This is a genomic window from Streptomyces sp. NPDC007896 (assembly GCF_042959425.1).
Taxonomy (GTDB): Bacteria; Actinomycetota; Actinomycetes; order Streptomycetales; family Streptomycetaceae; genus Streptomyces.
In genome coordinates this window covers 1-54,846 of the sequence record NZ_JBIBKX010000020.1, presented here as the reverse complement: position 1 = coordinate 54,846, position 54,846 = coordinate 1, and the positions used below count along the sequence as shown (strand labels likewise).

At 70.8% G+C, this 54,846-nt stretch carries 52 protein-coding genes and 4 pseudogenes (1 of these 56 only partly in view); 32 read left to right on the top strand and 24 right to left on the bottom strand.

Annotated features, from left to right (window positions below; translation table 11 throughout):
* Positions 1-137, bottom strand: the 5' end (the start) of a protein-coding gene (locus tag ACFZDJ_RS44460; protein ID WP_391067923.1) for an FHA domain-containing protein. The gene continues 2,197 nt to the left of window position 1, outside the view; the window shows 137 of its 2,334 coding nt (coding positions 1-137); it begins with the start codon at positions 135-137; its stop codon lies beyond the left edge, outside the window.
* Between the two features lie 296 nt (positions 138-433).
* Positions 434-844, bottom strand: coding sequence for a hypothetical protein (locus ACFZDJ_RS44455; RefSeq protein ID WP_384906542.1), 411 nt, complete (start codon positions 842-844; stop codon positions 434-436).
* Positions 845-1,227: 383 nt separating this feature from the next.
* Between ACFZDJ_RS44455 and ACFZDJ_RS44450 the strand changes: the two genes are divergently transcribed.
* Positions 1,228-1,608 carry a nuclear transport factor 2 family protein gene (locus tag ACFZDJ_RS44450; RefSeq protein WP_391067920.1) on the top strand — a complete coding sequence of 127 codons (381 nt, stop codon included), beginning with the start codon at positions 1,228-1,230 and terminating at the stop codon, positions 1,606-1,608.
* A 253-nt stretch (positions 1,609-1,861) separates the two neighbouring features.
* Here ACFZDJ_RS44450 and ACFZDJ_RS44445 read toward each other — a convergent pair whose 3' ends face one another.
* Positions 1,862-2,791 carry a cupin domain-containing protein gene (locus ACFZDJ_RS44445; RefSeq protein ID WP_391067917.1) on the bottom strand — a complete coding sequence of 310 codons (930 nt, stop codon included), beginning with the start codon at positions 2,789-2,791 and terminating at the stop codon, positions 1,862-1,864.
* Between the two features lie 100 nt (positions 2,792-2,891).
* Here ACFZDJ_RS44445 and ACFZDJ_RS44440 point away from each other — a divergent pair, with 100 nt between their 5' ends.
* Positions 2,892-3,887, top strand: coding sequence for an oxidoreductase (locus ACFZDJ_RS44440; RefSeq protein ID WP_391067914.1), 996 nt, complete (start codon positions 2,892-2,894; stop codon positions 3,885-3,887).
* Positions 3,888-3,940: 53 nt separating this feature from the next.
* Here the strand turns inward: ACFZDJ_RS44440 and mgrA are convergent, their stop codons facing one another.
* Complete coding sequence (gene mgrA / locus ACFZDJ_RS44435) at positions 3,941-4,933, bottom strand: L-glyceraldehyde 3-phosphate reductase (protein WP_384906546.1); 993 nt, start codon at positions 4,931-4,933, stop codon at positions 3,941-3,943.
* Positions 4,934-5,059: 126 nt separating this feature from the next.
* On the opposite strand from mgrA, the gene ACFZDJ_RS44430 reads away from it, so the two are divergent.
* From ACFZDJ_RS44430 to ACFZDJ_RS44420, 3 genes are all read left to right on the top strand, one after another.
* Positions 5,060-5,953: a LysR substrate-binding domain-containing protein gene (locus ACFZDJ_RS44430; RefSeq protein WP_391067911.1), complete on the top strand. Its 894-nt coding sequence runs from the start codon at positions 5,060-5,062 to the stop codon at positions 5,951-5,953.
* A gap of 100 nt (positions 5,954-6,053) precedes the next feature.
* A complete protein-coding gene (locus ACFZDJ_RS44425; RefSeq protein WP_391067908.1) occupies positions 6,054-7,553 on the top strand; it encodes a carotenoid oxygenase family protein in 1,500 nt (499 codons plus the stop codon).
* Positions 7,554-7,580: 27 nt separating this feature from the next.
* Entirely contained in the window at positions 7,581-8,090 is a 510-nt protein-coding gene (locus ACFZDJ_RS44420) for a DinB family protein (protein WP_168488891.1), read from the top strand.
* Here ACFZDJ_RS44420 and ACFZDJ_RS44415 read toward each other — a convergent pair.
* Both ACFZDJ_RS44415 and ACFZDJ_RS44410 read right to left on the bottom strand, forming a co-directional pair.
* Positions 8,078-9,142: an adenosine deaminase gene (locus ACFZDJ_RS44415; protein ID WP_101407178.1), complete on the bottom strand. Its 1,065-nt coding sequence runs from the start codon at positions 9,140-9,142 to the stop codon at positions 8,078-8,080. The two genes, ACFZDJ_RS44420 and ACFZDJ_RS44415, sit on opposite strands and share 13 nt — an antisense overlap.
* Before the next feature lie 55 nt (positions 9,143-9,197).
* Positions 9,198-9,590: a VOC family protein gene (locus ACFZDJ_RS44410; protein ID WP_101407179.1), complete on the bottom strand. Its 393-nt coding sequence runs from the start codon at positions 9,588-9,590 to the stop codon at positions 9,198-9,200.
* A gap of 374 nt (positions 9,591-9,964) precedes the next feature.
* Here ACFZDJ_RS44410 and ACFZDJ_RS44405 point away from each other — a divergent pair, with 374 nt between their 5' ends.
* The 3 genes from ACFZDJ_RS44405 to ACFZDJ_RS44395 all read left to right on the top strand — a co-directional run bounded on the left by ACFZDJ_RS44405 (position 9,965) and on the right by ACFZDJ_RS44395 (position 12,498).
* Positions 9,965-10,708: a phosphatase PAP2 family protein gene (locus ACFZDJ_RS44405; protein WP_391067905.1), complete on the top strand. Its 744-nt coding sequence runs from the start codon at positions 9,965-9,967 to the stop codon at positions 10,706-10,708.
* On the top strand, positions 10,662-11,714 hold the full coding sequence (locus ACFZDJ_RS44400) for a sodium-dependent transporter (protein ID WP_391067902.1): 1,053 nt from the start codon (positions 10,662-10,664) through the stop codon (positions 11,712-11,714). Before ACFZDJ_RS44405 ends, ACFZDJ_RS44400 begins: the two co-directional genes overlap by 47 nt.
* A gap of 73 nt (positions 11,715-11,787) precedes the next feature.
* Complete coding sequence (locus ACFZDJ_RS44395) at positions 11,788-12,498, top strand: dienelactone hydrolase family protein (protein ID WP_391067899.1); 711 nt, start codon at positions 11,788-11,790, stop codon at positions 12,496-12,498.
* A 55-nt stretch (positions 12,499-12,553) separates the two neighbouring features.
* Here ACFZDJ_RS44395 and ACFZDJ_RS44390 read toward each other — a convergent pair whose 3' ends face one another.
* The 4 genes from ACFZDJ_RS44390 to ACFZDJ_RS44375 form a co-directional block, all read right to left on the bottom strand.
* A complete protein-coding gene (locus ACFZDJ_RS44390) occupies positions 12,554-13,462 on the bottom strand; it encodes an aldo/keto reductase (RefSeq protein ID WP_391067897.1) in 909 nt (302 codons plus the stop codon).
* Positions 13,463-13,516: 54 nt separating this feature from the next.
* Positions 13,517-14,407, bottom strand: a complete 891-nt coding sequence (locus ACFZDJ_RS44385) for a glycoside hydrolase family 19 protein (protein ID WP_384906559.1) — start codon at positions 14,405-14,407, stop codon at positions 13,517-13,519.
* Positions 14,408-14,663: 256 nt separating this feature from the next.
* Positions 14,664-16,022 (bottom strand): aldehyde dehydrogenase family protein, encoded by a 1,359-nt coding sequence (locus ACFZDJ_RS44380; protein WP_391067894.1) that lies wholly within the window; start codon positions 16,020-16,022, stop codon positions 14,664-14,666.
* A 100-nt stretch (positions 16,023-16,122) separates the two neighbouring features.
* Positions 16,123-16,545 (bottom strand): MarR family transcriptional regulator, encoded by a 423-nt coding sequence (locus ACFZDJ_RS44375; RefSeq protein ID WP_391067891.1) that lies wholly within the window; start codon positions 16,543-16,545, stop codon positions 16,123-16,125.
* Between the two features lie 114 nt (positions 16,546-16,659).
* On the opposite strand from ACFZDJ_RS44375, the gene ACFZDJ_RS44370 reads away from it, so the two are divergent.
* From ACFZDJ_RS44370 to urtE, 6 genes are all read left to right on the top strand, one after another.
* Positions 16,660-17,772: a substrate-binding domain-containing protein gene (locus tag ACFZDJ_RS44370; RefSeq protein ID WP_168488912.1), complete on the top strand. Its 1,113-nt coding sequence runs from the start codon at positions 16,660-16,662 to the stop codon at positions 17,770-17,772.
* A gap of 401 nt (positions 17,773-18,173) precedes the next feature.
* Positions 18,174-19,394, top strand: a complete 1,221-nt coding sequence (urtA, locus tag ACFZDJ_RS44365; protein WP_390933216.1) for an urea ABC transporter substrate-binding protein — start codon at positions 18,174-18,176, stop codon at positions 19,392-19,394.
* A gap of 83 nt (positions 19,395-19,477) precedes the next feature.
* Positions 19,478-20,374: an urea ABC transporter permease subunit UrtB gene (gene urtB, locus ACFZDJ_RS44360; RefSeq protein WP_391067888.1), complete on the top strand. Its 897-nt coding sequence runs from the start codon at positions 19,478-19,480 to the stop codon at positions 20,372-20,374.
* Positions 20,371-21,486 carry an urea ABC transporter permease subunit UrtC gene (gene urtC / locus ACFZDJ_RS44355; RefSeq protein WP_390933218.1) on the top strand — a complete coding sequence of 372 codons (1,116 nt, stop codon included), beginning with the start codon at positions 20,371-20,373 and terminating at the stop codon, positions 21,484-21,486. Before urtB ends, urtC begins: the two co-directional genes overlap by 4 nt.
* Complete coding sequence (urtD, locus tag ACFZDJ_RS44350; RefSeq protein WP_391067885.1) at positions 21,483-22,322, top strand: urea ABC transporter ATP-binding protein UrtD; 840 nt, start codon at positions 21,483-21,485, stop codon at positions 22,320-22,322. Before urtC ends, urtD begins: the two co-directional genes overlap by 4 nt.
* A 4-nt stretch (positions 22,323-22,326) precedes the next feature.
* On the top strand, positions 22,327-23,019 hold the full coding sequence (gene urtE / locus ACFZDJ_RS44345; RefSeq protein WP_391068134.1) for an urea ABC transporter ATP-binding subunit UrtE: 693 nt from the start codon (positions 22,327-22,329) through the stop codon (positions 23,017-23,019).
* A 75-nt stretch (positions 23,020-23,094) separates the two neighbouring features.
* On the opposite strand, the gene ACFZDJ_RS44340 is transcribed toward urtE, so the two are convergent.
* Together ACFZDJ_RS44340 and ACFZDJ_RS44335 are read right to left on the bottom strand one after the other, a co-directional pair.
* Positions 23,095-24,291 (bottom strand): sigma-70 family RNA polymerase sigma factor, encoded by a 1,197-nt coding sequence (locus tag ACFZDJ_RS44340; protein ID WP_391067882.1) that lies wholly within the window; start codon positions 24,289-24,291, stop codon positions 23,095-23,097.
* Complete coding sequence (locus tag ACFZDJ_RS44335) at positions 24,288-24,644, bottom strand: YciI family protein (RefSeq protein WP_168505651.1); 357 nt, start codon at positions 24,642-24,644, stop codon at positions 24,288-24,290. Before ACFZDJ_RS44335 ends, ACFZDJ_RS44340 begins: the two co-directional genes overlap by 4 nt.
* A gap of 118 nt (positions 24,645-24,762) precedes the next feature.
* Between ACFZDJ_RS44335 and ACFZDJ_RS44330 the strand changes: the two genes are divergently transcribed.
* Entirely contained in the window at positions 24,763-25,908 is a 1,146-nt protein-coding gene (locus tag ACFZDJ_RS44330) for an acyl-CoA dehydrogenase family protein (protein WP_391067879.1), read from the top strand.
* On the opposite strand, the gene ACFZDJ_RS44325 is transcribed toward ACFZDJ_RS44330, so the two are convergent.
* From ACFZDJ_RS44325 to ACFZDJ_RS44305, 5 genes and pseudogenes are all read right to left on the bottom strand, one after another.
* Positions 25,898-27,040, bottom strand: a complete 1,143-nt coding sequence (locus tag ACFZDJ_RS44325) for an LLM class flavin-dependent oxidoreductase (protein ID WP_384906575.1) — start codon at positions 27,038-27,040, stop codon at positions 25,898-25,900. The two genes, ACFZDJ_RS44330 and ACFZDJ_RS44325, sit on opposite strands and share 11 nt — an antisense overlap.
* A 42-nt stretch (positions 27,041-27,082) precedes the next feature.
* Positions 27,083-28,267, bottom strand: coding sequence for an SfnB family sulfur acquisition oxidoreductase (locus tag ACFZDJ_RS44320; RefSeq protein ID WP_391067875.1), 1,185 nt, complete (start codon positions 28,265-28,267; stop codon positions 27,083-27,085).
* A gap of 4 nt (positions 28,268-28,271) precedes the next feature.
* Positions 28,272-28,826, bottom strand: a complete 555-nt coding sequence (ssuE, locus tag ACFZDJ_RS44315; protein WP_099939567.1) for an NADPH-dependent FMN reductase — start codon at positions 28,824-28,826, stop codon at positions 28,272-28,274.
* A gap of 62 nt (positions 28,827-28,888) precedes the next feature.
* A pseudogene (locus ACFZDJ_RS44310) lies at positions 28,889-29,233 on the bottom strand (dimethyl sulfone monooxygenase SfnG); the annotation flags it as partial.
* A gap of 170 nt (positions 29,234-29,403) precedes the next feature.
* Positions 29,404-29,481, bottom strand: coding sequence for a putative leader peptide (locus tag ACFZDJ_RS44305; RefSeq protein WP_351520955.1), 78 nt, complete (start codon positions 29,479-29,481; stop codon positions 29,404-29,406).
* Between the two features lie 143 nt (positions 29,482-29,624).
* On the opposite strand from ACFZDJ_RS44305, the gene ACFZDJ_RS44300 reads away from it, so the two are divergent.
* Complete coding sequence (locus ACFZDJ_RS44300) at positions 29,625-30,551, top strand: LysR substrate-binding domain-containing protein (RefSeq protein WP_391067872.1); 927 nt, start codon at positions 29,625-29,627, stop codon at positions 30,549-30,551.
* 10 nt (positions 30,552-30,561) lie between these two features.
* On the opposite strand, the gene ACFZDJ_RS44295 is transcribed toward ACFZDJ_RS44300, so the two are convergent.
* Positions 30,562-30,729, bottom strand: coding sequence for a hypothetical protein (locus ACFZDJ_RS44295; protein WP_165854173.1), 168 nt, complete (start codon positions 30,727-30,729; stop codon positions 30,562-30,564).
* 175 nt (positions 30,730-30,904) lie between these two features.
* On the opposite strand from ACFZDJ_RS44295, the gene ACFZDJ_RS44290 reads away from it, so the two are divergent.
* From ACFZDJ_RS44290 to ACFZDJ_RS44265, 6 genes and pseudogenes are all read left to right on the top strand, one after another.
* Positions 30,905-32,452 carry a DUF2867 domain-containing protein gene (locus tag ACFZDJ_RS44290; RefSeq protein ID WP_391067869.1) on the top strand — a complete coding sequence of 516 codons (1,548 nt, stop codon included), beginning with the start codon at positions 30,905-30,907 and terminating at the stop codon, positions 32,450-32,452.
* A 118-nt stretch (positions 32,453-32,570) separates the two neighbouring features.
* Complete coding sequence (locus ACFZDJ_RS44285; RefSeq protein ID WP_391067866.1) at positions 32,571-33,944, top strand: FAD-binding domain-containing protein; 1,374 nt, start codon at positions 32,571-32,573, stop codon at positions 33,942-33,944.
* A 206-nt stretch (positions 33,945-34,150) separates the two neighbouring features.
* The gene (locus ACFZDJ_RS44280) at positions 34,151-34,873 is read left to right on the top strand and encodes a DUF4142 domain-containing protein (protein ID WP_248296385.1); all 723 of its coding nucleotides are present in this window, start codon (positions 34,151-34,153) and stop codon (positions 34,871-34,873) included.
* 492 nt (positions 34,874-35,365) lie between these two features.
* Positions 35,366-35,500, top strand: a pseudogene (locus ACFZDJ_RS44275) (sigma factor-like helix-turn-helix DNA-binding protein); the annotation flags it as partial.
* Positions 35,501-35,662: 162 nt separating this feature from the next.
* Positions 35,663-35,830 carry a hypothetical protein gene (locus ACFZDJ_RS44270; protein ID WP_391067863.1) on the top strand — a complete coding sequence of 56 codons (168 nt, stop codon included), beginning with the start codon at positions 35,663-35,665 and terminating at the stop codon, positions 35,828-35,830.
* Positions 35,760-36,043, top strand: a pseudogene (locus ACFZDJ_RS44265) (fasciclin domain-containing protein); the annotation flags it as partial. The gene ACFZDJ_RS44270 and the pseudogene ACFZDJ_RS44265, both read left to right, overlap by 71 nt.
* Here ACFZDJ_RS44265 and ACFZDJ_RS44260 read toward each other — a convergent pair.
* Positions 36,007-36,843 (bottom strand): MBL fold metallo-hydrolase, encoded by an 837-nt coding sequence (locus tag ACFZDJ_RS44260; protein ID WP_391067861.1) that lies wholly within the window; start codon positions 36,841-36,843, stop codon positions 36,007-36,009. The pseudogene ACFZDJ_RS44265 and the gene ACFZDJ_RS44260 overlap by 37 nt on opposite strands.
* A gap of 120 nt (positions 36,844-36,963) precedes the next feature.
* Here ACFZDJ_RS44260 and ACFZDJ_RS44255 point away from each other — a divergent pair, with 120 nt between their 5' ends.
* Positions 36,964-37,566 carry a TetR/AcrR family transcriptional regulator gene (locus ACFZDJ_RS44255; RefSeq protein ID WP_384906590.1) on the top strand — a complete coding sequence of 201 codons (603 nt, stop codon included), beginning with the start codon at positions 36,964-36,966 and terminating at the stop codon, positions 37,564-37,566.
* Positions 37,567-37,703: 137 nt separating this feature from the next.
* Positions 37,704-38,144 carry an SPW repeat protein gene (locus ACFZDJ_RS44250; protein ID WP_168505677.1) on the top strand — a complete coding sequence of 147 codons (441 nt, stop codon included), beginning with the start codon at positions 37,704-37,706 and terminating at the stop codon, positions 38,142-38,144.
* Positions 38,145-38,412: 268 nt separating this feature from the next.
* On the opposite strand, the gene ACFZDJ_RS44245 is transcribed toward ACFZDJ_RS44250, so the two are convergent.
* Positions 38,413-38,994, bottom strand: coding sequence for a hypothetical protein (locus tag ACFZDJ_RS44245; RefSeq protein WP_391067858.1), 582 nt, complete (start codon positions 38,992-38,994; stop codon positions 38,413-38,415).
* Positions 38,972-39,523 carry an ATP-binding protein gene (locus tag ACFZDJ_RS44240; protein ID WP_391067855.1) on the bottom strand — a complete coding sequence of 184 codons (552 nt, stop codon included), beginning with the start codon at positions 39,521-39,523 and terminating at the stop codon, positions 38,972-38,974. The genes ACFZDJ_RS44245 and ACFZDJ_RS44240 overlap by 23 nt, the downstream gene beginning before the upstream one ends.
* Positions 39,524-39,829: 306 nt before the next feature.
* Between ACFZDJ_RS44240 and ACFZDJ_RS44235 the strand changes: the two genes are divergently transcribed.
* From ACFZDJ_RS44235 to ACFZDJ_RS44225, 3 genes are all read left to right on the top strand, one after another.
* Positions 39,830-40,705 carry a Scr1 family TA system antitoxin-like transcriptional regulator gene (locus ACFZDJ_RS44235; protein WP_390933230.1) on the top strand — a complete coding sequence of 292 codons (876 nt, stop codon included), beginning with the start codon at positions 39,830-39,832 and terminating at the stop codon, positions 40,703-40,705.
* A 24-nt stretch (positions 40,706-40,729) separates the two neighbouring features.
* Positions 40,730-40,942, top strand: a complete 213-nt coding sequence (locus ACFZDJ_RS44230) for a DUF397 domain-containing protein (protein WP_390933470.1) — start codon at positions 40,730-40,732, stop codon at positions 40,940-40,942.
* A 104-nt stretch (positions 40,943-41,046) separates the two neighbouring features.
* Entirely contained in the window at positions 41,047-41,859 is an 813-nt protein-coding gene (locus ACFZDJ_RS44225; protein ID WP_168505681.1) for an SAM-dependent methyltransferase, read from the top strand.
* 106 nt (positions 41,860-41,965) lie between these two features.
* Here the strand turns inward: ACFZDJ_RS44225 and ACFZDJ_RS44220 are convergent, their stop codons facing one another.
* Positions 41,966-43,750 carry a helix-turn-helix domain-containing protein gene (locus ACFZDJ_RS44220; RefSeq protein ID WP_390933231.1) on the bottom strand — a complete coding sequence of 595 codons (1,785 nt, stop codon included), beginning with the start codon at positions 43,748-43,750 and terminating at the stop codon, positions 41,966-41,968.
* Between the two features lie 149 nt (positions 43,751-43,899).
* Between ACFZDJ_RS44220 and ACFZDJ_RS44215 the strand changes: the two genes are divergently transcribed.
* The 3 genes from ACFZDJ_RS44215 to ACFZDJ_RS44205 all read left to right on the top strand — a co-directional run bounded on the left by ACFZDJ_RS44215 (position 43,900) and on the right by ACFZDJ_RS44205 (position 47,990).
* Entirely contained in the window at positions 43,900-45,693 is a 1,794-nt protein-coding gene (locus ACFZDJ_RS44215; protein WP_391067852.1) for an Hsp70 family protein, read from the top strand.
* 29 nt (positions 45,694-45,722) lie between these two features.
* On the top strand, positions 45,723-46,529 hold the full coding sequence (locus ACFZDJ_RS44210) for a hypothetical protein (protein WP_391067849.1): 807 nt from the start codon (positions 45,723-45,725) through the stop codon (positions 46,527-46,529).
* Positions 46,530-46,775: 246 nt separating this feature from the next.
* On the top strand, positions 46,776-47,990 hold the full coding sequence (locus ACFZDJ_RS44205; protein WP_391067846.1) for a phosphotransferase: 1,215 nt from the start codon (positions 46,776-46,778) through the stop codon (positions 47,988-47,990).
* A 202-nt stretch (positions 47,991-48,192) separates the two neighbouring features.
* Here the strand turns inward: ACFZDJ_RS44205 and ACFZDJ_RS44200 are convergent, their stop codons facing one another.
* On the bottom strand, positions 48,193-49,647 hold the full coding sequence (locus ACFZDJ_RS44200) for an amino acid permease (RefSeq protein ID WP_390933235.1): 1,455 nt from the start codon (positions 49,645-49,647) through the stop codon (positions 48,193-48,195).
* Positions 49,648-49,762: 115 nt separating this feature from the next.
* Here ACFZDJ_RS44200 and ACFZDJ_RS44195 point away from each other — a divergent pair, with 115 nt between their 5' ends.
* Positions 49,763-50,962, top strand: a complete 1,200-nt coding sequence (locus tag ACFZDJ_RS44195) for an ROK family protein (RefSeq protein WP_384906606.1) — start codon at positions 49,763-49,765, stop codon at positions 50,960-50,962.
* A 182-nt stretch (positions 50,963-51,144) separates the two neighbouring features.
* On the top strand, positions 51,145-53,901 hold the full coding sequence (locus tag ACFZDJ_RS44190; RefSeq protein WP_391067844.1) for an exo-beta-D-glucosaminidase: 2,757 nt from the start codon (positions 51,145-51,147) through the stop codon (positions 53,899-53,901).
* Between the two features lie 225 nt (positions 53,902-54,126).
* Here the strand turns inward: ACFZDJ_RS44190 and ACFZDJ_RS44185 are convergent.
* Positions 54,127-54,846 (bottom strand): annotated as a pseudogene (locus tag ACFZDJ_RS44185) (hydrolase); the annotation flags it as partial.

Below are 54,846 nucleotides of genomic sequence, written 5' to 3'. Positions count from 1 at the left end.
CGGACGTCGTCGATGACGATCTCGCTCGACGGGTCGCGCCCGACGTGATAGTCGCGGCTCGGACTCAGCACCGTGGAGCCCGTCTCGGTTTCGAGGACGAGTTCGGGCGCCGTCGGCGCGACCGACCGCTCTCCCATGCCCAGAATTCTAGCTATTCGTTCACATATGCGCCTGATCGGCGGCTCATGGCCGGTTCCGCCCGAGCTCCGCGCCTCCGCGAGGCGGGTCAGGGCGGGCGGCGGCGGCAGATGGCGGGGCCGGTCGCCGTGGCACAGCGCGCCTCCGGCGACACCGACCAGGACGATTCCTACGCGGTCCGGGCGGCGACCGTCGCAGTGGTCGGCTGGCGCGACAGTGAGTGGGATCGTTCCAACCGACTGATCGACCGGGCGCTGCCGGCCGACGGAACCCTCGTGGACCTGTCCGGTGGCCGTCAGGCCGCGGAGGTGCCGAGGGCGGCGGCGGTCCGCTGCATGCGCAGCGCGTCGACGGATTCGGCGAGCAGTTCGTACTCGGTGGTGTCGTCGCTGGTGGCGATGCGGACGAGCTTTCCGGCAGCCAGCTCCTCGGCGACCAGCTCCTGTTGGAGGGTGTCACCGCACCAGGCGCGCAGGACGCTCGGCACGTCCGGGACGGTGTCCGCGACCGGTGCGATCGAGTTCGGCGGGAAGGTCGGATCGTCGGGCTGCGGATCGAGCCGCGACGCCATCCAGGAGGCACGGTCCCGCATCCACCACAGGGCCAGCGCCAGGGTGGGCGCGCGGTAGGTCCCCAACGGGACGCCGACGCGTCTGCCTCCGCATATTCCGTATGCGGTCACATGGCACAGGAATTCGTCGTGCACGATCGCTCCCCCATTGCAACGCTCTCCGCCGGCCCGGCCTCGCTTTCCCTGCGGCTCGCTCACTGCGTACGGCTCGTTCGTGGTGCACGGTGGTGCTGCGCGCGTCGTGCATGGTCGTGCCGCGCGCGGGCGTGGCTGAATCGCCCTGTCACTCGAGTATCGCCACTCCTGACACTCTGTCACCATGCCATTCCAGCCAGTCTCCTGGCATATTCACCGCCCGGTTTGGCCGAAACGCGACTCGCTGTCCTTACCCGGGAGGTAATCGACGCCCTCGGGCGTGGGCGGGCATGGTTGCGGTATCGGATCCCGGCGGGGAAGCACAGCTCGGAATCCACTCGCTGACCAGCAACTACCCTACTTCTTACGGAGGTTGATCCACCATGCCCGCAGCCAACGACCGTTACGAGAACGCCGTCGCCCGCTACTTCGAGGCCTGGAACGCCACTGACCGGGATGCGCTCGCCAAGGCGGTCGCCGCCGCCTGGAGCGCGGACGGCAGCTACACCGACCCGCTGGCCGAGGTCCGCGGGCACGACGGGATCGCGGCGGTGATCGCGGCGGCGCACGAGCAGTTCCCGGGGTTCTCCTTCCGGCCCGCCGGGCCGGTCGACGGACACCACGACATCGCCCGCTTCGGCTGGGAACTGGTCAACGAGGCCGACGGCACGGCACCCGTCGCCGGATTCGACGTGATCACCCTGGACGCCGCGGACAGGATCCGCAGCGTGCACGGATTCCTGGACCGCGTGCCGACGCAGTAGCACTCCAAGTAACGCTCCAGCCGGCGCGCGGCGGTGGTGACCGGAGCCTCCAGCGGGCTCGGCGCGGTCACCACCCGCGAACCGGCCCTCACCGCCCTGCGCGCACGACCGCGATGAGTTTTCCTTGTCCGGGCTCTTGCGCAGCACCGTGATGAACTGCTGGTCCAGCTTGCCCGCCCAGTTCTCCTGGTTCTCCTTGCTGCCGGTGCTCATGTGGAGGGCGACACCGTGACGGTCCGCCCGGAAGAGCGGCTCAGCCCGTGAGGGCCGCCCGTGCGCCGTCACGGTAGCGCCGCGGCGCGACACCCGTCGTCCGCTTGAAGGCGTTGCTGAACGCGCTCTCGGACGTGTAGCCGACCCGCTGGGCCAGGGCCGACACCGACGTCTCGCCGTCCCGCAGGGCGCGCCGGGCCAGACTCATCCGCCAGTCCAGCAGATACGTCAGGGGCGGCACCCCGGCCACGGCCCGGAAGCGCTCGGCGAAGGTGGTCCGGGACATGGCCGCCGCCCTGGCGAGCTCCTCCAGCTGCCAGGGGCGGCCCGGGTCGGCGTGCATGAGCCGCAGCGCGGGGGCGATGCGCTCGTCGGCGAGGGCGCGCAGCCGTCCGGCGGGGAGGGCGTCGGCGTCCGCGAGATAGGCGCGCAGGACCTGGACGAACATGAGCTGGGCGAGCTGGTCGGCCGCGAAGTCGGCCCCGGCCCGCCGGGCGGTCAGTTCGCGCAGCAACTGGTCGAGCAGCCAGCGCATGACCGGCGCCTCCTCGGCGCCGGACCGGACGCACAGCAGCGGCGGCAGGGCGTGCAGGAGCAACTCCTCGCCCGCCCGGCCCAGTTCGATGTGCCCGCCCACGAAGACGGCGTCCTCTCCCCCGCCGTAATGAATCATGGACCCGGAGGTGTCCGCGAAGAGTGTCCTGGCGTCCTCCGGCTCCACGGACGGATCGCTCGCGACCACGAACGCCCGGCTGCCGTCGAACACGGCCACATCGCCCGGCCCCAGTCGGGCGAACTCCGGCAGTCCCTCCACGGACACCGACATGCCTCCCTTCACCACCGCGGTGATCTTGAGCATCCCGGGCGGCGGGAAGCGCAGCGCCCAGTCACCGCCGGCCGTGAAGCCGCCGGAGATGACGCACCGGGCGTCCATGAGGCCGAGGGTGTCGGAGAGCGGGTCCGCAGACATATCCGTACTATCGCGCAAGTAATGCGGACTATCAAGCATTCATCGTACGGATTCCCGGTTCTACGGTGGTCGGGAAGGCACACCTGAGGAGATCCGAACCATGACCACCGAGCAACAGCAGCAGCCCCTCCACTCCGGGTTCGACGCCGCGTCCAGCGCCGAGGACGTCATCAAGGGCATCGACCTGACCGGCAAGGTCGCCGTCGTCACCGGCGGCTACTCCGGCATCGGCCTGGAGACCGTGCGCGTCCTGCGGGCCGCGGGCGCCGAGGTCGTCGTACCGGCGCGGGACACCGAAAGGGCGCGGGCCGCGCTCAAGGGGATCGACGGCGTCGAGACCGCCACCATGGACCTGCTGGATCCGGCCTCGATCGACGCGTTCGCCGGGCGTTTCCTCGACTCCGGGCGCCCGCTGCACATCCTCGTCAACAGCGCGGGCGTCATGGCGACGCCGCTGACGCGCGACGCCCGGGGGTACGAGGTGCAGTTCGCCACGAACCACCTCGGCCACTTCCAGCTGGTCGCCCGCCTGTGGCCGGCGCTGCGCCGGGCGCACGGGGCCCGGGTCGTCTCGGTGTCCTCGTGGGGCCACCGGTTCTCGCCCGTCCTGTTCGACGACCCGCACTTCGAGCACCACGCGTACGACCGCTGGGTCGCCTACGGGCAGTCGAAGACGGCGAACATCCTCTTCGCGCTCGGTGTCGACGAGCGGGGGAAGGCGGACGGGGTCCGGGCCTTCGCCCTGCACCCGGGAAGCATCGTCGACACAGGTCTGAAGAAGTACCTGGCCGAGGAGGACCTCAGGGCCGTCGGCGTCCTCGACGCGGACGGCCGGCCGATCCTCGACCCGGAGCGGCAGCTGAAGACCGTCGAGCAGGGGGCGGCCACCAGCGTGTGGTGCGCGACCAGCCCCCTGCTCGAGGGCAGGGGCGGCGTCTACTGCGAGAACAGCGACATCGCCCCTCCGATGTCCGCGGAGGAGGGCCGTGAGTGGTCCCTCGGGAACAGGTCGGCGAAGGCCGGTGTGGTGCCCTACGCCGTGGACCCGGCGGCGGTCGACCGCCTCTGGGAGCTCAGCGAGCGGCTCACTGCCTGACCGACCGGGCCGCACGGCCCGGTCGGCTTCACCGACGGCCTGATCAGCGAGCCTCAGGCCTTGATGATCGCGTCGATCCGCGCCAGCTCCTCCGCGGTGAAGTCCAGGGCGCGGATGGCCGCGACGCTGTCCTCCAGCTGCTGGGGGCTGCTCGCGCCGATGAGCGCGGAGGTCACCCGGCCGCCGCGCAGCACCCAGGCGAGCGCCAGCTGCGCCAGGGACTGACCGCGGGACTTGGCGATCTCGTCGAGGGCGCGCAGCTGCCGTACCAGGTCCTCGGTGACCGTGTCGGCGCTCAGGAAGGGGCTGTCGCCGGCGGCGCGCGAGCCCTCCGGGATGCCGTCGAGGTAGCGGCTGGTGAGCAGGCCCTGCTCCAGCGGGGAGTAGGCGATGGAGCCGACCTGCAGCTCGTCCAGCGTGTCCAGGAGCCCCTCGTCCTCGGGGCGGCGGTCGAGCATCGAGTAGCGCGGCTGGTGGATCAGCAGCGGGGTGCCCAGCTCGGCCAGGATGCGGGCGGCTTCCCGGGTCTGCTCCGCGGAGTAGTTGGAGACACCGGCGTAGAGCGCCTTGCCCTGCTGGACCGCCGAGTGCAGGGCGCCCATCGTCTCCTCCAGGGGCGTCTCCGGGTCGGGGCGGTGCGAGTAGAAGATGTCCACGTAGTCCAGGCCCATCCGGGCCAGGCTCTGGTCGAGCGAGGACAGCAGGTACTTGCGGGAACCCCATTCGCCGTAGGGGCCCGGCCACATCAGGTATCCGGCCTTGGTGGAGATGACCAGCTCGTCGCGGTGCGGCCCGAAGTCCGCCTTCAGGGCGTCGCCGAGGGCCGACTCGGCGGCGCCGGGCGGCGGACCGTAGTTGTTGGCCAGGTCGAAGTGGGTGACACCGAGGTCGAAGGCGCGACGCAGGATCGCGCGCTGGGTCTCCACCGGCCGGTCGGGGCCGAAGTTGTGCCACAGGCCGAGCGACAGCGCGGGCAGCTTCAGTCCGCTGCGTCCGGTGCGCCGGTAGGGCATGTCCGCGTAACGGTCGGGGTGTGCGGTGTACAACGCGTACTCCTGAAAGGCCGGGAAACAGGTCTCCACTCTCGCGCGGGCACGGTGCAGAGGTCCAACGGGAGAATCGGATGGGACTGAGCGACGGCGCTTCTCAATCGGCGACTACTGTTGTGCCCCATGGAACTGCGCCACCTTCAGCACTTCGTCGCGGTCGCCGAGGACCAGCATTTCACCCGGGCGGCGGAACGGCTGATGGTGTCGCAGTCGGGACTGTCGTCCTCCATCCGCGCCCTGGAGCGGGAGCTCCAGGCCCCGCTGTTCGTGCGCACCACCCGTCGGGTCACGCTCACGGAGGCTGGTCGCGCCCTGCTCGGCGAGGCGGAGCGGATCCTCGCCCAGGTGCGCTCGGCGCAGGACGCGGTGGCCGCCGTACAGGGGGTCCTGCGCGGCACGCTCTCCCTGGGCACCGAGCAGTGCATCGCGGGCGTGGATGTGGCCAAGCTCCTCGCCGCGTTCCGGCGGCGTCATCCCGATGTCGAGATCCGGCTGCGGCAGGCGGGCTCCGAGGCGCTGGCCGAGGAGGTCGCCGCGGGCCGTCTCGACCTGGCCTTCGCCGTCAGGACGCGGGCGGACGGGGACCAGCTGCGGTCGGTCCCGCTGACCAGCGAGCCGATGACCGTGCTCTGCCATCCCACCCACCACCTCGCGACCGCCGCCGTGGTCACGCCCCAGGAGCTGGGCGGCGAGGCCTTCGTCGACTTCCACCCGGACTGGGGGCCGCGCCGCACCACGGACGCGGCCTTCGCGGCGGCGGACGTACGGCGGACCGTGGCGCTGGAGGTCAGCGACGTGCACAGCCTGCTGGAGCTGGTCCACGAGGGCCTCGGCATCGCCGTCGTGCCCCGCCACTTCGGCCACAAGCGCGAGGCCGGCGCTCTCACCGCCCTCCCCTTCAAAGGCGCCTGTGAAGCCTCGTACGAGACCGTCGCCATGCTGCCGCCGCCGGACGCCACCAGTCCGGCGGCGCGGGCGCTGATGGTGCTTCTCGACACCCCGCAAGAGGGGGCCTGACACCACCCCCGGACGGGCTCCAGCACTCCTGACCCGGCCCGCTCCCCGGCCGCAGACTCGTGGACGTCCACAAAGGCAACCGCGAGGCTGGAGTGCGGAGATGGCGGATCACACACGGCGGACGGTCCTGCGCGGGACCGCGGTCGCGGCGGCGGGCGGGCTCGTCGGCGCGATGGGGGGCCGGGTGGCAGCGGCGGCGCCGGTGTCGGGCTCGGCGACACAGGGCGGGCATCGGTTCCCGTTCCTCGCGGGGGCGTTCAAGCCCGTCACCGAGGAGCTGACGGCGTTCGACCTGGCGGTCACCGGACGCATCCCGCGCGAGCTGAACGGCCGCTTCCTGCGCAACGGTCCCAACGTGCTGGGTCTGGAGGACCCGCGCGCCCACCACTGGATGCTGGGTGAGGGCATGGTGCACGGCGTGCGGCTGCGGGACGGCCGCGCGGAGTGGTACCGCAACCGCTGGGTCCGCTCGGCCTCCGTGGCCAGGAAGCTCGGCGAACCGTACCCCGGGCCCGTCCCGCCGGACGACTTCCCGTGCAACACCCATGTGATGGGGTACAAGGGACGGATCCTGGCCCTCCAGGAGAGCGGGCCGCTGCCGTACGAACTCGACCCCGAGCTCAATACGGTGGGGACGTACGACTTCCGCGGCACCCTCGAAGGAGCCTTCACCGCCCACACCAAGTTCGACGCGGCGGCCGGCGAGCTGCACGCGATCGCCTACTACCCCACCTGGGACCACGTCCGCCACCAGATGATCGACCACACGGGCCGGGTCGCGAGGACCACGCGGATCCCGGTGGCGGACGCGCCGATGATGCACGACTTCGCGCTCACCGAGAAGTACGTCGTGATCTTCGACCTGCCCATCACCTTCGACCCCGCGGGAGCCGAGCGGGGCGACATCGTGCCGTACGTCTGGAACGAGAAGCACCCGACGCGAGTGGGTCTGCTGCCGCGCGCGGGCGGCGAGGTCCGCTGGTTCGAGGTGGATCCGGTCTACTACTCGCACACCCTGAACGCGTACGACGAAGGCTCGTCCGTGGTCGTCGACATGACGACCTACCCGGCGCCCTTCCATGTCGCGGGCCGCGGCTCCGACGGACCGTACGGGGCCGGCACCGCCTCGCTCGAACGCTGGACGATCGACGTGGCGCACGGCCGGGTGCGCACCAGGACGCTCGACGACCGCCCGCAGGAGTTCCCGCGCGTCCACGAGGCGTTGGTGTCCAGGCGGCACCGTTACGCCTACACGGCGGCGGCCGCCGACATGACCCTGGCGTATCTGACGCCCGACGGGAACCCGCCCGACCGGGCCTTCGCCAACGCGCTGATCAAGCACGACCTGCTCCGCGGGACCACCCAGGTCCACCGGCTGCCGCGGGACGCCGCCGCGGGGGAAGCCGTCTTCGTACCCTCCGAGGGCGCACGGGCCGAGGACGACGGCTACGCGGTCGCCTACGTGCACAACCCCGATCGCGGGGCCGCCGACCTGGTGATCCTGGCCGCCCAGGACTTCACGGGCGAGCCGGTCGCCCGGGTCCATCTCCCGGGGCGGGTACCGCTCGGCTTCCACGGGAGTTGGATTCCGGACGCGTGAGGGACCGCGATGCGCGATGGTGGACGCATGCATGCAAAGGACATCCTCATCGACGCGTACAGCCGCATCCAGGAAGAGGTCCATGCCGCCGTCGGGGGCCTGCCGCCGGACGTTCTCAACGCCCGCCCCTCGGACGACGCCAACTCCGTGTCATGGCTGGTCTGGCACCTCACCCGCGTCCAGGACGACCATGTCGCGGACGCCGCCGGGCTCGAGCAGGTCTGGCTGTCGCAGGACTGGGAGAAGCGCTTCGGCCTCGATCTGCCGCGCCGGGACACGGGGTACGGGCACAGCTCCGCGAAGGTCGCCAAGGTGCGGGTCGACTCCGGTGACCTGCTGACCGGGTACTACGACGCCGTGCACGAACAGACGCTGGAGTTCGTGCGCGGGCTGGCCGCCAAGGACTTCGAGCGGATCGTGGACGAGCGCTGGGATCCCCCGGTCACGCTGGGCGTACGGCTGGTCAGCGTCCTGTCCGACGATCTGCAGCACGTCGGACAGGCCGCCTATGTACGGGGGCTGGTTCAGAGGGCGTAGCCGGGCAGCACGACGTCCTCGATGAGGGCCTTGCGCTCGTCGAACGGGATGAACGCGCTCTTCACGGCGTTCACCGTGACCGTGCGCAGGTCCTCCACCGTCCAGCCCGCCTCCTCGACCAGCAGCGCCATCTCGCGCGTCATCGTGGTGCCCGACACCAGACGGTTGTCGGTGTTGAGGGTGACGCGGAAGCCGAGGTCGCGCAGGGCGGTGATGGGGTGCTCGGCGATGGAGGTCGCGGCGCCCGTCTGGAGGTTCGACGTCGGGCACATCTCCAGGGCGATACGGCGGTCGCGCACCCAGCCCGCGAGGCGGCCGAGCTTGCCGTCGACGATGTCCTCGGTGATGCGGACGCCGTGACCGATGCGCTGGGCGCCGCAGACCTGGAGGGCCTGGTGGATGCTGGGCAGGCCGTGGGCCTCACCGGCGTGGATGGTGAACGGGACGCTCTCGCCGCGCAGGTGCTCGAAGGCGGCGAGGTGGTCGGCGGGCGGGAAGCCGTCCTCGGCCCCCGCGATGTCGAAGCCGACGACGCCGGCGTCCCGGAACGCCACCGCGAGGTCGGCGATCTCCCGGGTGCGGTCGAACATGCGCATCCCGCACAGCAGGGTGCCGACCCGGACCGGGGTGCCCGCGGCCGCGGCCTTGGCCATACCGGCCGCCAGGCCCTCCTGCACGGTCTCGACGACCTCGGGCAGGGTCAGGCCGCCGTTCACCATCAGCTCGGGCGCGTACCGGACCTCGCCGTAGACGACGCCGTCCTCGGCCAGGTCGAGCACGTACTCCTCGGCCGTGCGCAGCAGGCCCTCGCGGGTCTGCATCACGGCGAGGGTGTGCTCGAAGGTGGCTATGTAGCGCACCAGGTCACCGGAGTTGGCGGCCTCGTAGTACCAGGCGGCCAGCGCGTCCGGGTCGGTGGTGGGCAGCGTGTGGCCGACCGTCCCGGCGAGCTCCACCAGGGTGGCGGGGCGCAGGCCGCCGTCGAGGTGGTCGTGCAGCACGGCCTTGGGGAGGCGGCGGATGGTGTCGATGTCGATGCGGGGCGCGGTCATGCGTGTCGTTCCTCGGCAGGTTCTGATCGGCAGGTTCTGAACAGACGGGTGGATGTCAGGCGGCGGGCTGGAGCAGGTCCCAGCGGTTTCCGTACAGGTCCTGGAAGACGACGACCGAGCCGTACGGTTCGTGGCGCGGCTCTTCCAGGAAGGTGACGCCCGCCTCGCGCATGCGGGCGTGGTCGCGGGCGAAGTCGTCGGTGTGCAGGAAGAAGCCCACGCGCCCGCCGGTCTGGTCACCGACCCGGCCGCGCTGCGCCTCGTCCTTGGCCCGGGCCAGCAGCAGTCCGCTGCCGCCGCCCTCCGCGCCCGGCTCGACGACGACCCAGCGGGAGCCGTCGGGGCGCGGCTGGTCCTCGACGAGCCGGAACCCGAGGGCTTCGGTGTAGAAGCGGATCGCCTCGTCGTAGTCGTCGACGACGAGGGTGACCAGCGCGATGCGTCGCATCGGGACCCCTTAGGTAGTTATACGTAACACGTTAGGGTACGGCATCCCACCGCATGCTCCCGCCGCGCCCCGGCCACGCCGGGTCGCAGGGTGCGGCGGGGTGCGGGACGCTGGTCACGCCCCCGGCCTGCCGGCCCCCGCCGGCGTCCGGCAGTCCGACGCACCGCGCACGGCGTTCATCTTTCACGTCCACCGCGGGAACGATCTCGGCCCGGCAATCGTCTACAGTTCTGTAGACCGTCTACAGGATTGTAGTCAACGCGGACGCGGTCATCCGACGCGCCCGCACGCCCGCCATGGAAGGGTCCTCCGTCGATGTCCGCAGCCCCGCGCACCGCGCTGCCGTACGCGGCCGATGTTCCCCGGGCCCTGTCATGAGGCGCGCGGACGCGACCGAACTCGCGGGATCGACCGCGGTCGGCAGCCTGGTCGCCTTCGTGCTGCTGACGCTGGTCGTGACCGGCCAGGACGGCGCCCCGCTCTTCGGTGACCAGGACCTCAACGCCTGGTCCGCGGACCACCGTCCACCCGTCGCGCTGGCCGTGGCCCGCGGTCTGACCTACACGGGTACGGGCCTCGTGCCGTACGTGCTGGTCGCGCTGGCGGGCGTCGTCCTCGGCCGCACCGCACGGCAGCGGATCCTCTTCGCCCTCGGCTGCGTCGGCTGTCTCGCCGCCGCCCAGGCCGTTCGGTACGGCGTGATGTCCCTGGTCGCCCGCCCCCGCCCCGCGACGGCGGAGTGGGCCACACACGCCTCCGGCTGGTCCTTCCCCTCGGGCCACACCACCACGTCCGCCATCGCCGGCGGACTGCTCATTCTCGCGGTGCTCGCCTGGGCGCCCCGCGGCGGACGGGCCCTCGCGGCGCTTCTCGCCTGCTGGGCCGTCCTGGTCGGACTCACCAGGGTCTACCTGGGCGTCCACTGGTTCTCCGACGTGCTCGGCGGCTGGCTGTTCGCCCTGTGCTGGCTGAGCCTCAGCGTCTATGCCCTCGCCCGCATCGCCCCGCACACGTTCTCCTCCATATCGGCGCTCCGTCTCCGCCCAGGTCCCACGACGGAAGAGCGCCCCGATGACTCACACCCCCACCGCGAAGTCCCCCCTCACCCGTCTCCGTGACCGCCTCGGCTGGGCCGTCGGCGCGTCCTACCTCGCCGCCGCGGCCCTGCCGGCGCCGGGGCTGTGGTTGCGTCATCCGCACATGATCGGGGCGGCCGGGATACCGCACATCGCCTTCGAGACCCCTCGTTTCCTGCTGTCCCTGCTCCTGTTCAGTGCCGGCCTGCAGGTGCCGATCCACGAACTGCGGGCGTTGGTCAGGCGCCCCACCGCGCTGCTGACCGGGCTCGTCCTCCATCTGGTCGCACCCCTGCTGATCATTCCGGGCGTCGCGTTCGCGCTGCGCCAGTCGCCCGACAGCGACGGGGGCAGCGGAATGATCGCGGCGATGATCCTGATCGTCGCGATGCCGGTGGCGGCCGGAGCCACCGTGTGGACGAGCAAAGGGGACGGCGACCAGTCGACGACCGTGGGCCTGGTGCTGGCGTCCACGCTCGTCAGCCCGTTCACCATCCCGGTCACCATGACGGCCCTGTGCCCTCTGCTGAGCGGTGACTACGCGAACACGCTGTCGGGGGCCGCCCGGGCCACCGGACACGCCTTCGCGCTCACGGGAGTCCTGCTCCCCTGCGGCGCCGGAATCCTGTGCCGGCTCGCCCTGCCGGACCGTGCGCTGACCCGCCTTCTCGACGTCGCGGTCCCCGCGGCGATGGTCGGCTCGCTGCTCCTGACATACATCAACGCCGGCGGTGTCCTCGGCCCCTTCCTCACCCATCCCGAACCGGTGCTGCTGGTGGCGGCGCTGGTCGTCGCCGCCACCGTCTGCGGCCTGTCGTTCGGCCTGGGCCGGATCACGGCCCGTGCGCTGCGCCTGGACGGTCCAGCGGGCGCCTCCGTGACGCTGGCCTGCGGGATGAACAACAGCAGCGCGAGCGCGGTCCTCATCACGACGACCCTGCCCGACCGGCCGCACGTCCTGCTGCCGGTGCTGGCATACAGCCTGCTGCAGAAGGTGGCCGCGGGGCGCGTCGTGCGGGCCGGGCTCAGGCGGGCCGCCCGCGCATGACATCGTGGAGATCAACTCGGGGCCGGTCCCGCCGGCCCTTCTGCCCAGCGCTGCCCCACAGGAGTTGAGTGCGATGTCCGAGCTGCCGAAGCCGACCGGAGCCCCCGCCCATCAGAACGTGACCTTCCCCAGCGCCGGCACCACGGCCCACGGTTATCTGGCACTGCCGCCGTCCGGGCAGGGACCCGGGGTGATCGTCATCCAGGAGTGGTGGGGTCTGACCGACCACATCGCGCAGGTGGCGGACCGGCTGGCCGCGGAGGGCTTCGTGGCCCTCGCGCCCGACCTGTACGGCGGCAATGTCGCCCATGACAGCGGCGAGGCCTTCCGGATGATGAAGGAGCTGCCGGTGTCGCGCGGCGTCGAGCTCCTCTCCGGTGCGGTCGATCATCTGCTCGCTCTGCCCGAGGTCACCTCGGACACGGTGGGCGCGGTCGGCTTCTGCATGGGCGGCGGCTTCGTCCTGTACCTGGCCGCGGCCGACCCCCGGGTCAGCGCGGCGGTGCCGTTCTACGGAGTGATCCAAGGTGAGCTGCCCGACTTCTCCCGCCTGAAGGCGCAGATCCAGGGTCACTACGGCGAACTCGACACGAGCATCCCGAAGGAGAACCTGGAGCAGCTGAGGGAGGCGGTCCAGCAGCAGGCCGGCATTGCCGCGGACTTCCGTCTCTACCCTGCCCACCACGCCTTCTTCAATGACGGCCGACCGGAGACGTACAACCCCGAGTCGGCCGCGCAGGCGTGGGAGAGCACGGTGGGCTTCCTGCACGAGCAGCTGGGCTGAGCGGTCCCTCCGGGGCGGCCCGGACAGGACCGCCCGGGATGACGGGGCCCGTCCGTCACCCGCCCGGCCGATGGAGTGCGTCGAGGCGGGCCATCTCGTCGTCGGTGAGCCGCAGCGCGCCCGCTGCGACGTTCTCGACGAGGTGGTCCGGGCTGCCGGTGCCGGGGATGGCGAGCACGTGCGGGCCCTGCCGCAGGGTCCACGCGAGGCGTACCTGCGCGGGCGTCGCGCCGTGTGCACGCGCGACGGCGAGCACCTCCTCGTCGCCGTCGGTGCCGCTGGGGCCCAGCTCACCGCCCTTGCCGGCGATCGCGAAGAACGGCACGAACGCGACGCCCAGTTCCCCGCACCTGCGCAGGAGTGCGTCGGTCCCGGCGTCCGGGGAGTCGAGCCCGTACCGGTTCTGCACGCTCACCACCGGCGCGATGGCCCGCGCCTCCTCGAGGTGCCGGAGTCCGATGCTCGACAGGCCGAGGTGCCGGATCAGCCCCGCCTCGCGCAGCTCGGACAGCGCGCCGAAGTGCTCGGCGATCGAGTCCTGCCCCGTCCGCCGCAGGTACACGAGGTCGAGGTGGTCGCGGCCCAGCTGCCGCAGGTTCTCCTCGACATGGGCGCGGAGCTGGTCCGGCCGGGCCGGGGTGCCCCACTCCCCCGAGTAGTCGCGGAACGGCCCGACCTTGGTGGCGATGACCAGGTGGTCCGCGTACGGGGCCAGCGCGCTGTTGATCAGCTCGTTCGCGGAGCGCAGCGACGAGAAGTAGAACGCGGCGGTGTCGATGTGGTCGACACCCAGCTCGATCGCGCGGCGCAGCACGGCGATCGACCGGTCGCGGTCGCTCGGCGTGCCGAGATGGAAGGCCGCGCTGCCCGTCAGCCGCATCGCGCCGAAGCCGATGCGGCGGACGGGGAGATCTCCGAATGTCCAGCTGCCCGCGGCTGCCGCGGTGATCGTTTCCGAGGTCATCGCGGCAGTTTCGCACACCCGTTCAGGGCCCGGGCGGCTGCCGTCCGCAGCCGATCAGCAGTAGAGGTTGCCGCCGGCCGAGGTCCCGAGGATCTGCACGAACCGCTGGTAGGCGTCCACCCTGCTCTGCACCTGCGCCGGGTTCTTGCCGTCGCACTCCAGGGAGCCGTTGATGCTGCGGATGGTCTGGCCGAATCCCGCGCCGTTGACCATGGCGTTGTGGCCCGTCATGGTGCCGGGACCCGTCTGGGTGTTCCAGTACCAGAGGCCGGTCTTCCAGGCCACGGCGGCATCGTTCTGCACCAGGTAGGGGTTGTTGAGGAGGTCGATGCCGAGCGCGTCGCCCGCGGCCTTGTAGTTGAAGTTCCAGCTGAGCTGGATCGGGCCGCGGCCGTAGTAGGCCGACTGTCCGGCCGGGCAGCCGTAGGGCTGGCTCCAGTCGCAGTAGTGAGGGTAGTTGGCGGTGTTCTGCTCCACCACATAGACCAGGCCGCCGGTCTCGTGGCTGACGTTGGCGAGGAAGGCCGCGGCCTCCTGCTTCTTCACGGTGTCGCTGCCGGTGTTGGCGAAGGCCGGGTAGGCGCTCATCGCCGCCCGCAGACCGCTGTAGGTGTAGAAGGAACTCCGGTTCGGGAACATCTGGTTGAACTGCGCCTCGCTCACCACGAAGCCGTCGGAGGGAGTCGTGGAACCTCCGTCGCAGGCGTAGGGGTCCCAGTACCAGGTGCTGATGGTGGGGTCGTAGCCCGGGTTGTCGTGCTCGGCGACGTAGGTCTTCCCGTCGGTGTAGCGGACGACGTCACCGGTGACGTACGACCTCCCGGCCACCCAGCTCGGATAGCTCGAACAGGCGGCGGCTGACGCGCCTGAGGCCGGTAGCAGCACCGGGGTGGCGGACGCGAGGGCGAGGACGGTGAGGACTGCGGAGATTCGGCGCCTCGACACAGGTCAACTCCTTTGCGGAACACGGCCGCTCCCGGACAAGGGCAGCGCGGAGCGGAGCCTTGTGCGCACGTGCCGGCGGGGCCGGCCACGGCGTCGGGGGCGGCCGTGGTGGGGGGTGTGGAGCCACACTCAACCGCTTTGGTCTGTACCAGTCAAGGGTGTAGACCAGTCAGATCTGACAACGTTGGCAGAGAGGGTCGCACGACGGTGCCCCGGCAGATCTTCGACGATCTGCCGGGGCACCGTCGGGGCCGCGTCAGCCGAGCGGCTTGTGCAGCACCGCCTTGCGGTGGCTGAACGTCTCGATGGAGTAGCGGCCGTGGTAGCTGCCCGTGCCGCTCTCGCCGACCCCGCCGAACGGCAGGTCGGAGACGGTCAGATGGGCGAGCGGCAGCCCGAGGCCGAGGCCTCCGGAGGACGTCTCCTCGGCGATCCGCTCCCGGGTGGTGTCCGACTCGGTGAAGACGTAGAGCGCCAGGGGCTTGTCGCGGTCGTTGATGAAGTCGATGGCCTCGTCCAGCCCCGCCACCGTGACGATCGGAAGGATCGGTCCGAAGATCTCCTCCTGCATCACGGGGGCCTTGGGGTCGACGTCGGCGAGGACGGTGGGCGCGAGGTACTTGGTGGCCCGGTCTCCGGTGCCGCCGATGACGGTGCGCCCGGAGTCGAGCAGCGAGCTGAGCCGGTCGAAGTGCCGCTCGTTGACGATCCGCCCGTACTCGCCCGACCGTCCCGGCTCGGCGCCGAAGAGCGCCTCGACGGCGCGCACGAGCTCGGGCTCCAGTGCGCGGGCGGTCTCCGGGTCGGTGAGGACGTAGTCCGGCGCGACACAGGTCTGCCCGGCGTTGAGGAACTTGCCGCGGGCGAGCCGGTCGGCGACGACGGACAGGTCGGCGTCACGGTCGACGAACGCCGGTGACTTGCCGCCCAGTTCGAGGGCGACGGGGGTGAGGTGCTCGGCGGCGGCCCGCATCACGATCCGGCCGACCGCGCCGTTGCCGGTGTAGAAGATGTGGTCGAAGCGTTCCGCCAGCAGCGCGGTGGTCTCCGCAACGGCGCCCTCGACGACGGCGACCGCGTCGGTGTCGAGGTGGCGCGGCAGCAGCCGGGCGAGGGCGGCGGAGGTGGCGGGGGCGAGCTCGCTGGGCTTGACGACCACCGTGTTGCCGGCGGCCAGCGCGCCGAGCATCGGCGTCAGCAGGAGCTGCACCGGATAGTTCCAGGGGGCGATGACCAGCACGACGCCCAGCGGGTCGTACCGCGTCCAGGCCGTCGCGTCGGCGCCGAGATGGGCGGGGACCGGGGCGGACTCGGGGCGCAGCCACTCGTCGAGGTGGTCGAGGGTGTGGTCGATCTCGCGCACGGTGAAGTCGATCTCGGTGCGGAAGGCCTCGGCGGAGCTCTTGCCGAGGTCCGCGTGGAGGGCCTCCGCGAGCTCGGCGCCGTGCGTGGTGAGCAGTTCGCGCAGTCGGCGCAGCTGGGTGGTGCGCCACGCGAGGGGCTTGGTGCGGCCGGAGCGGAAGGTGGCGCGCAGCCGGGCCACGATGTCGGCGGGCTGCTCGGGGGTGCGGTCGTTCACGGTGCCTCGCTGATCGGTGCGGACCTGGCGGCCCACGGGCGGTCGTCTTGAGCCGTAGGGCTCGGTGTAAACGCCAACCTTTCATGTGCCCAAATAAATTCCGGGTACACGAAGAATACGTTCCGCGATCACGGCGTCACGAAGGGGTGTCAGAGGGCGGGCTCCGCGGGAGACCGTGGAGCGTGTCGGCCAGGCGCTCCAGCAGGCCCCTCAGCAGCTCGTCCTCGCCGTCGCTCAGCACCGGCCACCGCGCGCGGACCTCCCGGTCGAGGCGGCGCCAGTACGTCAGGCCGCGTGGGGTGAGATGGGCGAGGATGCGCCGCCGGTCGAGAGGGTCGACGCGGCGGTGGACGAGGTTCTGGTCGACGAGCTGGTCCACGAGCTTGGTCAGCGTCGCGGGCGGCAGGAAGGCGGCCTCGGCGACCGCGGTCATGTGGTGGCCCGCGCCGTCGGAGAGCAGGGCGAGCACCCGCCAGGCGTCGAGGGAGCAGCCGTCCTCGTCGAGGACGGTCTGGAGGTGGCGCGCGGCAAGCCGTTCGGCCCGCGTCAAGAGCTGCATCAGGTTCTGAGGCTCACGAGCAGATCGGCCGGCCATCATGCTCCTTGGTCACGAGGTGCGTACATCCTATGAGACGGACTGGAGTTCACCGCGGGGACCCGAAATCATGACGCCATGTTCGGGAGCGCTCCCCCTCCGCTCGACTGGTTCACGGCCGACGACTCCGTGCTCGGTGTGGCGCTGGTCTTCCCGCTCCAGGGGTCGGCCGGCATCTTCGGGCCCACCTGCGAACTGTGCGCGCGGCTGGCCGCGGAGGAGGTCAACCGCGCGGGCGGCGTCCTAGGCAAGGAGCTGCGGCTGCTGCCCGTCGACGGCGGCGCCCCGCCGGGTGCCGTCGCCGACCACGTCGAGGCCCTGGTGGACCTGGGGGTCGTGCAGGGCGTCACGGGCTGGCACATCTCCTCGGTGCGGCAGGCGCTGGCGCCGAGGGTCGCGCACCGGGTGCCGTATGTCTACACCGCGCTGTACGAGGGCGGCGAGCACACCGCGGGGGTGTTCCTCACCAGCGAGACACCGCGCGACCAACTCCGCCCCGCGATGGGACTGTTGGCGCACGAGCGCGGGGTGCGGCGCTGGTTCGTCGTGGGCAACGACTACATATGGCCACGCCGTACGGCCCGTGCGGCGCTCGGGTACGCCCGCGAGTCCGGGGCCGACATCTGCGGACAGTCCTATCTCCCGCTCGGCACCCACGACTTCGACGGCGTGCTGCGGCGCATCGAGCGGTCGGAGGCGGACGCCGTCCTGATGCTGCTGGTGGGCAGCGACGCGGTGCGTTTCAACCGGGCGTTCGCGGCGGCCGGACTCGACGAGCGCTGTCTGCGGCTGAGCACGCTGATGGACGAGAACATGCTGATGGCCAGCGGGCCGAGCACCACCTCGGACCTCTTCAGCACCGCGGGTTTCTTCGCCTCGCTCGCGAATCAGGACACCCTCGACTTCCACGGCCAGTACGCCGGGAGGTATGGCATCGAGGCACCGGCGCTCGGAAGCCTCGGCGAATCCTGTTACGAGGGCGTCCTGTTGCTCGCCGCGCTCATCGCCCGGGCCGGGTCGCTCGACGTGTCGGCGATCGGGGCGACGGCCGACACCGTGTCGTACGAGGGACCGCGCGGACTGCTTCACCTGCGGGGCAGTCACGTACGGCAGCGGATCTATCTGGCACGGGCCGAGGGAGTCGACTTCGACGTGGTGGCCGAACTCGATCTTCACGGATCCCGCCCTTGACACGTTCGCACCCGCACCAAGATACTTCCTGCAGGAAGTAATTAGAATGCCTCGGGCGATCTGTGAATTCATGCACAGAATTCCGCCCCGGGCATTTTTTCTTGCCCTGAGAGAGCGGGAAGATACAGCCGGGAAAGTCTGGTGAAACGCTTTGGAAACAGGGCGACTTGAGGCTGTGACCGCACTTCAGGAACCAGCCGGTACACCATCAGCGGAAAGCTGGAGACTCGCGCGCCATCGCCGCCCCTGAAGGGCTGTCTCTTTCTTTCCGGCTGTCCCCTCATGGGACTTAGGGGGTTCTTTTGTCCAGCGTTTCCAGCGTTCCCAGCGTTCCCAGGGTTTTCCGGGTTTCCCCGGTTTCCCCGGTTTCCCCGGTTTCCAGCACCTCCAGGCGTCGGTTCATGGCCGGCGCCGCGGCGCTCGCCGCGGTCGTCGCGCTCTCCGCGTGCGGCGCGAAGACCAACTCCGGAGGTACGTCCGACAAGGCGGCGCAGGCAGACACCAGCGGTGACACGGTCAAGGTCGGACTCCTCAACTCGCTCTCCGGCACCATGGCGATCAGTGAGGTGACCGTACGCGATTCGCTGAAGCTGGCGATCGACGAGATCAACGCCTCAGGCGGAGTGCTCGGCAAGAAGATCAAGCCGATCAGCGAGGACGGCGCCTCCGACTGGCCGACCTTCGCCGAGAAGGCGAGCAAGCTCATCAAGGAGGACCGGGTCGCGGCCACGTTCGGCTGCTGGACCTCGGCGAGCCGCAAGGCCGTCAAGCCGGTCTTCGAGAAGAACAAGTCGCTGCTGTTCTACCCCGTGCAGTACGAGGGCCTGGAGGAGTCGCCCTACATCTTCTACACCGGCGCGACCACCAACCAGCAGATCGTCCCGGCGCTCGACTACCTCAAGTCACAGGGCAAGAAGAAGATCTACCTCGTCGGCAGCGACTACGTCTTCCCGCGCACCGCCAACAAGGAGATCAAGGCGTACGCGAAGGCCAACGGCATGACGGTTCTCGGCGAGGACTACGCGCCACTGGGCTCCACGGAGTTCAGCACGATCGCCAACAAGGTGAAGGCGTCGAAGGCGGACGCGGTCTTCAACACCCTCAACGGCGACTCGAACGTGGCGTTCTTCAAGGAGTACAAGTCCGCGGGCCTGACCGCCACCCGCATGCCGGTGGTCTCGGTGTCGATCGCCGAGGAGGAGGTCAAGTCGATCGGATCGCAGTATTTGGCGGGCCAGTTGACGGCCTGGAACTACTACCAGACCACCCCGGGAGCGGCGAACACCAGGTTCGTGAAGGCGTACAAGGCCAAGTACGGCCAGGACAAGCCGACCAGTGACCCGATGGAGGCCGCGTACACCTCGGTCTACCTGTGGAAGGCGATGGTCGAGAAGGCGAAGTCCTTCGACCCGGAGAAGGTCAAGGCGGCCTCCGACGGCATCACCTTCGCGGCGCCCGAGGGCAAGGTCACCATCGACGGCGCAAGTCAGCACATCTACAAGACCGCCCGCATCGGCAAGGTCGGCACCGACGGGCTGATCCAGGAAGTGTGGAACTCGGGCAAGCCGATCAAGCCGGACCCGTTCCTCAAGGGCTACTCCTGGGCCTCCGGCCTCTCCTGACCGCCCTTCTCACGGGGGCTTCGACCACGACAGAGCTCGTCCATGACGAGCGGCCCCCGTGTCCCGTCCCCCGGAGTCGCTCCATGACCGTGATCCTCGGGCAGATGTTCACCGGCGTCAGCATCGGTGCCGTCCTGCTGCTCATCGCGCTCGGCCTGTCGCTCACCTTCGGCCAGATGAACGTCATCAACATGGCCCACGGCGAGTTCATCATGGCCGGCGCCTACACCACGTACGTCCTCCAGAAGTCCATCGCCGGCGCGGGTCTCTCGCTGATCGTCGCGCTGCCCGTCGCCTTCCTCGTCTCGGGTGCCCTCGGCGCGCTGCTCGAATGGCTGCTCATCCGCCGGCTCTATCTGCGTCCCCTGGACACCCTGCTGGTCACCTGGGGTGTCTCCCTGATGCTCCAGCAGCTCGCGCGGGACATCTTCGGCGCGCCCAATGTGCAGACCCGTGCGCCGGACGTCCTCACCGGGAACATCACCGTCATCGGCGGCGACGACCCGCTCACCTTCGCGAACAGCCGCCTGTTCATCCTGGGGCTGGCGGTCGCGGCGGTGGTCGCCCTGTCGCTCACCCTGCGGCTGACCCCACTCGGGCGGCGTATCCGTGCGGTCGTGCAGAACCGGGACCTCGCCGAGGTGTCCGGCATCTCCACCGGCCGTGTCGACCGCACCGCGTTCTTCATCGGGTCCGGCCTGGCCGGGATCGCCGGGGTCGCGCTGACACTCGTCGGTCCGATCGGGCCCACGATGGGCACCAACGTCATCATCGACGCCTTCCTGGTGATCGTGGTCGGCGGCATCGGACAGCTCAAGGGCAGCGTCATCGTCGCCTTCGTGCTGGGTGTGCTGCAGTCCGTGCTGGAGTACTCCACCACGGTCAGCGTCGCGAAGGTACTGGTCCTCGTGGCGATCGTCGCGTTCCTCCAGTGGCGGCCCCAGGGCCTGTACACCGTGCGGACGAGGAGTCTCGTATGACGACCACCACTCCTCATGCCCCATCGGTGAAGCAACTCCGGTCCCCGAAAGGCCGGTTGACCTTCCTGCGTCCCGCGGCCGGATTCGCCGCGGCCGCCGTCGCGCTCTTCGCCGTCGCCCCGCTCGCACTCTCCGACTTCCGGCTCGGGCTGCTCGCCAAGTACCTGTGCACCGCGATGGTCGCGGTCGGCATCTGTCTGGCCTGGGGCCGCGGCGGACTGCTGACACTCGGGCAGGGGGTGTTCTTCGGGCTGGGCGGCTATGCCATGGCGATGCATCTGAAGATCGCGGACGCGGGTCCCGGCCAGGTCCCCGACTTCATGCAGCTGTACGGCACCGCCACCGAACTTCCCTGGTGGTGGCGGCCGTTCGCCAACCCGGTCTTCGCCCTCGCGGCGACCGTGCTGCTGCCGATGGCCGTCGCCGCGATCCTCGGCTCGTTCGTCTTCCGGCGCCGGGTCAAGGGCGCGTACTTCGCGATCCTCAGCCAGGCGCTCGCCGCGGCCTTCGCGATCTGGCTGGTCGGCCAGCAGGCCACGACCGGCGGCACCAACGGACTCACCGACATCCAGGGCTTCTTCGGCTACGACCTCGACGACCCGGTCAACCAGCGGATGGTGTACTTCGTCATCGCCGCCGTCCTGCTGCTCCTGATCGCCCTGGCCCGCCAGCTCATCCACAGCCGGTACGGCGAACTCCTGGTCGCCGTACGGGACTCGGAGGAGCGGGTGCGCTTCCTCGGCTACAACCCGGCGAACGTGAAGCTCGTCGCGTACGTCGTCGCGGCGGGCATGGCCGGACTCGCGGGCGCCCTGTTCGTGCCCGCGGTGGGCATCATCTCCCCCGCGCTGATCGGGATCGTGCCGTCCATCGAACTCGTGATCGGCGCCGCGGTCGGCGGCCGGGCGAGCCTGGTGGGCGCGGTGCTCGGCGCGATCGCGGTCGCCTGGGCCAGAACCGCGCTGTCCGAGGAGTTCCCCGCGGCCTGGACCTACTTCCAGGGACTGCTGTTCATCGTGGCCCTGGCCTTCCTGCCGGGCGGCCTCGCCTCACTGGTGGGGATCGTCCGGCGGCGCAGGGCGAGCAGGGCGCCGGAGGGAGAAGCGGCATGACGGATCCGACGACCCCCGAGCCCCGGACGGACACCGGACTCTCGGGACTGGAGATACGGGGACTGCGCGTGTCCTTCGACGGTTTCACGGCCGTCGACGGAGTGGACCTCGACGTCGGCCCCGGCGATCTGCGCTTCCTCATCGGACCGAACGGCGCGGGCAAGACGACCCTGGTCGACGCCGTCACCGGCCTGGTGAAGGCGGAGGGGTCGGTGCGCTTCGGGGGCGAGGACATCCTCGGCCGCAGCGTGCACCGCATCGCCCGCTCGGGAATCGGCCGCACCTTCCAGACGGCCACCGTCTTCGAGGAGCTGACGGTCCTGCAGAACCTGGACATCGCGGCGGGCGCGGGCCGCGGCACGCTCACCATGCTGCGGCGCCGCAAGGGCGTACCGGAGTCCGTCGCGCGCGCCCTGGAGACGGTGGGCCTGACGGACCTCGCGGGCAGCCTCGCCGGAACCCTCGCGCACGGCCAAAAACAGTGGCTGGAGATCGGCATGCTGCTCGTCCAGGACGTCCGGCTGCTGCTGCTCGACGAGCCGGTGGCCGGCATGAGCCACGACGAACGGCAGGCCACCGGCGAGCTGTTGCGGCGCATCAGCCGGGAGCGGACCGTGGTCGTCATCGAGCACGACATGGACTTCATGCGCTCCTTCGCGCGCAGCGTCAGCGTGCTGCACGCGGGCAAGGTGCTCAGCGAGGGGACGGTGACAAAGGTGCAGGCGGATCCGAAGGTGCAGGAGGTCTACCTCGGACACGCGGCCACCGAAGACAGCGAGATCAGCGAGGACACCACGACGAGCGTGTCCCAACCGACCGCCGTACAGGAGGCCTGACGTGATGCTGGAGATCGACGACGTACGCGTCGGCTACCACCGCGGTACCGTCCTGCACGGCGTCCGTGTCGAGGTCCCGCGCGACGCGGTGACAGCCGTACTCGGACACAACGGCGCGGGCAAGAGCACCCTGCTGCGCGCCGCCGTCGGACTGCTCACCCCACAGAGCGGCCACGTCCGTCTCGACGGTGAGGACATCACCCGCCGCAAGCCGCACGAGCGGGTGGCGCGCGGCATGGCGTACGTCCCCCAGGGCCAGCAGGCCTTCCCGCACCTCACGACCGCCGAGAACCTCCAACTGGTCGCGGACGGGCGCAGGCGCGGCAAGGAGGCGCTCGCCGAGGCGCTGGATCTGTTCCCGGCGCTGAGGAACCTGTCGAACCGCCGGGCCGGGCTGCTCTCGGGCGGTCAGCGCCAGCAACTCGCCATCGCCCGTGCCCTGGTGACGGGCCCTCGGATCCTGCTCCTCGACGAGCCCACCGAGGGCATCCAGCCCTCGGTCGTCGCCGAGATCGAGGAGACGATCCTCGCCCTGGCCGCCCGTGGCGGGCTCTCGGTCCTGCTGGTCGAGCAGCACGTCGGTTTCGCGATGCGGGCGGCGCAGCGGTACTACGTCCTGGAGGCGGGCCGGGTCACCTCGTCGGGCGAGGGCGGGCAGGAGGCCGAGCGGTCGGTACGGGAGGCGCTCAGCGTGTGACCGCGAGCGCTGCCCGGCTCGTACGGGCACCGCTCGGTCTCCTGCGCGCGGCGCCCGGCTTCGTACAGGCGCCGCTCAGCGTCGTGGCAGTGCCGCGCGGGCTCGTTCGAGGTAGGCGCGCTCCGGTGCGCTGTCGGTCAGCGCGATGGCCGCCTCGTACGCCCCTGCGGCCGCTGTGTGCCGGCCCAGGCGGCGCAACAGGTCCGCCCGTACGGCGTGGAAGGCGTGGTAGCCGTCCAGGTCGAGCGCCTCGACGAGGGCGAGTGCCTGCTCCGGGCCCTCGACCTCGGCGACGGCGACGGCCCGGTTGAGGGCGACCACCGGGCTCGGGGCGAGCGCGGCCAGCTGGTCGTAGAGCTGGAGGATCTGGCCCCAGTCCGTGGCGGCCGCGGTCGGGGCGTCGCTGTGTACGGCGTTGATCGCGGCCTGGATCTGGTACGGACCCGGCCGGTTGCGGCGCAGACAGCGGCGTACGAGCGTCTGTCCCACGGTGATGAGATCGCGGTCCCACCGGGAGCGGTCCTGGTCGGAGAGGAGGATCAGGTCGCCGCCCGGTGTGGCGCGGGCGGGCCGGCGCGACTCGATGAGGAGCATCAGCGCGAGCAGGCCGAGGGCCTCGGGCTCGTCCGGCATCAGCTCGACGAGAAGGCGGCCGAGCCGGACGGCTTCGGCACAGAGGTCCTCCCGGCCGCCGTAGCCCTCGTTGAAGATGAGGTAGACGACCGCGAGCACCCCCCTGACACGGTCCGGAAGGTCCGCGTCGCGCGGGATGCGGTACGGGATGCGGGCGTCGCGGATCTTGGCCTTGGCCCGGACGATCCGCTGGGCCATGGTGGGCTCGGGCACGAGGAAGGCGCGGGCGATCTGCGGCGTGGTCAGACCGCCGAGGAGGCGCAGGGTGAGAGCGACCTGGGCCTGGGTGGCGAGCGCGGGGTGGCAGCAGGTGAAGATCAGGCGGAGCCGGTCGTCGCGCACGGGGCCCTCCTCGGCCGGTTCGTCCCGGGCGTACAGCCGCTCCGCCTCGGCGTGCCGGGCCTCGCGCGTGGACTCGCGGCGCAGCCGGTCGACGGCGCGGTTGCGCGCGGTGGTGATGATCCACCCGGCCGGGCTGGGCGGTATGCCCGACTCCGGCCACTTCCGCAGGGCGGTGGTGAAGGCGTCCTGGACCGCTTCCTCGGCGAGGTCGATGTCGCCGAGGAAGCGGACGAGGACGGCGACCGCGCGGCCGTATTCGGCACGGAACACGGCCTCGACGTCGGCGTTCGAGGTCATCCGTCCTCGGCTTCTCCCATGAAGGGCCGCACCTCGATGGGGAGTGTGGTCGCCAGTGTCGCCTTGCGGCCCCATTCGAGCGCCGCGTCGAGGTCGGGTGCCTTGATCAGGCAGATCCCGCCCAGGTACTCCTTGCTCTCGGTGTACGGGCCGTCGGTGACGAGCACGTCGCCGTCCTTGGCGCGCACCACGGTGGCGGTCTCCGGTCCGTGCAGTCCCCCGGCGAACACCCACGCACCGGCCTCGCGCAGCTCGGCGTGGAAGACGTCGAGATTGTGCATGATCTCTTCCAGGATCTCGGGCGCGGGCGGCTCGCCGGGCGGCTGCATCACGCTCAGCAGGTAGTACTTCATGATGTGTGCTCCTCGGCCGTGTCGTTCTCGACTCGTTCTCGGGTGGTCTTTCACTGACTACACGAACGGGAGACGGCCGGATCGACACACGACACGACAACCGCGGGAGATTTTTTCGATGACCACCCCACCGCATCCGCTCGTCACGGCCGCCAGGCGGCTGGCGGCCGAGGTGCTGGCCCCACGGGCGGAGCGCGTGGACCAGGAGGGCGTGCCGAAGAGCAGCATCGAGGCGGTCAAGCGGTCGGGGCTGCTCGGGGTGAGCGCGCCGGTGGCCTACGGCGGGTCGGCCGCGCCCGCCGCGGTGGTCCGTGAGACCGCCGAGATCCTGGCCGGGGCGTGCTGCTCGACCTGGTTCGTGCAGACCCAGCACCACACTCCGGTGCTGACCCTGGCGAAGGGTGAGCGCGCGGCGCGGGAACGGTTGTTGGGCCCGCTTGCGGGTGGGGAGCTGTTGTCCGGGGTCGCGTACGCGCAACTGCGGGCCTACCCGCGGATCCCCGTCCGGGTCACCCGTGAGCGTGGCGGCTGGCGCTTCGACGGGACGGTCCCCTGGTACACCGGCTGGGGACTGAACGACGTGATGCTGCTCGCCGGGGTGACGGACGCGGACGAGGCGCTGTTCGCGTTCACCGAGGCGCGTGAGCAGCCTGGGCTGCGGCCTTCGCCGCCGATGCGGCTGGCGGCGCTCACCGCCTCGCGCACGGTGTCCCTGGAGCTGGACGGGCTGTGGCTCCCGGACGACGCCGTGGCCCTGCGCACGCCGTACGAGACCTGGGCGGTCACCGACCGCCCCAAGAACACCAACGCCTCACCGGCCGTCTTCGGGATCACCGCGTCGGCGCTCGACCTGCTGGACGGCGATCCCGCGGCGAAGGAGACCGGACAGGTGCTGCGCGCCCGCCTCGACGAGGTCCGACGGCAGGCGTACGAGCTCGCCGACCACCCGGTGCCCACCGAGCGGATCGCGGAACGGCTGGCGGTCAAGACGCGGGCGTACGACGTCATGCGCGCGGCCACGACCGCGGCGGTCGTGGCCGGTGGCGGGCGTGCGATGGACCTGGGCAGCCCGGCGCAGCGGCTGGCACGCGAGGGGATGTTCCTGCTGGTGCAGGGGCAGACCGCCCAGGTGCGCGCCGCCCACCTCGGTGCGCTCGGCTCGCCCGATTCGTTCGGCCCGCCCGGTTCGTTCGGCCCGCCCGGTTCGCTCGGCTCGCCCGATTCGTTCGGCCCGCCCGGTTCGTTCGGCCCGCTCAGCTCGTGAAGGGCACCTGCGCGGCGGGGGCGGACGTCGGCGCGAACGGGTGCTGCCACAGGCCCTGCGCGGCCAGACGCGGCAGCACGCCCTCGCCGAACCAGTACGCCTCCTCCAGGTGCGGATAGCCGGAGAGGACGAACTCGTCGATGCCGAGGGCGTGGTACTCCTTGATCCGCTCGGCGACCTCGTCGTGGCTGCCGACCAGAGCGGTGCCCGCGCCGCCGCGGACGAGGCCGATGCCGGCCCACAGGTTGGGGTGGATCTCCAGGTCCTCGCGGTTGCCGCCGTGGAGGGCGAGCATGCGCCGCTGCCCCTCCGACTCACTGCGGGCCAGGCCCGCCTGGACGGACTTCACGGTGTCCGGGTCGAAGCCGTCCAGGAGTTTGTGGGCCTCGGCCCAGGCCTGTTCGGCGGTGTCGCGCGTGATGACGTGCAGCCGGATGCCGAAGCGGACGGTGCGCCCTTCCTTCGCCGCCAGCCCCCGTACCCAGGCGATCTTCTCGGCGACCTGGGCAGGCGGTTCGCCCCAGGTGAGGTAGACGTCGACGTGTCGGGCGGCGATCTCGCCGGCGATGGGTGAGGAGCCGCCGAAGTAGACCTCGGGGACCGGGTCGGGGACCCGGGCCAGCCTGGCGTCCTCCACCTGGAGGTGTTCCCCGGAGAGGTCGACGGTCTTGCCCTCCCACAGGTCCCGCACGATCTGCAGGAATTCGCCGGTACGGCGGTAGCGGGCGTCCTTGTCGAGGAAGTCGCCGTAGGCACGCTGTTCGTGGCTCTCGCCGCCCGTGACCACGTTGAGGAGCAGCCGGCCGCCGGTCTGCCGCTGGAAGGTGGACGCCATCTGCGCGGCGAGCGTGGGTGAGACGAAGCCGGGCCGGAAGGCGACCAGGAACTTCAGCCGTTCGGTGTTCTGGCTGACCATGGCGGTGGTCAGCCAGGCGTCCTCGCACCAGGCGCCGGTGGGGGTGAGCGCGCCGACGAAGCCCAGGTCCTCGGCGGCGCGGGCGATCTGGCTCAGATAGGCGACCGTCGGCGGCCGGTTCCGGCCGAAGGCCGTGGCGGGGGTGCCGTGACCGCCGCCGACGACATGGCGGCTGTCGCCGTTGGTGGGCAGGAACCAGTGGAAGGTGAGGGACACGGGCGCGTTCTCCGATCATGGGGGGCCGAGGTGCGAGTGGGGTTACAGCAGGCCGTGGCGGGGTGGTTTGGTGCCCCCCAGCACGTATCGGCCGATGTGCTGGATCTTCCAGCGGGCCGGGTCGTGCAGGGTGTGGGTGCGGGCGTCGCGCCAATGCCGGTGCAGATTGAGCGAGTTGAGGGCGGAACGGGTGCCGGACAGCTCGAAGAGGGCGCCCGCCACCTCCACGGCGGTGGCGGAGGTGTGCACCTTCGCGGCGGCCACCGCGATGGACGCCTCGGCCGCCGAGTCCTCGGTCAGCTCGTCGCGGGCCGCGTCGACCGTGCGGGCCGCGGCACCGAGCAGCGCCTCGGACGCCCGTACCTGGACGGCGAGTTCACCGAACCGCTGGATGAGGAGCGGGTCCTCGGCCGCCGTGTCGAAGCCGCTCTCGAACCAGGGCCGGCTCTTGGAGCGGACGAACTCGGCGGCCTCGGCCAGCGCGCCCGCGGCGATCCCGGCGTCGATGGCGGCGTGCAACAACTGGGCGATGGCTCCGTGGAGTTGGGGACCCCGAAAGGTGAGGTGATGGGGGACGACACGGTCGGCGGGCACGTGCACGGCGTCGAGGCGGACGGTGCCGCTGGCCGTCGTACGCTGGCCCATGCCGTCCCAGTCGTCGACGACCGTGACCCCCTCGGCGCCGCGGGGCACGTAGGCGACGTGCAGGTTGTCGTCGCCGGCGCGGGCGAGGACGGGGATCCAGTCGGCGAAGAGCGCGCCGGTGGAGTAGTGCTTGACGCCGGTGAGGACGTACGAGCCGTCAGGCCCGGGGTCCAGGCGGGTACGGATGTCCTGGATGTGCCGGGTGCCCGCCTCCGACTGGGCGTTGCCGAAGCGGCGCCCGGCCAGTACCTCGCCGAAGAAGAACGTCTGCTGCTCCAAGGTGCCCTGGCGGCGCAGCACGTTCACGTACACGAAGTGGTTCTGCGGGATCTGGGCGAGGCTGGCGTCGGCCGAGGCCAGCAGCCGGAACACCTCCGCGAGGGTCTCCTGCCGGACATCCGCCCCGCCGTGCTCGGCGGGCACCGTGACGGCGAGCAGTCCGGAGGCGGAGAGGCGGTCCAACTCCTCGCGCGGGAGCCGCCGTTCGGAGTCCCGCGCCGAGGCACCGGCGCAGAACTCCTCGGCGAGCGCGGCGGCGACGGCCAGGGCCTCGATGTCGTCGGCGATCACTTTGGCGGACATCGTGTCAGCCCGCCGCGGCCAGCAGGGGCGCGCTGCCGAGGGCCGCCGAGAACTGGTCGACCACCTGCGTGAGGGCCTCGGCCGTGGCCGGGGCGACGGTGATACCGCCGTCCTCGCCCGTGATGATGTCCTTGTCCAGGGTGAACCAGCCCTGGACGATGTGCGCGGCACCCATGGAGTTGAGGACCGGGCGCAGGGCGTAGTCGAGGGCGAGGACATGCGCGGTGCTGCCGCCGGTGACGAGCGGCAGCACGGTCTTTCCGGTGAGGGCGTACTGCGGGAGCAGGTCGAGCAGGGCCTTGAGGACGCCGGAGTAGGCGGCCTTGTAGACGGGGGTGCCGATGACCACGCCGTCGGCGCGGGCGAAGAGTTCGGTCGCCTCGACGATGGCGGGGTGCTTGAAGTCGGCGCCGAGCAGGGCCTCGGCGGGGATCGTGCGGACGTCGAGCGGGATCACCTCATGCCCCTGCGCGGCCAGCCGGGTGTCCAGATGGCGCAGGAGCTTCGCGGTACGGGAGGAGACGGACGGACTGCCGGAGACGGACAGGACGGTGGCCATGGGGTCCTCTTTCGGGAACAAGCGCAGGGGTGGGTGCGGCGGGCGCGGAGTGGGGAACGGGCTCAGGCGTGCGCGGGGACGGCCGCGGGCTCGGTGTCCGCTCGCGCCTCCAGCTCGCGCACCAGGGGCAGCACCCGGCGGCCGAAGTACTCCACCTCCTCGTGGTAGTGGAGGAAGCCGAGGAGGAAGAGGTCGACGCCGAGCCGCTTGTAGGCGACGATCCGTTCGGCGATCTGCTCGGGGGTGCCGATCAGGCCGGTACGGAAACCGTCGTTGTACTGGATGAGGTCCTCGAAGCTTGAGTCCTGCCAGATGCCCTTGCCGTCGGCGGTGGACTGTCCTGCCTGCTTCACGGCGGCGCCGAAGCCCTCGACGGCCTCGTGGTCGGCCTGGGAGACGATTTCGCGGGCGCTGCGGACATGCGGAACTCCTGTTGCGGATTTCGGGTACGCCGAATTCAGGGGGCGCGTTCAGGACGGCGCGCGGGATCGCGGAATTCAGGCGGTGCTGTGGGAACGCCGCACACGGCTGTCCGACGACAGCGGTGGGGCCGATGAGGTGCGGCGGATCCGGGGACTCAGGCCGCGGTGCAACAGGAGGCGCTGGAGACGCGCGCGAGGTCGACGTGGCGTCGCCGCGTGAGGTCCAGTCGCATCATCATGCCGTCGATCGTGGCAGCCGGCCGCGAGGGCAGTCAAGGAAAACCCGACCGGTCTCGTATCGCGGACCACCGAATTTCACGAACGTATGACAGGGAAACCCTTGAACAGGCCGTGAAATGGACCGCATTCTGCTGGCGTGCGGACAGAGCAACTGGAATACATCGCGGCGGTCACCCGGCTCGGCTCGCTGCGCCGGGCAGCCGAGGAACTCCACCTCTCCCAGCCTGCGTTGAGCGAGACCGTGCGGAACCTGGAGCGCGAACTCGGCGTCGATCTGCTGGAGCGCAAGCGATCCGGCGCACGGATGAGCGCCGAGGGGCGGGAGCTGCTGCCCCACATCATCAACGTGCTGGACGCGGTGGACCGGCTGCGCGGCGCGGCCGGCGAGCAGCACCGCATCAGCCGGATGGTCCGCGTCGGCACGGTGAACGCGGCGACGGTGCCCCTGCTCATCCCGACGGTCCGGGAATTCCGTGCGGTGCATCCGCTGACGCAGGTGGAGGTGGTCGGCGCCCAGCAGACGGAGATCCACCGGGCCCTGTCGGAGGGCGGCCTCGACCTGGGCCTGGTGAACCATCTCGACGGCGACGACCTGCCCGCCGACTTCGAGACCACCGAACTGCTGCGCGGCCGACCGGTGGTGTGCCTGCGTCCGGACAGTCCGCTCGCCTCACTCGCCGCGGTGTCGGCGGCGGACCTGCTGGACGGACGCGAGGCGCTGATCGCCATGCGCTCCGGGTACGTCATGCACCGCTATCTCCACCGGCTCCTGGAGGGCCGCGGTCCGGCCCTCTCGTACACGACCGACGGTGCCGAGATGGGCAAGCTCATGGTCGCCGAGGGGCTGGGCGCGACGGTCCTGCCCGATTTCAGTGTGCTCGGGGATCCCCTCGAGCGGTGTGGCGCGATCACCCACCGGCCGCTCACGGACGACACGACACGGGTCCTGCTGATGCTGCGGCGCCGCCAGGCGGACTCGGTGCCGCGTGCCGCCCACGACCTGCACGAGGCATTCGTACGCAGGGCGGCGGAGCTCGGCGGCCACCTGTCGGATCGGCCCTGACCGGGGTCGTTCAGTCCTCGTCGCCGACCGGCACCACCACGAGGAAGGCGTCCGACTTCAGATCCATCACCACCGTCGCGGGCTGCCCCTCGGTGCGGCGCCGGGCCGCGTACTCCTCCGCCGTCCAGGATCCGCGCGGACCTCCCGCGGGAAACCGCTCCAACACCTTCGTGCCCATACCGGCAGACACCTCCAGCCGTGACCTCGGACTCTCGTGTTCTCCCGCCTGCCCGCGATTCACCCGGACATGTCCCTAAAGACTCCGCCAGGCGCATCCGACCGCCGTGTTCGAGTGGAAGAGATGAGGGAGGGAACTCGGCAAGGGGGTGGCCCGACGAAGGACGGAGGGACCCATGAGCGACGACGATCCCCGCCCCGCCCCGCGCTGTCTGGTGACCGGTGCCACCGGCTACATCGGCGGCCGGCTGGTCCCCGAGCTGCTGGAGGCGGGGCACCGCGTGCGGTGTCTCGCCCGCTCCCCCGCCAAGCTGCGGGACTACCCGTGGGCGGGCGACGCGGAGGTGGTGCGCGGCGACGTCACGGACGCCGGCTCGGTCGCCGAGGCGCTGCGCGGCATCGACGTCGCGTACTACCTGGTGCACGCCCTGGGCACGGGCCATGACTTCGAGGAGACCGACCGGAAGGCGGCCCGCGTCTTCGGTGAGCAGGCCCGCGCCGCCGGGGTGAGCAGGATCGTCTACCTGGGCGGCCTGACCCCGGCGGGTGTCCCCGAAGAGCGTCTCTCGCCCCACCTCAGGTCGCGCGCCGAGGTCGGCCGCATCCTGCTGGAGTCGGGCGTGCCGACCACGGTTCTGCGCGCGGCCGTGATCATCGGCTCCGGCTCGGCCTCCTTCGAAATGCTCCGCTACCTCACCGAACGCCTCCCGGTCATGGTCACGCCCCGCTGGGTGCGCACCCGGATCCAGCCGATCGGCGTACGGGACGTGCTGCGCACCCTGGTCGGCAGCGCGCGGATGCCCGCCGAGGTCAACCGTGCCTTCGACATCGGCGGTCCCGAGATCCTGACCTATCTGGAGATGATGCAGCGGTACGCCGCCGTCGCCGGGCTGCCGCGCAGGCTGATCCTGCCCGTGCCGGTGCTGACCCCCGGGCTCTCCAGCCACTGGGTCGGCCTCGTCACCCCGGTGCCCGCGTCCATCGCGCGCCCGCTCACCGAATCGCTGCGTCACGAGGTCGTCTGCCACGAACACGACATCGTCCGGTACGTCCCCGATCCCCCGGGGCGTCCGTTCGGCTTCGACAAGGCGGTGTCGCTGGCCCTGCAACGGGTGCGGGACGCCCAGGTCACCACCCGGTGGTCGTCGGCCTCCGTGCCCGGCGCGCCCAGTGATCCCCTCCCCACCGACCCCCACTGGGCGGGCGGCAGTCTCTACACCGATCAACGCGAACGGATCGTGGACGCGCCGCCCGGGGCGCTGTGGCGGGTGATCGAGGGCATCGGCGGTGAGAACGGCTGGTACTCCTTCCCGCCGGCCTGGGCGCTCCGCGGCCGGCTGGACCGGCTGGTGGGCGGTGTCGGCCTGCGGCGCGGACGGCGCGACGCCGCCCGGCTGCGTGTGGGCGACTCGCTCGACTTCTGGCGCGTCGAGGAGATCGAGCCAGGCCGTCTGCTGCGGCTGCGCGCCGAAATGCGGCTGCCGGGCCTCGCCTGGCTGGAGATGTACGCCGAGGCCGGCACCGAAGGCCGGTCCCGGTACCGGCAACGGGCCCTGTTCCATCCGCACGGCCTGCTGGGACACGCCTACTGGTGGAGCATCTCGCCCTTCCACGCCGTCGTGTTCGGCGGCATGGCCCGCAACATCGCCAAGGCGGCGGCCAAGGCCGACGTACCGGGCGGGGCACGGCAGCCCGCCGTGGCGTCCCACTCCCACTCCCACTGAGTCCCGCATCCCTCGCCGATACCCGCATCCGCGAGGGACCGCGGGCCCGAAGCAGTCATGTCCGCACTCTCGTCGCCGCCCTGTCGCAGCACCACGTCCCCTGTCCCGGAGTCACACCATGAGCATCTCGGTCGTCCTGTTCACCTCGGACCTGCGTCTGCACGACCATCCGGCGCTGCGCGCGGCGCAGGGCGGCTCGGCCGCGCTGGTGCCCCTGTTCGTACGGGACGACGCCGTCGCCGAAGCGGGGTTCACGGCGCCCAACCGCATGGCGTTCCTCGCGGACTGTCTGGCGGACCTGGACGCCGGACTCCGGGAGCGCGGCGGCCGACTCGTGGTGCGCTCCGGCGATGTCGTCGCGCAGGTGTGCAAGGTGGTCGCCGAGGCGGACGCCGACGAGGTGCACATGGCCGCGGGGGTGAGCGCCTACGCCCGCCGCCGTGAGGAGCGGCTGCGCACCGCTCTGGAGGGCGAGGGGTGTCGGCTGCACGTCCACGACGCCGTGATCACCGCGCTCGCGCCCGGCGCGGTCACACCATCCAACTCGGACCACTTCGCCGTGTTCACACCGTACTTCCGGCGCTGGTCTCAGGAGCCGCTGCGCAACACGGTCGCCGCGCCCCGGGCGATCCGGGTGCCGGACGGCGTCGGCTCGGAGGAGATCCCCTCGCGCAGGGGCCTGTCCGGGCTGTCGCAGGGGCTGGCGCGGGGCGGCGAGCGGGAGGGCAGGAGGCGGCTCGCGGCCTGGCTGCGGGCGGGGATCGTCTCGTACGAGGACGGCCATGACGACCTGCCGGGCGACGCCACCTCCCGGCTCTCTCCCCATCTGCACTTCGGCACCCTCTCCCCGGTCGAACTCGTGCACCGGGCGCGCGCGGCGGGCGGCCCGGGCGCCGAGGCGTTCGTACGCCAACTGGCCTGGCGGGACTTCCACCACCAGGTGCTCGCCGCCCGGCCGGACGCGGCCGTCGCCGACTACCGCACCAAGCACGACCGTTGGCGCTCGGGGAGGACGGCGCGCGAGGACATCCAGGCGTGGAAGGAAGGACGTACCGGCTATCCGGTCGTCGACGCGGCGATGCGCCAACTGCGCCATGAGGGCTGGATGCACAACCGGGCACGACTGCTGGCCGCCAGCTTCCTCACCAAGACGCTGTACGTGGACTGGCGGATCGGGGCACGGCACTTCCTGGACCTGCTGGTGGACGGCGATGTCGCGAACAACCAGCTCAACTGGCAGTGGATGGCCGGAACGGGCACGGACTCGCGGCCGGGCCGTGTACTCAATCCGGTGACACAGGCCAAACGGTACGACCCGGACGGGGAGTACGTCCGGCGCTGGGTGCCGGAGCTGGCGGGGCTCGCGGGCGGCGCCGTGCACGAACCCTGGAAACTCCAGGGCCTGGAGCGCGCCGCGTACGACTACCCGGACCCCGTCGTCGAACTCTCCGACGGACTGGCCCGGTTCAGGGCCGCTCGGGACCGTGGCTGAGCGGCATCACGGCCGATGAGACGGTGTCTCAGCGGTTCGCGACTGTGCGGGTGGCGGCACGGATTTTACTTTCCCTAGAGGTTTCTCCGACCCGCGCAGCCGTACAGGTGGGCGTCCGAAACACCCGTACCGGATCCACGCACCGGATCCACCGAGCGGCTCACCGGAGCGTCATGCTCCGGGCCGTCGCCCCGCCAGGAGGCTCAATGCGCATTGCACGAACCGCAGGAACCGTCTTCGTGGCAGGTGCGTTGGTCATGACTCTCGCCGCGCTCGCCTACCCGGCGATGCTCGGTCTGCAAACCACGTCCACTGCCCAGAACCGCATCATCGCCCAGACCTCGACGGGCCCGCTGACCGAGGCCGACCGCGACTTCGTCGTCAAGGTGCGGGCGGCCGGACTGTGGGAGTACCCCGTGGGGATGCTGGGTCTTCAGAAGGGCACCACCCCGGCGGTCAGGACCGCCGGTGACCACCTGGTCAGGGGCCATGCCGCGCTGGACGAGACAGACCGCAAGGTCGCCGCCGCACTCGGCATCACCATCCCCAACAAGCCGTCTCCTCAGCAGCAGGGCTTCGTGTCGACCCTGAGCGGCGACACCGGCAAGCAGTTCGACACCGACTTCGCCAACATCCTGCGGGTGACCCACGGTTCGATCTTCAACACCGTCGCCAAGATCCGGTCCACCACCGAGAACTCGCTGGTCCGCCAGCTGGCCGACCAGGCCAACACCACCGTGCTGGACCACATCACCGTGATGGAGAAGACCGGACTGGTCAACTTCGATCAGGTGCTGTTCCAGCAGACCACCCCGCCGAAGCTGCCCGCCTCCGATCTCACGCCGCCCGCGCCCGCGCCGGGTGAGCCGACCGCCGTGCTCACCCCGCCCGCCGGCGGCTCCCCCTCGCCCACCGGGACGGTCGGCTGAGCCGTTCCCGGCCCACCGGCGCGCGGGGGATCAGCTCCGGGTGGCCGGGACGGGCGAGTCGTACAGACCCGAGAGGGTCCCGAGGGCGTCCCGAAGCCCGGGTGGGCGGAGCATCCCCCGCACCGGGCGGCCCGCCCAGCCCGGCCCCCCGAGCAGCACGGCCGGGTGGCTGCGGGCCCCTTTGACCCCCCACTGGGTGCCCGCGACATGCCGGGCCAAAGGCAGGTCGGCCGTCGAACGCATCTGGGCCCACAACAGGACGGCCTTCGGGCCCAGCCGTCGCACGGCGGCGATCAGCGCCTCCGTGGGGATTGCCGCCCCGAACATCCGGGTGGGCAGGCCGAGTTCGACGAGTCCCGCGTGCAGCGCCTCCAGGGCCAGGCTGTGCTGTTCGCCCGGGACGCACGCCAGCATCACCGGCCCCGCTGCGGCGGCCGGGGTTCCCAGGGGCCGGACCGGCTCGGTGGCGCGGTGCAGGGCGCGTGAGATGACCTCGCGTTCTACGAGGACCTGCCCCAGCCCCAGATCGCCCAGCGCACCGGCTGGCCGCTGGGCACCGTCAAGAGCCACGCCCGGCGCGGACTGCACCAGTTGCGCCGCTGTCTGCGCGCGGAGGCCGTCGGCTGAACGTCCGGCGGCGCACGCCACGCCCGCGAAACCGCCCTCGCCACGCCCGCGCCGAAGTCCCCACCGGTGAATTCGCCACCGCGGGCCAATCCGCCGCCCCACCGGCTCCGGATCCCACCCGAACCATGCGTACGTCCTGGAGGACCCCCTGTGAAGGAAGCCGTGGAGATCGGGAGAAACCCGGCCGCGGAGCCCAGCCTGCCGGACCCGATGGCCGACGTCGCCCGAGGCGACCAGCAGGCCTTCACCGCCGTCTACGACGTCGTGGCGGACGACCAACGACGCCTTCGCGAAGATCCCGAAGGCCGACCTGGACAAGGTCCTCAATGACAAGGAGCGGCTGACGAAGATCCTGGCCTACCACGTGGTCGGCGAGAAGTTGACGCCCCGGCAGCTCGGGAAAGGCACCTTCCCGAGCTGGAGGAGGGCGAGTTGAAGACGGCGGGCTCGGGCACCGACTCCGCCGAGGTCGTCTGCGGCAACGTCCCGACCGCCGACGCGACGGTCTACATCGTCGACACCGTCCTGATGCCGCCCGCGTAGCGCGCCAGTTCCCACGGGTCGTGCGCGCTGAAGACCTCCACCTCGTCACCGTGCAGCCGCACCAGTTCCCGCAGACGGGCGTGGTTGCCGAGCCGCAGCGGCCGGTCCACCTCGGTGAGCTGCTGGAGGACGTCCATGCCGGGGTGTCCCCGGGGGTGGTCGGGGTCGATCTCGTGGTGGAAGTAGTACGCGTCCCCGCAGTGCAGCAGCCGGCGCCCGCCGGCGGCGACGGCGATCGCGCTGTGGCCGCGGGTGTGGCCGCCGAGCGGGACCAGCAGGATCTCGGCGTCCAGGCCCTCCAGCGGGCGCACGGCGTCGAATCCGAACCACGCCTCGCCGTGCGGCTGCGCGTACGTCACCCAGTGCGGCCGGTGTGCCCACTGCGCGGGGCGGTAGCGAACGCGGTCCTCGGGGTGAGCCCCGGGGGCCGCCATCGCCGCGCGGTGTTCGGCCTCGCTCAGGTGGACCTCGGCCCACGGAAAGTCGGGCAGTCCCCCGGCATGGTCGAGGTCGAGGTGGCTGAGGACGACGTGCCGGACGTCCTGAGGACGGAAGCCGAGCGCGGTGACCTGGTGCAGCGCGGTCTCCGCGAGGTCGAGGACGGGCTGGGCCCGGCCGAGGAAGTCCGCGCCGAGGCTCTCCTCGGGCCGCGCCACGTCCTGCGTACCGATGCCGCTGTCGACGAGGACGAGCCCGTCCCGATCGGTCTCCACGAGGAGACAGTGGCAGACCGCGGGAAGGCTCCCCTCCTCGGTGTCGATCGTCCGCATGGAACCGCAGTTCAGGTGATGGATCTTCACGGTGACTCCCTTCGGTGGGTCCGTTTCACACGCCCGGCACCGCCCGCTCACGACTCCGAGCACATAGCTACCGAACGATCGTCAGCTAATCACGAACGGTCGTTAGGTTAAAGTGACCGCATGAGCCCCCGCAAGTCCGTTGCCGAAACCGCCGCCACGCGGAGCCGGATCATCGACAGCGCCCTGACGCTGGCCTCCGCAGAGGGCCTCGAAGGCCTCACCATCGGCCGTCTGGCGACCGATCTGGAGATGAGCAAGGCCGGGGTGATCGGCCACTTCGGCAGCAAGGAAGCGCTCCAACTCGCCGTTCTGGCCGCGGCCGTCGAGTTGTTCCGGCTACGTGTGCCGGCCCGGGCCGTCGGCGCCAGACCCGGCACCGAACGGCTGACGCGCGCCTTCGACGAGTGGATCGACTACATGGCCGAGGGCGAGGGGCACGGGGGCTGTTTCCTCAGCTCGGTGGCGAGCGAGTTCGACGGCCGGCCCGGTCCGGTCCGCGACGCGGTGCTCGACGCGCTCGCCTCGTGGTCGGCGTATGTCGCGGCGGAGTTGGGCACGGCGGTCGAGGCCCGCGAACTGCCGCCGCGCACCGATGTGGAACAGCTCGTCTTCGAGCTCAACGGCGTAGCCCTGGCGGCCAATCAGTCCATCCAGCTCCATCGCGACCCACAGGCACCCACGCGGGCCCGCCGTGCCATCGCCCGCCTCCTCATCGCCCCCTGAGGATGGATCCTGCCCCGCTGGAGAGAAAAGCGACCTCTACACATAAAGAAGAAATAAGAGCACAATGAAAACAAGCGGCGCCAACCGCATACCGCACCAGAAGCGGTCAGGCCTGCAGAGAACGAAGGAGACGACTCATGGCCAACGTCTCGCACCCCAGAGGTGACATCACGACCCACCCCGATGCATCCGAAATGCGGGAGCGGTATGACCGCATGCTCGGTGGCCGCGATGTGGCGCTCGTGGACGGACCGGTGTTCCTGCTCGGTCTGTACTGCGCCGTATCCCCGTGGATACTCCACTACACGACGAGTCAGCCCGCCCTGGCGACGCACAACCTCATCATGGGCATCGCCATCGGCCTGCTGGCCCTCGGATTCACCAGGGCTCCCGAAAGGATGTACGGCCTGAGCTGGGCCATCTGCGCGATGGGCGCGTGGCTGATCATCTCACCGTGGGTGGTCGGAACCAGCCCGGACACCGGCGTCGTGATCAACAGCATCATCATCGGCGCGTTGGCCGTGGTGCTGGGGGCGCTGTGCGCGCTCGCGACGACGAGAAGCACTCCTCGGGCGTAGGCCCGACGGACACCCTTCGGAGCGGTCCCGACGGACATCCACCGGGAGCGGCGCCGGAGGCCCATACCCGGGCCCAGCCCCGTGAGTCGATGCCCGAGCTGGGCCCAGGCCCACGAAAGGAACGAACAACCCCACAGGCCGGCCCGCCCACGCGGACCGGCCTCCCTCACGCCCGCCCCGCGCACATCCCGATCGCGGCCGTCGCCCGGCCACGGACAGTTGCGCAGGCGATTACTTGCGTGGTGGCGGGCCGAAGAGCCGCAGGTCTCTAGACACCCGCGCCGAGCGACCAGCTCGGGGTGCTGCCCGCGAGGCGGCAGGTGAGGAAGTACAGCGGGATCGGCGGCGTGTACGGCGAGTCGCCCTTGGGCCGGTGGATCAGACGGGGGCGAGCGGACCGTGAGCGCAGCAGGGACCGTGTCCAGGACGGGTCGGCCAGCCGCGCGCCCACCGCGTAGCTGATGGAGGCCGGCCAGGTGACGCCTATGTGGGAGCCGGAGGGGACGATCCACCACCACCGCTCGTCGTCGGCGAAGACACAACCGACGCGGGGCAGACAGTCCATGATCCGCTGCCCGTGTTCCGGGGAGGTGCCCACGGCGTCGTATCCCAGACCGGCGGACAACTCGGCGGGTATCGCCAGTCGTGCCGGGGACTCGTGCGGCGGCGCGGTGGGGATGTACATGCGCAGGCCCAAGACGGCGGGGTACGGGCGCGGATCGACGGCGTCGGTGTGATCGCGGCCGTCAGGGGCGGGGAGACGGTCTCGGCCGTCGAGGGCGGAAAGGTGGTCGCTCGGGTGGCCCGCGGGCTGGTGATCGCGCAGGTCAGGAATGTGCTGTCGTTCCATCAGTTAAAGATCCTTCGGCCGAGTGGGGGATGGGCCGGGCCATGGTCACGGTCGCCGGCGAGCCGGTCGACACGGTGTCTCCTCCCTTCGACGGCAGTACGGCCCAGACGATGCGTCCGGAGCCGTCGGCGGTGCCTGTGACGCCCCAGTCGCTGCTCAGGGCGCCGACCAGGAGGAGTCCACGTCCACCCTGGTCGTCGGGCCCCGGCCGGCGCTGGGTCGGAAGGCTCCAGCCACGGTGCTGGTCCTCGACCTCGATGTGGAGCCGCTCCTCGGCGATGTGGACTCTGCACACGATCCACTCACTCGCCGTGTGCGTCAGCGCGTTGGTGACGAGCTCGGAGGTCACCAGGATCGCGTTGTCGCGGGTCTCGGGGTCTATGCCCCACTCGGTGAGCGACTCACGGACGTCTCTTCGGGCCATACCCACCGAGGCGGGCGCCGCGGGCAGGGCGAACACACCTGCCCGATGGGGACATTCGTCCCCTGGTGGTAGGCCTAAAGGCTGGGGGAGGGAGGGCGGGGTCATCGCCGTTCGCCTTTCGTCTGCCTTCGCACCACAAGCGGTGCCAATGCCGTCCCCCGTGGCCCCGCACTGCCGCGAGATGCGCACAACTCACCGTGCAAGGCGTCACGTCGCAGCCCCGTCTCCCCCAACTGGGCCGCACGACCACTCCCTTCACCGGGCCAGGGACGATAGGACCACTGTGGCAGCTGCCAACAACACCTCGCAACCGACAAGTTGAAAATTGCAATGTGCCAGGTGCATGCTTCCCCCGTCGACGGATGATCGTGACAGACTGCGACCTCGAAGCCCGCTGTGAGGGGGTAAGGCGTGTCCACGGAGACCGACTGGGGCGGCGCCCCTTCCGTCCTGCGCATGATTCTCGGCAAGCAGCTGGAGGAGCTGCGCACCCAGTCCGGGCTGACATACGAGCAGGCGGGCGAGGCGATCGGCGTCAGCCACTCCACCATCCGTCGGATGGAGGCCGCCAAGGTGGCCCGGCTCCGGCTCACCGACGCCGAGAAACTCCTCCAGACGTACGGCGTGACGGACCAGCAGGAGATCGACACCTTCCTGAAGTCGGTCCGCGAGGCCAACAAACGCGGCTGGTGGCACACGTACCGTGATGTCCTGCCGGACTGGTTCGCGGCGTATCTGAGCCTGGAGCAGGCGGCCCTCCAGATCCGTGCGTACGAGGCGGAGTTCGTGCACGGGCTGCTGCAGACGGAGGCGTACGCGCGCGCCCTGCTCGGCGCGGGCAACCCGCACGCCTCGGCCGAGGCGACCGAGCGCCGGGTGGCGCTGCGCATGCGCCGTCAGGAGCTGCTGTCCCGGCCCGCTCCGCCGCGCGTCTGGGTGGTGATGGACGAGACCGTGCTGAGGTGGCCGGTCGGCGGACCCGAGGTGATGCGCGCGCAGATCGACCATCTGATCGCGGTCAACGCGCTCCCCCATGTGACCCTGCAGATCATGCCGTTCAGGAACGGCCCGCATCCGGCCATGCGGGCCGGCGCGTTCCATCTCTTCCGGTTCAGGGCACCCGAGTTGCCGGACATCGTCTATCTGAGCGGTCTGGTGGGTGCCGTCTACCTCGACAAGGACGACGACGTCGTGGTGTACCGCGAGGCCCTGGACCGGCTGGGCGCACAGTCGACCCCCGCCAGGAAGACCGAGGAACTTCTCGGTGCGATTCGCAAGGAGCTATGAGTGCACCACCACATACGCAACGGCATGCCGTCCCGGGAACTGGGCGCGCAGGGCTGGTCCAAGCCGTGGAGCGACGACGCGGGCGGCGCCTGCGTCGAGGCGAAGAAACTGGGCGACGGGCGGATAGCGCTGCGTCAGTCCACCGATCCCGAAGGGCCCGCCCTGGTTTTCACGCCCCGTGAAATGACGAGCTTTCTCACGGGTGTCAAGGCGGGGGAGGCCGACTTCCTCCTCTGACAACCTTGTCTGATTCCTATGCCCTGTTCTTTCCCCCACGAACGAAGTTCTCTTTCCTCCACGAACACCAGCTGTGCACCGACGACTTGATGGGAGGGGCGGCGTTGCCCGACAACGGATGGCCTGCCGACCGTATCGACACCGAGAGCGCACACTCCGCGCGCATCTACGACTACATCCTGGGCGGTAAGGACTACTACCCCGCCGACAAGGAGGCGGGCGACGCGATGGCGCGGGAGTGGCCCGCCCTCCCGATCCACATGAAGGCCAACCGCGACTGGATGAACCGCGCGGTGGCCTATCTGGCCAAGGAGGCGGGGATACGCCAGTTCCTCGACATCGGCACCGGCATCCCCACCTCCCCCAACCTCCATGAGATCGCCCAGTCGGTGGCCCCCGACTCGCGGGTCGTCTACGTGGACAACGACCCCATCGTCCTCACCCTGTCGCAGGGTTTACTGTCGAGCACCCCCGAGGGCAAGACCGCGTACGTCGAGGCGGACATGCTCGAACCGGCGACGATCCTGGGCGCGGCGGAGCTGCGTGACACCCTCGACCTCACCCAGCCGGTCGCCCTCACGGTGATCGCCATCGTCCACTTCGTCCTGGACGAGGACGACGCGGTCGGCATCGTACGGCGCCTCCTGGAGCCCCTTCCCTCGGGCAGCTACCTGGCGATGTCCATCGGCACCGCCGAGTTCGCGCCCGACGAGGTGGCCCGCGTCGCCCGTGAGTACGCGGCCCGCAACATGCCCATGCGGCTTCGCACCCACGCGGAGGCCGAGGAGTTCTTCGAGGGCCTCGAACTCGTCGAGCCCGGCGTCGTCCAGGTCCACAAGTGGCACCCGGACGGCACGGAGACGGGCATCCGCGACGAGGACATCGCAATGTACGGGGTGGTGGCCCGCAAGCCGTAGCCCGTCCGCTCCACACCACCCGTGCCGCCGGGCCCACTCGAAAGGGGCCCGGCGGCACGAGTGTCCCCACGTCCCCTGATCCGCCGGACAGGCCCTAGGCCAGAACCTAGGCGTCCGCCGTGGAGTCCAGTAGGGCCGCGCACTCGATCGCGAGGGCCGCCATGCCGTACGTCCGGGCCACGCGCAGCGCCTCCCGCAGCAGACCGGAGGCGTGGGCGGCGGCACCGGGGCGGCCGGACCTGCGCAGCGCGCGGGCCTGGGCCAGCCGGAGGCGGGCCAGCTGGGGCTGGGAGGAGCGGACCGGTTCGGTCGCGGTGCGGAAGTGGGCAAGGGCGGTGTCCGGCTCTCCGGCGGCCAGGGCCAGCAGTCCGCGGGCCCGGGCGGTCGGCCCGATCAGCACGGTGGGCCAGCCCGCGAGGGCGATCTGCTCGCCGTCGTGGGCGGCGAGCCGCTCACGCAGTACCGGCAGGATCTGGCGCAGCTCGGCTTCGAATCCGCCCCGGGCGTCGAGCGCGGCGCTCACCTCGGCGAGCAGCACCAGCGTGGGCACCGCCCATCCGGACGGCGGGAACCGGCTGAAGTCGTCGGTGTCGTGGGCGAATCCCACGAGCCGGTCCGCCCCTTCGGCGTACTGACCCGTCTCGCACAGCGCGAGCGCGAGCCCGGCCCGCCAGACGGGGAAGTAGCCGTGCCGTTCGACGGTGTCGGCCAGACCGGAGGCGAACAGGTCCGCCATCCGTCCCTGTTCGCGCAGCAGCCAGTAGGCCTGGCCGAGGCGGGTCTGGTGCAGGTTGTCGGCGGGGACGGCCAGATCGGCGGGTAATCGCTCGACGAACGTCAGCGCGTCGCCGAAGATCCAGCCCGCGGCCTTGTCGAACCGGCCGTGCCACAGGTCGAGCAGGGCGTCCAGGGTGTGCTGCTGCCAGGTGGTCAGCACACCGCGGGTGTCCGCGGCGTGCTTGCGGTACTGGTTCGCCGTGGCCAGCGCGCTGTACACCTTGCCTGCCCGCAACTGGTCGAGGGCGACGGCCATGAGCGCCTCGCCGCGGAAGTAGGCCGAGCCGTGCCGGGCCGCGGCGTCCCGCAGGCGCTCGGAGAGCGTCAGGGACTCCGCGGTGGACATGAAGTCGTACAGTCCCCACCGGCATTCGGTGAGCACCTCGCAGGCCACCTCGTCGTCCTTGCCGTCCACGGACAGCCTGCGCAGCGTGCTGCGCGCCAGCCGTGCCCCCTGCTCCGGGCCCGCCTGGCCGGCGGCGGTGTCCTGGCTGACCGCCATGGACAGCTTCTTCGCCAGGTGCGCGTTGAGCCTGAGGCGCAGTCCGGCGGCCTCGACGCTCCCGTCGTCGCCCAGCGCGGCCAGGCTCTCCCTGATCAGCTGGAGCAGTTCGTGGTCGACCTGCCCGGGGTCCGACCAGCGGCGGGCCATCCTGATGACGGCCTCCGCCCGGGCCGGGGGATCCCCCTCCGCGCTCGCGTACGCCGCCCGGTAGAGCCGGTCCGCCTCACGCATGTCCCCGGCGGTGTGGCTGAGGTCGCCGCGCCGCAGCAGCCGGTCGAACTCGTCCCGTTGCCGAGCGGCGGCCGAACCACCCCCGCCCGCACCGGACTTCACCAGTTTGGCCGCCCGCTCCCCCGGGCCCGCGCCGATCGTCTTCGAGATCCGCTCGGTGGACGGATCGGGGACCAGGGCGAGCAGCGCGCCCTTCGCTTCCAGCCGCTCGTCGCACAGCTGCGCGAGCTCGTGCGTGACGCGTCGCTGGCCCGTCTCGATCCTGCTCAGAAAGCTGCGGCTGCAGTGCACCTCTTCGGCCAGCTCGCTCAGTGACTTGCCGGCCGCCGTCCGACGTCGGCGCAACTCTGCGCCGAACGCGTTCTCTTCGATCGCCATCCTCCCAACGGCCCGCTCCCCGCCCTGTGTTGCCAGAAAGCGTTGGCAACAGCCGACCGCTCCACGTTGCCGCGGAAACCCACCACTCTGTCTGTGAGCGAGCTTACAGCGAGCAAGGGTGCGAGCACCGGCGGACAGGAGCACTGGTCATGGGATCGGACGAAGCCAAGGTGGTGGCGGCCGTCGACTTCGGCACGCACGGCACCGGCTTCGCCTGGACGGTGCGAACGCCGCTCAACGACGATCCGCTGACCAGGCGGGTGCAGTTCTTCACCCGGTTCCCGGGCCGGCAGCTGGACGGTCCGAAGAACCTGACCGCGATCCTGGTGACGGACGGCGGGGACACGGTCGCCTGGGGCCACGAGGCGCGCGCTCGGTGGGTCGAGGCCCTGACGAAGGGGGAGTCCGAAGGGCTCGGCTATGCCTACGCCTTCAAGACGGCGCTGAAGAGCGGCGGTTCGATGGCGGACCTGCCGATCACGGGCGGCTTCGTCGACCGCACCGACCGCGGGCTGATACGGGAACTGGTCACCGCCTACCTCAAGGAGATCCGCGAACTGGCGACCGCGGAGATCAAGAGGATGACGTACACGGAACGTGAGGTCCGCTGGTGCATCACCGTCCCCGCGATCTGGGACGACGAGGACAAGGCGGTGCTGCGGCGGCTGGCCGTGGACGCGGGGTTCCCCGGCGATCCGGAGCGGCTGCTGCTGGCCATCGAGCCGGAGGCGGCGGCCCTGTACTGCCATCTGCGGATGCCCGACGCCGCCTCGGATCCGCACCGGCGGGCCCGGCTTCCCCTGCACCTCGACGGTTTCCGGTCCGTGGTGGTCGACTGCGGCGGCGGCACGGTCGACATCACGGCGTACGAGTCGCACGGCGACGCCGGTCCGTCCATCGCGCTGCGCGAGATCGGCCTCGCCACCGGTGGGTGGCTGGGTTCGGAATACGTCAACCAGGCCTTCTTGGACAAGACGCTCGGCGACCGCTTCGGTCCGGCGGCCTTGAAGCGGATCGAACGGGACCACCCCGGCGAGCTGCTCAAGCTGTCCGGGCAGTGGGAGCGGGCCAAGGCGACGGTGGAGCTGGACCGGGAAGCGGATGCGGTCGCCCAAGTGCTGGACCCGGTGCGGATCGAGGTTCCGGTCACCGTGTGGGACCTCCTGGACGAGCCGGTGCGGGTGCGGCTGACACGCGACGCCGCCGGCCTGCCGCGGCAGATCGTGCTGCCTCCCGAGGAGGTGAAGGGGCTGCTCGACGAGAGGGTGGACGGCATCCTGGACAAGGTCGCGGAGCAGCTCGCGACCATCGGCCGGACCAGCGGCGCGGGTGCGGAGCCGGAGACCCTGGTCCTGGTCGGCGGATTCGCCCGCTCCCCGTGGCTGCGCGAGCGGATGCGGGCCCGCTTCGGCGACCGGCACCGCATCCTCGTCCCGCCGGACCCGGCCCTCGCGGTCCTGGAGGGCGCCGTGCACTTCGCCTACCGGCCGCACGTGTTCGTCTCCCGGCAGGCGAAGTACACCTACGGCTTCGAGACGGCCAAGCCCTTCGAGGAGGGGGTCGACTCCACGATGCGCATGTACCGCGACGACGAGGGCGACCTCCTGTGCGTCGGCCGTTTCGGTGTCGCGGTCCGGCGCATGGACAGCGTGCGGGTGAACGACGCCCACCCCTTCCGGATCGTGCCGGTCCGCGAGGACCAGGACGAGCTCGACGTACGCCTGTACCGCTCCGCGAAGGCCGATCCCCGGTACGTCGACGAGGACGGATGCGAGGAGATCGGCCGACTGACCGTCGACCTGTCCGGCACCGTGGGCAGACCGCTGCGCGAGCGTCCGATCATGCTGTTGTTCTACTTCGGCGCCGCCGAACTGCGGGTCGAGGTGTTCGACCCCGCCACCGGGGAGACCCGCCAGGTCTCCGTCGACTTCGACCGCGTATAGCCATGGCCTACCGCCCCGAAGGAGGAGACGTGCTGTTCAACCGCGACAAGGGCAAGCGGCCGCAGGAAGTGAGCATCAGGCTGGACGGCTTGGACACCCTGGAGTCGCGGATCCGGAAGCTTGAGGCCGCCGCGGACGACCAGCGGGCCGCGCTGGCCGCGCTCGACCCGCTGGGTGACCGACTGATCGAGTTGAGGATGCGCCAAGAACGCGCGGAGGAACGGGCCCGGACGCTGGAGACGGCCGTCGCGGACACCCGCCGCGTGCTCGACGAGCAGAGCGAGGTACTGGACCTGGTGCGGGTCACCCAGGTCGCGGAACGGGCCGATCTCACCCGTGAGGACTTTCTCGTCCACTACGAACTCGCCCGGCGGCTGCGGGCGTTGTACACCCAGCGGATGCCCGACCTGATCCAGCCGCGCCTGACGGCGGAGCGGCCCCGTGACGCCGTACGGCGCCAGGCGCAGTTGATCAGCCGGCTGTGTGTGGTGCTGTTCGGCCCCGACGAGCAGGGTGGGCTCGGCGAACCCGACCTCGCCGAACTGGCCCGCATCGCCACCGACGCCGGGGTGGTGGGGCTCGACGCGCGCCACCAGCGGCTGTTGGAGCGGGTCGGCACGGAGGCCGCCCATCTGTTCCGGGCCATGACCGTCAGTGGTCATGCCAGCCACTTCGACTTCGCGGTGGAACCCGGCGCGCCGGCGGATCCGGAGGAACACGCCCTCTGGCCCTCGTGCGAGGCCGGGCGACCCGTCGCCTTCGTGGTGTGTCCGGGATACCGGGCGGCGGACCGCCGACTGTTGGAGACCTTCGTCTACACCGAGGCCGAGGGCTGACTTCGGGGGTTCGGTTCGATGTGCTGTCCGACCCTCGGGTCGGGGTCGGGCAGAAGGATTTCGGTCCGGGGCGCGCGGGGGGCGCTCCGGCCCGGAAGGCCACAGGGCCCGCGGGGGGACCGGGTTGGGGGACCCGGGGGAAGGGGAGCGGAGTCGCCGCATCGGCTCCGCTCCCCTTCCGATGCGCGCGTCCCGGCCGCCGATAATCGCTGGCCGAGAGCGCATCCGGTCGTTCACACTCGCGCGGTGACAAGAACCGTGAGTGCGTGGGTGACCTCGGGTGACGAGTTCCTCGGGAGCGCGGGGCCGTTCGCCGTGGACGTCCCCTGGTGGTCCGAAGTGGGGCCGGTCGTCGCGTGGTTGGAGGGGCTACTAGGGGTGCCCGTGCTGGTACTGCGTCTGCTGGACGTGGAGGGGGGTGCGGGCGGGCGGGACGGCCATGTGACTTACCACGTCGAGGCGTTGGAGCGTCCGGCCAGTGGTCTGCTGGATCAACGTCCCGTCGAGACGGTGGTGTTGGGCGGTGCGGAGGCGCTCAGATCGCCGTGGGCCCGGGCGGAGGGGCTGCGCGAGCTGCTCGACTGGGCGGCCGGGGAGCTGGCTTCGGCGGGGCGGCCTGTGAGCGGTCCGGTCGTGCAGCGGCGAACCTGGAATCTGTCCGGGCTCTTTCGTCTGCCCACCGCGCGCGGTCCGGTCTGGCTCAAGGCGACACCGCACTTCGCGGCGGACGAGTCCGCCGTCATCGCCGCGTTCGCGGGGGTCGACCCGGGGCTCGTTCCTCCGCTCCTCGGCGTGGGTGAGGGGCGCGTCCTGATGGAGCACATTCCCGGTGAGGACTGCTGGGGGGCCACGCCGGAGACGGTCGGTGCGGCGGTGGGGCGGTTCGTTGCCGCGCAGGCCGCGGTCGCCTCCGGGGCTTCGGGCGGGTACGCCGTGGTGGCGGGGGTGCGGGATTGGCGTGCGTCGGTTCTTGAGGTGGCGGTTCGTGATCTGCTCGACGGGCCCCTCGCTGGGGAGTTGACCGAGCGGGAGGTGCGGGGTGCTCGGGAGTTGGCCGGGCGGTGGGAGCTTCTGTCGGAGTGCGGGCTGCCCGACACACTGGTGCACGGTGACTTCCACCCCGGGAACTGGCGAAGCGACGGTGGGGCGCCTGTCGTGGTGGACTTCGCCGATGCCTATTGGGGCAATCCCGTGCTCGACGGGCTGCGTGTCCAGGGATTCCTTCCCGAGTCGGGTCGTGCGGCGGCCGCCCGGGACTGGGTGGCGGCCTGGAAGTCGCGGGTGCCCGGCAGTGACCCGGCTCGGGCGCTCGATCTCGCCGAGCCGCTGGCCCATCTCACGTACGCCGTCCGCTATCAGGAGTTCCTGGACGGCATCGAACCCTCGGAGCGGCCCTACCACCAGGGGGATCCGGCGGACGAGGTCCGGGCGGCGTTGCGTTGCGCGGGGATCGGGGGGTGACGGGCGGCGACGCGGTCCTGGGTGGGGCGGGCGCCGACGCGGTCCTGGGTGGGTCGGGGCCGTGGCGGTACGTCGAGCCCGTCGCCGCCGGATCAGGCGTTGCCCTAGAAGGAGCCGTTTCCAGATCCGGACGTAAGCGACGGGCTTGCGACGTACCGCCACGGCCCCTTCCGTGTGCCCTCGGGTGCGGCAAGTGGGGCGTTCACGTGCCGGCCGGCTCCGTGTCCGGGGTCGAAGGGGTCAGGTACTCCTCCTTGATCTCCTTCGGGCCGAAGGGCCACACCTTTTCCAGGTTCGCCCAGACGACGAAGGCGACGCAGCCCAGGGCCACCCAGGCCAGGGACCATTCGATGGGGTGGCGGCCCGGGGAGTTCTTGTCGGCGTAGCCGTAGATCGTGAGCCAGCCGACGAGGGCGAGAAGGCTGGGGATCGGGTAGAGCCACATCTTGTAGGGGCGGTGGAGGGTGGGCCGGCGCTTGCGCAGGACGGAGAGGGCGACGATCTGGGCCAGGGCCTGGACGATCACCATGACGGTGGTGAGGAGTTGGATCAGGGTGGTCAGGTCGGTGTGGCGGCCGATGAGGAAGCCGATCGCCGTGATGACGCCCATGGTCGCCAGGCCCAGCATGGGGAAGCGGTGCTTGGGATGCAGTTTGGCGTAGGGGCGGAAGAAGACGCGGTCGCGGGCGGCGTCGTAGGGGACGCGCGAGCCGCCGAGGAGTCCGGTGAAGACCGAGGCGAACGCGGTGATGAGGATGAGGACCGTGACCGTGTCGGCGGCTCCCTTGCCCCAGGTCTTTTCGAGGACGGCCGAGGCGACGGAGGTGGAGGCGATGTCCGTCGGATCGGTCATGCGGTGCCAGTCGATGACGCCGAGGGTGCCGATCTGGAGGAGGAGGTAGATCGCCATGATGCCGAGGATGGAGAAGATGATGGAGCGGGGCAGGGTGCGGCCCGGATCCTTGATCTCGGCGCCCATGTACGCGGTGGTGTTGTAGCCCAGGTAGTCGTAGATGCCGATGGTCAGGCCCGCGGCGAAGCCGATCCAGAAGTGGCTGCTGGTCAGTTCGAAGGCGTGCGCCGGGTAGGTGAAGGCCAGGTGGGCGCTGAAGTCGGTGGCCGCGGCGATGATCACCAGGAGGACCGAGGTGATCATGACCGCCCACATGACCGCCGTGATGCGGGCGATGTGTTCGATTCCGCGCCACAGGAGCAGCACCACGAGGGCGACGACGGCCAGGCCGATGAGGTCGCCCGTCGTCTTGCCCATGTCGGGAGCCAGGTAGCCGAGGTACTGGACGAAACCGACCACGCCGGTGGACATGATCAGGGGGATGAAGAGCATGGCCGTCCAGACGAACAGGAACGGCATGAGGCGTCCGGTGCGGTACTGGAAGGCCTGGCGGAGATACACGTAACTGCCGCCGGAGCCGGGCATGGACGCGCCCAGCTCGGCCCAGATCAGGCCGTCCGCGAGGGCCAGGATCGCGCCCGCGACGAAGCCGATGATCGCCTGCGGGCCGCCGAACGCGGCGACCATCAGCGGGATCGTCACGAACGGGCCGATGCCGCACATCTGGCTCATGTTGATGGCGGTGGCCTGGAACAGGCCGACGCGGCGGACGAAACCGCCGGTGGGTGGCGGGCTACCGGACATGGGGTCTCCTGATATCGGGACGCGGGGAGGTGGGCTCCCCTCTGGCTCGCCCGGCGAGGCTGACTGGGCGATAAAGTTAAGGAGACTTACTAGATGCGTCAAGAGGGTGTCAGGCATGCGTGAGAATGGAGCGATGCCCGCCAGCGACGCCATAGCGCAGCCCGAACAGCCCTGGAACCGGCAGCGGCTGCGCAGCACCAATGAGCGGCTGCTGCTCGACCGGCTGCGCACGGGCGGTGCCGCCTCGCGGGCTCAGCTCGCGCGGGAGACGGGGCTGTCGAAACCGACGGTCTCCAGCGCGCTCGCGGCGCTGGAGGAGGCGGGGCTGGTGCGTGAGGCGGGCACGCACGCACCCGAGCGCGGCCGGGTGGCGGTGCTCTACGCCCCGGATCCCGCGGCCGGGTACGCGCTCGGCATCGACATCGGGCGCAGCTGGCTGCGGGTGGCGGTCGCCGATCTGGACGGCGGTGTGGTCGCCCGCGCCGACGTGCGCAATCGGGCGCGCAGTTCGGGCGCCATGGCCGACCTCGTCGTTTCCACCGCCCGCCAGGTCGTCGCCAACTCCGGCGTGGGAGCGCACGAGGTGGCGCACGCGGTGGTGGGCACGCCGGGCGTGTACGACGAGGAACGGCGCCGGGTGCGATACGCGATGCATCTGCCCGGGTGGGGCCGCGCGGGCCTGTTCGACCGGATGCGCGAGGAGTTGGGCATCCCGCTGGAGGTGCACAACGACGCGAACCTCGCGGCGCTCGGCGAGTACACGTACGGCGTCGGCGCGGGCAGCCGGCTGTTCACGTACATCCTGATCGGCACCGGTCTCGGCATGGGCGTGGTGAGCGAGGGGCGGCTGTTCACGGGGGCGCGCGGCGGGGCCGGGGAGATCGGGTTCCTGCCGTGGCCGGGGCGGCAGAAGCCGGAGACGCTGGAGGACGCGGTGTCGGGGGAGGCCGTCGTCGAGGCCGCGCGGCAGTTCGGTATGACCGGCCAGCTCACGGCCAAGGCCGTGTTCGACGCGGCGCGCGAGGGGGACCCCGCCGCGGTGCGGGCGGTACGGCTGGAGGGTGAGCGGATCGCCTATACGGTGGCCGCGGCCGCCGCGGTGCTCGATCCCGATCTGGTGGTGCTCGGCGGCGGCGTGGGCCACAGCATCGACCTGCTGCTGCGGCCCGTGCGCGAGACCCTGCGTACGCTCACTCCCCTGCGTCCGAAGATCGTGCCGAGTCGGCTGGGCGAGGACGCGGTTCTGCTGGGCGCGGTGGCGACGGCCCTCGGGACCGCGAGGGACGTGGTGTTCGAGCGACGCTCGGCATCCTGAGCGGGGCACTCGCCTTGGGTGATTGACACCGATTGCTCGGCCGCCTAGCTTGTGCGCCAGTTAGTAAAGTTTCCTAACTTGCGGGCCTGGCTCGCGCCTTCTTGCCCCTGCCTCGCTCATGCCTCGCAGTGCCGACATGCAGTCTCGTAGCGCGGATGCTCCCCACCCCCAAGGAGACCACCGTGTTCCATCGCCCTGCCCCAAGACGGCGTTCCGCCACGGCCGCCGTCGCCCTGTGCCTCCTGTGCACCCTCTCGACCAGCGCGTGGGGCGAGTCCCGGAGCGCCGGACCCGACACGGCCGCACGCTCGCCGGTCACCCCGGTGCCCGCCACCGCGGGCAGCACCACCGCGCTGTCCGGGTACGCGATCCAGTCGACGGCCAAGGTCACGGACGCGGCGTCCGACGTCTCGAGCCCGGGCTATCCGGCGCGCGGCTGGTACCCCGCGGGCTCCCGCTCCACCGTCCTCGCGGCGCTGCTCGCGGACGGGAAGTACGCCGACCCGTTCTACTCGACCAACCAGCAGAAGATCCCGAAGGCCGACTTCCAGGTCCCCTGGTGGTACCGCTCGGACTTCACGGTCACCGACACCACCGAGCGCAGCTACCTGGACTTCAGCGGGGTGATCTCGGCGGCGGACGTCTTCGTCAACGGCAAGCAGGTCGCCACCGCCGCCGCTGTCGCGGGCGCCTACACGCGGCACGAACTCGACATCACCTCGCTGGTGCGATCGGGCACGAACACGGTCGCCTTCCGCATCCGGCCCAACCAGCCCACCAAGAACCTGACCATGGGCTGGTTGGACTGGCTCCAGCCGCCGCCCGACCAGAACATGGGCATCGTGCGTGACGTTCTCGTCCGCCGGGGCGGTCCGGTCGCACTGCGCGACGCGCACGTCGTCACCGAGCTCGCCGTCCCCTCGCTCGCGTCCGCGGACCTGACGGTCAAGGCACAGGCCCGCAACGAGACGAGCGCTCCCGTCACGGCGACGGTGTCCGGCAGTATCGGCTCGGACGCCTCCTTCAGCAAAACCGTTTCCCTCGCCGCACACGAGACGAAGACCGTCACCTTCTCCCCCACCGACACCCCCGGCCTGCATCTGAACGCGCCAAAGGTGTGGTGGCCCGCGGGCATGGGCGGACAGCCGCTGTACGGCCTCGACCTGACGGCCTCCGTCGGCGGCACCGCCTCGGACACCGCGCACGAGAACTTCGGCATCCGCGAGGTGAAGGCGCCCCTCAACTCCGACGGCGCCCGGCAGTACAGCGTCAACGGCCGCAGACTGCTCATCAAGGGCGGCGGCTGGTCCCCGGACGAGTTCCTGCGCTGGGACCGGACGTATGCCGAGGACCGGCTGAAGTACGCGCTCGACCTCGGGCTCAACACCATCCGCCTCGAAGGCCACATCGAGCCGGACGAGTTCTTCGACCTCGCCGACCGGTACGGCATCCTCACGCTGCCCGGCTGGGAGTGCTGCGACAAGTGGGAGGGGAACGTCAACGGCAGCGAGGCCGGCGAGAGGTGGACCGCGGCCGACTATCCCGTCGCCAAGGCGTCGATGGCCGCCGAGGCCGCCCGGTTGCGCGACCACCCGAGCGTCATCTCCTTCCTCATCGGCAGCGACTTCGCACCGGACGCGAAGATCGAGAAGAACTACCTCGACGCGCTGGACGCCGCCGACTGGCCGAACCCCGTGGTCGCCGCCGCCTCGGACAAGTCCTCGCCGATCAGCGGCAGTTCGGGCATGAAGATGACCGGGCCCTACGACTGGATCCCGCCGAACTACTGGTATGCCAAGCGCGAGGGCGGCGCCACCGGCTTCAACTCCGAGACCAGCGCGGGCCCCGACATCCCCACCCTCGACACCCTGCGCCGCATGATGTCCCCCGCCGAGCTGGACACCCTGTGGAAGAGCCCGACCACCAAGCAGTACCACCGCTCACCGTCGTCGACCTTCGGCACGCTCAAGCTGTACGACGACGCGCTCGCGGGACGGTACGGAGCGCCGAGCGGCCTGACCGACTACGTACGCAAGGCACAGCTCGCCCAGTACGAGAACGTACGCGCGCAGTACGAGGCGTACGGGCGCAACGCCACCGACTCCGCCAACCCCGCGACCGGGGTCATCTACTGGATGTTCAACAGCGGATGGACCTCACTGCACTGGCAGTTGATGGACCGTTATCTCGACCAGGGCGGCGCCTACTTCGGGGCCAGGAAGGCGAACGAGCCGCTGCACATCCAGTACTCCTACGACACCCGTTCGATCGTCGTAGTGAACAACCGGCACGCCTCCGCGTCCGGACTCACGGCCCGGGTCACGCTCTTCAACACCGACGGCACGCAGAAGTACGACAGGACGGCGACCGGGGTGGACGTGGACGGGGACGGCGCCCACAGCACTCCTCTCACCGTGCCGTCCTCCGTGAGCGGCCTGTCGAGGACCTACCTGGCACGCCTCGTCCTCACCGACGCCGAGGGCAACGAGGTCAGCCGCAACATCTACTGGCTGTCCACCAGGTCCGACACCCTCGACTGGACCAAGACCGACTGGTACTACACGCCGACGACGAGCTACGCGGACCTCAAAGGGCTCAGCTCCATGGCGAAGGTGCCGGTTTCGGCGACGGCTTCGACCTCGGTCGGCGTGGACGGTGCTTCTACGACGACGGTCACGGTGCGGAACACCGGGACGGGGCGGACGCCGTCGCTGCTGACCGACGTGCACCTCGTGGACTCGGCAGGGAAGCCCGTCCTGCCCGTTCAGTGGTCCGACAACCAGGTCAGCCTGTGGCCCGGCGAGTCGGCGACGCTCACCGCCACCTACCGGACGGCCGACCTGCACGGTTCGGCCCCCCGGGTTCGGGTCTCGGGATGGAACACACCGGAGACGACCGTCCCGGCGGTCGGCACCGAATCCACACGACACGGAGAGTGACGGCGGCACACACCTTCTCGTCGAGTGAGGCCTTCAGCGCCGCGAAGGTGCACGGGGTGGCCTGGTTGCAGGCGGTCTCGCCGCCCGTGAGGTACCAGGTGCCGGTCGTGGTGGCATAGGTGCTGCCGCTCCAGCGGTTCGTCACCGGGGGCTCGGCGGGCGCCCCGAACTCTGGTGCGCGACGGGCGGGCCCGTTCCCGGGCCCGCCCTCTCGCTCGTTCGCGCTCAGCTCACGTTGAGCGCCGTGTCGTCGAGGACGAACGACGTCTGCAGGGTGGAGCCTTCGGTGCCGGTGAACTTGACGGTGACCGTCTGCCCGGCGTAGCCGGACAGGTCGAAGCTGCGCAGCGTGTAGCCCGACGCGGCGTTCAGGTTCGAGTACGTGGCGAGCGTCGACAGGACCGTGCCGCTGCTGTTCAGCACCTGGGCCTTGAGGGTGTCGTACGCCGTGCTGGTGGTCGTCTCGGCCGTGTCCACGTGGAGATAGAAGTTCAGGGTGGCCGCGCAGCCGGACGGGATGGTGACCGACTGGGAGAGCGTGTCCGTGTTGGCCGAGCCGTAGCCGTTCAGCCAGGCCTTGTAGGAGCCCGTACGGGCCGCCTCGCTGGAGCTGTTGGTGATGACACCGCTGGTCGCCGTCCAGGATGTGTTGCCGGACTCGAAGCCGGGGTTGGCGAGCAGTTGGGCGGCCGTGCAGGTGCCGCCACCCCCTCCACCGCCGCCGCCGCTGCTGCTGCCGCCCGCGAGCCACTCGGTGGCGTTCAGGGCGAGGGCCGCGTTGGTGGCGCCGGTGTCGTTCCAGCCGTCGTACAGGGTGTTGCCGGACTGGCCGGTGCCGTCGTCGATCGGGGAACTGTCGCCCCAGAAGGCGACCTTGCCGCTGCCGAAGGTGCTGGTGGCGAAGAAGGCCCCGGTGTTGCCCGAGTAACCGGAGCGGTAGAGCAG

Coding starts and splice junctions, on each gene's coding strand:
- ACFZDJ_RS44450 (WP_391067920.1), top strand. CDS start 1,228: ATGCCCGCAGCCAACGACCGTTACGAGAACGCCGTCGCCCGCTACTTC.
- ACFZDJ_RS44445 (WP_391067917.1), bottom strand. CDS start 2,791: ATGTCTGCGGACCCGCTCTCCGACACCCTCGGCCTCATGGACGCCCGG.
- ACFZDJ_RS44440 (WP_391067914.1), top strand. CDS start 2,892: ATGACCACCGAGCAACAGCAGCAGCCCCTCCACTCCGGGTTCGACGCC.
- ACFZDJ_RS44430 (WP_391067911.1), top strand. CDS start 5,060: ATGGAACTGCGCCACCTTCAGCACTTCGTCGCGGTCGCCGAGGACCAG.
- ACFZDJ_RS44425 (WP_391067908.1), top strand. CDS start 6,054: ATGGCGGATCACACACGGCGGACGGTCCTGCGCGGGACCGCGGTCGCG.
- ACFZDJ_RS44420 (WP_168488891.1), top strand. CDS start 7,581: ATGCATGCAAAGGACATCCTCATCGACGCGTACAGCCGCATCCAGGAA.
- ACFZDJ_RS44415 (WP_101407178.1), bottom strand. CDS start 9,142: ATGACCGCGCCCCGCATCGACATCGACACCATCCGCCGCCTCCCCAAG.
- ACFZDJ_RS44410 (WP_101407179.1), bottom strand. CDS start 9,590: ATGCGACGCATCGCGCTGGTCACCCTCGTCGTCGACGACTACGACGAG.
- ACFZDJ_RS44405 (WP_391067905.1), top strand. CDS start 9,965: ATGAGGCGCGCGGACGCGACCGAACTCGCGGGATCGACCGCGGTCGGC.
- ACFZDJ_RS44400 (WP_391067902.1), top strand. CDS start 10,662: ATGACTCACACCCCCACCGCGAAGTCCCCCCTCACCCGTCTCCGTGAC.
- ACFZDJ_RS44395 (WP_391067899.1), top strand. CDS start 11,788: ATGTCCGAGCTGCCGAAGCCGACCGGAGCCCCCGCCCATCAGAACGTG.
- ACFZDJ_RS44390 (WP_391067897.1), bottom strand. CDS start 13,462: ATGACCTCGGAAACGATCACCGCGGCAGCCGCGGGCAGCTGGACATTC.
- ACFZDJ_RS44375 (WP_391067891.1), bottom strand. CDS start 16,545: ATGCAGCTCTTGACGCGGGCCGAACGGCTTGCCGCGCGCCACCTCCAG.
- ACFZDJ_RS44370 (WP_168488912.1), top strand. CDS start 16,660: ATGTTCGGGAGCGCTCCCCCTCCGCTCGACTGGTTCACGGCCGACGAC.
- urtA (WP_390933216.1), top strand. CDS start 18,174: ATGGCCGGCGCCGCGGCGCTCGCCGCGGTCGTCGCGCTCTCCGCGTGC.
- urtB (WP_391067888.1), top strand. CDS start 19,478: ATGACCGTGATCCTCGGGCAGATGTTCACCGGCGTCAGCATCGGTGCC.
- urtC (WP_390933218.1), top strand. CDS start 20,371: ATGACGACCACCACTCCTCATGCCCCATCGGTGAAGCAACTCCGGTCC.
- urtD (WP_391067885.1), top strand. CDS start 21,483: ATGACGGATCCGACGACCCCCGAGCCCCGGACGGACACCGGACTCTCG.
- urtE (WP_391068134.1), top strand. CDS start 22,327: ATGCTGGAGATCGACGACGTACGCGTCGGCTACCACCGCGGTACCGTC.
- ACFZDJ_RS44340 (WP_391067882.1), bottom strand. CDS start 24,291: ATGACCTCGAACGCCGACGTCGAGGCCGTGTTCCGTGCCGAATACGGC.
- ACFZDJ_RS44335 (WP_168505651.1), bottom strand. CDS start 24,644: ATGAAGTACTACCTGCTGAGCGTGATGCAGCCGCCCGGCGAGCCGCCC.
- ACFZDJ_RS44330 (WP_391067879.1), top strand. CDS start 24,763: ATGACCACCCCACCGCATCCGCTCGTCACGGCCGCCAGGCGGCTGGCG.
- ACFZDJ_RS44320 (WP_391067875.1), bottom strand. CDS start 28,267: ATGTCCGCCAAAGTGATCGCCGACGACATCGAGGCCCTGGCCGTCGCC.
- ssuE (WP_099939567.1), bottom strand. CDS start 28,826: ATGGCCACCGTCCTGTCCGTCTCCGGCAGTCCGTCCGTCTCCTCCCGT.
- ACFZDJ_RS44305 (WP_351520955.1), bottom strand. CDS start 29,481: ATGCGACTGGACCTCACGCGGCGACGCCACGTCGACCTCGCGCGCGTC.
- ACFZDJ_RS44295 (WP_165854173.1), bottom strand. CDS start 30,729: ATGGGCACGAAGGTGTTGGAGCGGTTTCCCGCGGGAGGTCCGCGCGGA.
- ACFZDJ_RS44290 (WP_391067869.1), top strand. CDS start 30,905: ATGAGCGACGACGATCCCCGCCCCGCCCCGCGCTGTCTGGTGACCGGT.
- ACFZDJ_RS44285 (WP_391067866.1), top strand. CDS start 32,571: ATGAGCATCTCGGTCGTCCTGTTCACCTCGGACCTGCGTCTGCACGAC.
- ACFZDJ_RS44280 (WP_248296385.1), top strand. CDS start 34,151: ATGCGCATTGCACGAACCGCAGGAACCGTCTTCGTGGCAGGTGCGTTG.
- ACFZDJ_RS44255 (WP_384906590.1), top strand. CDS start 36,964: ATGAGCCCCCGCAAGTCCGTTGCCGAAACCGCCGCCACGCGGAGCCGG.
- ACFZDJ_RS44250 (WP_168505677.1), top strand. CDS start 37,704: ATGGCCAACGTCTCGCACCCCAGAGGTGACATCACGACCCACCCCGAT.
- ACFZDJ_RS44245 (WP_391067858.1), bottom strand. CDS start 38,994: ATGGAACGACAGCACATTCCTGACCTGCGCGATCACCAGCCCGCGGGC.
- ACFZDJ_RS44240 (WP_391067855.1), bottom strand. CDS start 39,523: ATGACCCCGCCCTCCCTCCCCCAGCCTTTAGGCCTACCACCAGGGGAC.
- ACFZDJ_RS44230 (WP_390933470.1), top strand. CDS start 40,730: ATGCCGTCCCGGGAACTGGGCGCGCAGGGCTGGTCCAAGCCGTGGAGC.
- ACFZDJ_RS44220 (WP_390933231.1), bottom strand. CDS start 43,750: ATGGCGATCGAAGAGAACGCGTTCGGCGCAGAGTTGCGCCGACGTCGG.
- ACFZDJ_RS44215 (WP_391067852.1), top strand. CDS start 43,900: ATGGGATCGGACGAAGCCAAGGTGGTGGCGGCCGTCGACTTCGGCACG.
- ACFZDJ_RS44200 (WP_390933235.1), bottom strand. CDS start 49,647: ATGTCCGGTAGCCCGCCACCCACCGGCGGTTTCGTCCGCCGCGTCGGC.
- ACFZDJ_RS44195 (WP_384906606.1), top strand. CDS start 49,763: ATGCGTGAGAATGGAGCGATGCCCGCCAGCGACGCCATAGCGCAGCCC.